This window comes from Cupriavidus oxalaticus, from assembly GCF_038900635.1.
GTDB lineage: Bacteria > Pseudomonadota > Gammaproteobacteria > Burkholderiales > Burkholderiaceae > Cupriavidus > Cupriavidus oxalaticus_B.
The window spans coordinates 1-55,723 of record NZ_JAYMRX010000034.1 but is presented as its reverse complement, the minus strand read 5'-3'; the positions used below and the strand labels follow the sequence as shown (position 1 = coordinate 55,723).

53 protein-coding genes (1 of these 53 cut by a window edge) are annotated in these 55,723 nt (G+C 66.6%); 26 read left to right on the top strand and 27 right to left on the bottom strand.

Annotated features, from left to right (window positions below; all coding sequences use genetic code 11):
* Positions 1–77 carry the 5' end (the start) of an L-threonate dehydrogenase gene (gene ltnD, locus VSR71_RS32160; RefSeq protein WP_342917604.1) on the bottom strand. 817 nt of this gene lie to the left of the window's left edge, so only the first 77 of its 894 coding nucleotides appear in the window; the start codon lies at positions 75–77; the stop codon falls past the left edge of the window.
* Between the two features lie 51 nt (positions 78–128).
* Positions 129–896 (bottom strand): FadR/GntR family transcriptional regulator, encoded by a 768-nt coding sequence (locus VSR71_RS32155; RefSeq protein WP_342917603.1) that lies wholly within the window; start codon positions 894–896, stop codon positions 129–131.
* A 212-nt stretch (positions 897–1,108) separates the two neighbouring features.
* Here VSR71_RS32155 and VSR71_RS32150 point away from each other — a divergent pair, with 212 nt between their 5' ends.
* The gene (locus tag VSR71_RS32150; protein ID WP_342917602.1) at positions 1,109–1,537 is read left to right on the top strand and encodes a GNAT family N-acetyltransferase; all 429 of its coding nucleotides are present in this window, start codon (positions 1,109–1,111) and stop codon (positions 1,535–1,537) included.
* A 12-nt stretch (positions 1,538–1,549) separates the two neighbouring features.
* Here the strand turns inward: VSR71_RS32150 and VSR71_RS32145 are convergent, their stop codons facing one another.
* The 3 genes from VSR71_RS32145 to VSR71_RS32135 form a co-directional block, all read right to left on the bottom strand.
* The gene (locus tag VSR71_RS32145; RefSeq protein ID WP_342917601.1) at positions 1,550–2,371 is read right to left on the bottom strand and encodes an NRDE family protein; all 822 of its coding nucleotides are present in this window, start codon (positions 2,369–2,371) and stop codon (positions 1,550–1,552) included.
* A gap of 92 nt (positions 2,372–2,463) precedes the next feature.
* The gene (locus VSR71_RS32140; RefSeq protein ID WP_029048215.1) at positions 2,464–2,754 is read right to left on the bottom strand and encodes a DUF4936 family protein; all 291 of its coding nucleotides are present in this window, start codon (positions 2,752–2,754) and stop codon (positions 2,464–2,466) included.
* A 23-nt stretch (positions 2,755–2,777) separates the two neighbouring features.
* A complete protein-coding gene (locus VSR71_RS32135; protein WP_342917600.1) occupies positions 2,778–3,794 on the bottom strand; it encodes a folate-binding protein in 1,017 nt (338 codons plus the stop codon).
* 181 nt (positions 3,795–3,975) lie between these two features.
* Here VSR71_RS32135 and mltG point away from each other — a divergent pair, with 181 nt between their 5' ends.
* The 8 genes from mltG (at position 3,976) to VSR71_RS32095 (ending at position 9,750) form a co-directional block, all read left to right on the top strand.
* Complete coding sequence (gene mltG / locus VSR71_RS32130) at positions 3,976–4,971, top strand: endolytic transglycosylase MltG (RefSeq protein ID WP_342917599.1); 996 nt, start codon at positions 3,976–3,978, stop codon at positions 4,969–4,971.
* A 7-nt stretch (positions 4,972–4,978) separates the two neighbouring features.
* Positions 4,979–5,590: a dTMP kinase gene (gene tmk, locus VSR71_RS32125; RefSeq protein WP_342917598.1), complete on the top strand. Its 612-nt coding sequence runs from the start codon at positions 4,979–4,981 to the stop codon at positions 5,588–5,590.
* 116 nt (positions 5,591–5,706) lie between these two features.
* Positions 5,707–6,720, top strand: coding sequence for a DNA polymerase III subunit delta' (locus tag VSR71_RS32120; RefSeq protein WP_342917597.1), 1,014 nt, complete (start codon positions 5,707–5,709; stop codon positions 6,718–6,720).
* Positions 6,721–6,782: 62 nt separating this feature from the next.
* Complete coding sequence (locus VSR71_RS32115) at positions 6,783–7,187, top strand: PilZ domain-containing protein (protein ID WP_342917596.1); 405 nt, start codon at positions 6,783–6,785, stop codon at positions 7,185–7,187.
* 37 nt (positions 7,188–7,224) lie between these two features.
* Complete coding sequence (locus tag VSR71_RS32110; protein WP_342917595.1) at positions 7,225–7,749, top strand: N-acetyltransferase family protein; 525 nt, start codon at positions 7,225–7,227, stop codon at positions 7,747–7,749.
* Positions 7,750–7,785: 36 nt separating this feature from the next.
* Positions 7,786–8,580 carry a TatD family hydrolase gene (locus VSR71_RS32105; RefSeq protein ID WP_342917594.1) on the top strand — a complete coding sequence of 265 codons (795 nt, stop codon included), beginning with the start codon at positions 7,786–7,788 and terminating at the stop codon, positions 8,578–8,580.
* Positions 8,573–9,331: an ankyrin repeat domain-containing protein gene (locus VSR71_RS32100; protein WP_342917593.1), complete on the top strand. Its 759-nt coding sequence runs from the start codon at positions 8,573–8,575 to the stop codon at positions 9,329–9,331. Before VSR71_RS32105 ends, VSR71_RS32100 begins: the two co-directional genes overlap by 8 nt.
* A gap of 11 nt (positions 9,332–9,342) precedes the next feature.
* Complete coding sequence (locus VSR71_RS32095; protein ID WP_342917592.1) at positions 9,343–9,750, top strand: YkvA family protein; 408 nt, start codon at positions 9,343–9,345, stop codon at positions 9,748–9,750.
* 26 nt (positions 9,751–9,776) lie between these two features.
* On the opposite strand, the gene egtB is transcribed toward VSR71_RS32095, so the two are convergent.
* Together egtB and VSR71_RS32085 are read right to left on the bottom strand one after the other, a co-directional pair.
* Complete coding sequence (gene egtB / locus VSR71_RS32090) at positions 9,777–11,066, bottom strand: ergothioneine biosynthesis protein EgtB (protein WP_342917591.1); 1,290 nt, start codon at positions 11,064–11,066, stop codon at positions 9,777–9,779.
* A gap of 214 nt (positions 11,067–11,280) precedes the next feature.
* Positions 11,281–11,901: an FMN-dependent NADH-azoreductase gene (locus VSR71_RS32085; protein WP_342917590.1), complete on the bottom strand. Its 621-nt coding sequence runs from the start codon at positions 11,899–11,901 to the stop codon at positions 11,281–11,283.
* A gap of 118 nt (positions 11,902–12,019) precedes the next feature.
* Between VSR71_RS32085 and VSR71_RS32080 the strand changes: the two genes are divergently transcribed.
* The 3 genes from VSR71_RS32080 (at position 12,020) to VSR71_RS32070 (ending at position 14,272) form a co-directional block, all read left to right on the top strand.
* Positions 12,020–12,967 (top strand): LysR family transcriptional regulator, encoded by a 948-nt coding sequence (locus VSR71_RS32080; protein ID WP_342917589.1) that lies wholly within the window; start codon positions 12,020–12,022, stop codon positions 12,965–12,967.
* Between the two features lie 220 nt (positions 12,968–13,187).
* Positions 13,188–13,607 (top strand): DoxX family protein, encoded by a 420-nt coding sequence (locus VSR71_RS32075; RefSeq protein WP_342917588.1) that lies wholly within the window; start codon positions 13,188–13,190, stop codon positions 13,605–13,607.
* 98 nt (positions 13,608–13,705) lie between these two features.
* Positions 13,706–14,272, top strand: a complete 567-nt coding sequence (locus tag VSR71_RS32070; protein ID WP_342917587.1) for a DUF4136 domain-containing protein — start codon at positions 13,706–13,708, stop codon at positions 14,270–14,272.
* Positions 14,273–14,278: 6 nt separating this feature from the next.
* On the opposite strand, the gene VSR71_RS32065 is transcribed toward VSR71_RS32070, so the two are convergent.
* On the bottom strand, positions 14,279–15,499 hold the full coding sequence (locus VSR71_RS32065; protein ID WP_342917586.1) for an EAL domain-containing response regulator: 1,221 nt from the start codon (positions 15,497–15,499) through the stop codon (positions 14,279–14,281).
* Between the two features lie 237 nt (positions 15,500–15,736).
* Between VSR71_RS32065 and VSR71_RS32060 the strand changes: the two genes are divergently transcribed.
* Both VSR71_RS32060 and VSR71_RS32055 read left to right on the top strand, forming a co-directional pair.
* Entirely contained in the window at positions 15,737–19,423 is a 3,687-nt protein-coding gene (locus VSR71_RS32060) for a DNA translocase FtsK 4TM domain-containing protein (RefSeq protein WP_342917610.1), read from the top strand.
* Between the two features lie 25 nt (positions 19,424–19,448).
* Positions 19,449–19,790 (top strand): cupin domain-containing protein, encoded by a 342-nt coding sequence (locus VSR71_RS32055; protein WP_342917585.1) that lies wholly within the window; start codon positions 19,449–19,451, stop codon positions 19,788–19,790.
* A gap of 116 nt (positions 19,791–19,906) precedes the next feature.
* Here VSR71_RS32055 and VSR71_RS32050 read toward each other — a convergent pair whose 3' ends face one another.
* The 4 genes from VSR71_RS32050 to VSR71_RS32035 are packed head-to-tail and all read right to left on the bottom strand — an operon-like array spanning position 19,907 to position 23,543.
* Entirely contained in the window at positions 19,907–20,503 is a 597-nt protein-coding gene (locus tag VSR71_RS32050) for a peroxidase-related enzyme (protein WP_342917584.1), read from the bottom strand.
* Positions 20,500–21,033: a CMD domain protein gene (locus tag VSR71_RS32045; protein WP_342917583.1), complete on the bottom strand. Its 534-nt coding sequence runs from the start codon at positions 21,031–21,033 to the stop codon at positions 20,500–20,502. The genes VSR71_RS32050 and VSR71_RS32045 overlap by 4 nt, the downstream gene beginning before the upstream one ends.
* A gap of 40 nt (positions 21,034–21,073) precedes the next feature.
* Positions 21,074–22,540 (bottom strand): NAD(P)/FAD-dependent oxidoreductase, encoded by a 1,467-nt coding sequence (locus VSR71_RS32040; RefSeq protein ID WP_342917582.1) that lies wholly within the window; start codon positions 22,538–22,540, stop codon positions 21,074–21,076.
* Complete coding sequence (locus tag VSR71_RS32035) at positions 22,533–23,543, bottom strand: LysR family transcriptional regulator (RefSeq protein WP_342917581.1); 1,011 nt, start codon at positions 23,541–23,543, stop codon at positions 22,533–22,535. The genes VSR71_RS32040 and VSR71_RS32035 overlap by 8 nt, the downstream gene beginning before the upstream one ends.
* A gap of 212 nt (positions 23,544–23,755) precedes the next feature.
* Between VSR71_RS32035 and VSR71_RS32030 the strand changes: the two genes are divergently transcribed.
* Positions 23,756–25,291, top strand: coding sequence for a glycine betaine ABC transporter substrate-binding protein (locus tag VSR71_RS32030; RefSeq protein ID WP_342917580.1), 1,536 nt, complete (start codon positions 23,756–23,758; stop codon positions 25,289–25,291).
* A gap of 15 nt (positions 25,292–25,306) precedes the next feature.
* Here the strand turns inward: VSR71_RS32030 and VSR71_RS32025 are convergent, their stop codons facing one another.
* Positions 25,307–26,722, bottom strand: a complete 1,416-nt coding sequence (locus tag VSR71_RS32025) for a PLP-dependent aminotransferase family protein (protein WP_342917579.1) — start codon at positions 26,720–26,722, stop codon at positions 25,307–25,309.
* 153 nt (positions 26,723–26,875) lie between these two features.
* Between VSR71_RS32025 and VSR71_RS32020 the strand changes: the two genes are divergently transcribed.
* The 3 genes from VSR71_RS32020 (at position 26,876) to VSR71_RS32010 (ending at position 30,383) form a co-directional block, all read left to right on the top strand.
* The gene (locus VSR71_RS32020; protein WP_342917578.1) at positions 26,876–27,100 is read left to right on the top strand and encodes a DUF2970 domain-containing protein; all 225 of its coding nucleotides are present in this window, start codon (positions 26,876–26,878) and stop codon (positions 27,098–27,100) included.
* Between the two features lie 64 nt (positions 27,101–27,164).
* Positions 27,165–28,493 carry a cytochrome c gene (locus VSR71_RS32015; protein ID WP_342917577.1) on the top strand — a complete coding sequence of 443 codons (1,329 nt, stop codon included), beginning with the start codon at positions 27,165–27,167 and terminating at the stop codon, positions 28,491–28,493.
* Positions 28,494–28,535: 42 nt separating this feature from the next.
* Positions 28,536–30,383, top strand: coding sequence for an FAD/NAD(P)-binding protein (locus tag VSR71_RS32010; protein ID WP_342917576.1), 1,848 nt, complete (start codon positions 28,536–28,538; stop codon positions 30,381–30,383).
* A 39-nt stretch (positions 30,384–30,422) separates the two neighbouring features.
* Here the strand turns inward: VSR71_RS32010 and VSR71_RS32005 are convergent, their stop codons facing one another.
* A complete protein-coding gene (locus VSR71_RS32005) occupies positions 30,423–31,325 on the bottom strand; it encodes an acyltransferase (protein ID WP_342917609.1) in 903 nt (300 codons plus the stop codon).
* 403 nt (positions 31,326–31,728) lie between these two features.
* Here VSR71_RS32005 and VSR71_RS32000 point away from each other — a divergent pair, with 403 nt between their 5' ends.
* The 4 genes from VSR71_RS32000 (at position 31,729) to VSR71_RS31985 (ending at position 38,008) form a co-directional block, all read left to right on the top strand.
* The gene (locus VSR71_RS32000) at positions 31,729–32,112 is read left to right on the top strand and encodes a hypothetical protein (protein WP_342917575.1); all 384 of its coding nucleotides are present in this window, start codon (positions 31,729–31,731) and stop codon (positions 32,110–32,112) included.
* A 238-nt stretch (positions 32,113–32,350) separates the two neighbouring features.
* A complete protein-coding gene (locus VSR71_RS31995) occupies positions 32,351–34,960 on the top strand; it encodes a type VI secretion system Vgr family protein (protein ID WP_342917574.1) in 2,610 nt (869 codons plus the stop codon).
* Positions 34,950–36,788 carry a lipase family alpha/beta hydrolase gene (locus VSR71_RS31990; protein WP_342917573.1) on the top strand — a complete coding sequence of 613 codons (1,839 nt, stop codon included), beginning with the start codon at positions 34,950–34,952 and terminating at the stop codon, positions 36,786–36,788. The genes VSR71_RS31995 and VSR71_RS31990 overlap by 11 nt, the downstream gene beginning before the upstream one ends.
* An 80-nt stretch (positions 36,789–36,868) precedes the next feature.
* Positions 36,869–38,008, top strand: coding sequence for a T6SS immunity protein Tli4 family protein (locus VSR71_RS31985; protein ID WP_342917572.1), 1,140 nt, complete (start codon positions 36,869–36,871; stop codon positions 38,006–38,008).
* 19 nt (positions 38,009–38,027) lie between these two features.
* On the opposite strand, the gene VSR71_RS31980 is transcribed toward VSR71_RS31985, so the two are convergent.
* From VSR71_RS31980 to phnG, 7 genes are read right to left on the bottom strand one after another with little or no spacing between them, the layout of a single operon-like run.
* The gene (locus VSR71_RS31980; RefSeq protein ID WP_342917571.1) at positions 38,028–39,236 is read right to left on the bottom strand and encodes an alpha-D-ribose 1-methylphosphonate 5-triphosphate diphosphatase; all 1,209 of its coding nucleotides are present in this window, start codon (positions 39,234–39,236) and stop codon (positions 38,028–38,030) included.
* Positions 39,237–39,260: 24 nt separating this feature from the next.
* Complete coding sequence (gene phnL / locus VSR71_RS31975; protein ID WP_342917570.1) at positions 39,261–39,998, bottom strand: phosphonate C-P lyase system protein PhnL; 738 nt, start codon at positions 39,996–39,998, stop codon at positions 39,261–39,263.
* Between the two features lie 5 nt (positions 39,999–40,003).
* On the bottom strand, positions 40,004–40,780 hold the full coding sequence (phnK, locus tag VSR71_RS31970; protein ID WP_209776013.1) for a phosphonate C-P lyase system protein PhnK: 777 nt from the start codon (positions 40,778–40,780) through the stop codon (positions 40,004–40,006).
* Positions 40,777–41,679, bottom strand: coding sequence for an alpha-D-ribose 1-methylphosphonate 5-phosphate C-P-lyase PhnJ (locus VSR71_RS31965; RefSeq protein ID WP_342917569.1), 903 nt, complete (start codon positions 41,677–41,679; stop codon positions 40,777–40,779). Before VSR71_RS31965 ends, phnK begins: the two co-directional genes overlap by 4 nt.
* Complete coding sequence (locus VSR71_RS31960; RefSeq protein ID WP_342917568.1) at positions 41,676–42,824, bottom strand: carbon-phosphorus lyase complex subunit PhnI; 1,149 nt, start codon at positions 42,822–42,824, stop codon at positions 41,676–41,678. The genes VSR71_RS31965 and VSR71_RS31960 overlap by 4 nt, the downstream gene beginning before the upstream one ends.
* Position 42,825: 1 nt before the next feature.
* Positions 42,826–43,452: a phosphonate C-P lyase system protein PhnH gene (gene phnH, locus VSR71_RS31955; RefSeq protein ID WP_342917567.1), complete on the bottom strand. Its 627-nt coding sequence runs from the start codon at positions 43,450–43,452 to the stop codon at positions 42,826–42,828.
* Between the two features lies 1 nt (position 43,453).
* Positions 43,454–43,954 carry a phosphonate C-P lyase system protein PhnG gene (gene phnG, locus VSR71_RS31950; RefSeq protein ID WP_342917566.1) on the bottom strand — a complete coding sequence of 167 codons (501 nt, stop codon included), beginning with the start codon at positions 43,952–43,954 and terminating at the stop codon, positions 43,454–43,456.
* 173 nt (positions 43,955–44,127) lie between these two features.
* Here phnG and phnF point away from each other — a divergent pair, with 173 nt between their 5' ends.
* From phnF to phnN, 4 genes are all read left to right on the top strand, one after another.
* On the top strand, positions 44,128–44,862 hold the full coding sequence (gene phnF, locus VSR71_RS31945) for a phosphonate metabolism transcriptional regulator PhnF (RefSeq protein ID WP_342917565.1): 735 nt from the start codon (positions 44,128–44,130) through the stop codon (positions 44,860–44,862).
* Between the two features lie 69 nt (positions 44,863–44,931).
* Entirely contained in the window at positions 44,932–46,134 is a 1,203-nt protein-coding gene (locus VSR71_RS31940; protein WP_342917564.1) for an alpha-D-ribose 1-methylphosphonate 5-triphosphate diphosphatase, read from the top strand.
* Positions 46,131–46,853, top strand: a complete 723-nt coding sequence (locus VSR71_RS31935; protein ID WP_342917563.1) for a DUF1045 domain-containing protein — start codon at positions 46,131–46,133, stop codon at positions 46,851–46,853. The genes VSR71_RS31940 and VSR71_RS31935 overlap by 4 nt, the downstream gene beginning before the upstream one ends.
* Complete coding sequence (gene phnN, locus VSR71_RS31930; protein ID WP_342917562.1) at positions 46,850–47,425, top strand: phosphonate metabolism protein/1,5-bisphosphokinase (PRPP-forming) PhnN; 576 nt, start codon at positions 46,850–46,852, stop codon at positions 47,423–47,425. Before VSR71_RS31935 ends, phnN begins: the two co-directional genes overlap by 4 nt.
* A gap of 166 nt (positions 47,426–47,591) precedes the next feature.
* Here the strand turns inward: phnN and yiaA are convergent, their stop codons facing one another.
* The 6 genes from yiaA to VSR71_RS31900 form a co-directional block, all read right to left on the bottom strand.
* Positions 47,592–48,062, bottom strand: a complete 471-nt coding sequence (yiaA, locus tag VSR71_RS31925; protein WP_342917561.1) for an inner membrane protein YiaA — start codon at positions 48,060–48,062, stop codon at positions 47,592–47,594.
* A gap of 60 nt (positions 48,063–48,122) precedes the next feature.
* Positions 48,123–50,510 carry a DUF2235 domain-containing protein gene (locus tag VSR71_RS31920; protein ID WP_342917560.1) on the bottom strand — a complete coding sequence of 796 codons (2,388 nt, stop codon included), beginning with the start codon at positions 50,508–50,510 and terminating at the stop codon, positions 48,123–48,125.
* On the bottom strand, positions 50,507–51,433 hold the full coding sequence (locus VSR71_RS31915; RefSeq protein WP_342917559.1) for a DUF3304 domain-containing protein: 927 nt from the start codon (positions 51,431–51,433) through the stop codon (positions 50,507–50,509). The genes VSR71_RS31920 and VSR71_RS31915 overlap by 4 nt, the downstream gene beginning before the upstream one ends.
* 100 nt (positions 51,434–51,533) lie before the next feature.
* Positions 51,534–52,145, bottom strand: a complete 612-nt coding sequence (locus tag VSR71_RS31910) for a DUF3304 domain-containing protein (RefSeq protein ID WP_342917558.1) — start codon at positions 52,143–52,145, stop codon at positions 51,534–51,536.
* Entirely contained in the window at positions 52,132–53,007 is an 876-nt protein-coding gene (locus tag VSR71_RS31905) for a DUF4123 domain-containing protein (RefSeq protein WP_342917557.1), read from the bottom strand. The genes VSR71_RS31910 and VSR71_RS31905 overlap by 14 nt, the downstream gene beginning before the upstream one ends.
* Before the next feature lie 12 nt (positions 53,008–53,019).
* Positions 53,020–55,479, bottom strand: a complete 2,460-nt coding sequence (locus VSR71_RS31900; protein ID WP_342917556.1) for a type VI secretion system Vgr family protein — start codon at positions 55,477–55,479, stop codon at positions 53,020–53,022.
* Positions 55,480–55,723: the final 244 nt, after the last annotated feature.

Here is a 55,723-nt window from a genome sequence, read left to right as displayed (position 1 = left end):
AAACCGGCACGCAGCAGCGACTGCGCGACACCAAAGCCCATGGCACCAAGGCCGATGACGCCAATATTCCTGGACATAGAGGGACTCCTGAATCTGATACGGGAAAGGCTTGAAAGGTGCGGACGGCGTCAGTTCGACGCGCCCCGCGTGCCCGCGGCTTCATCGCCGGCGGCGCCGCTGCCATCGGCATCCTCGTCGGCACCCAGCTGGGCCAGCCGGCGGGCGGCGTTATACATGTGGTTCTGCGCGGCATTGCGCGCGGCCAGCGGGTCGCCGGCGCGGATCGCCGCGACGATGGCCTGGTGTTCCTCGCGCACCTGGCGCGAGAAGTCGGCGCGGCGCGCCTCGTTGGTCCGGGTCACGCGGGTGGCCGTTTCCAGGTACTGGCTGAGGAATTCCAGCGTCTTCAGGAAGTAGGGGTTGCCGGTGGCGCCGGCGATGGCGCGATGGAAGGCCACATCCGCGGCCACGCCGTCGCCGCCTTGTTCGACTTCCTCGTCGATGCGGGCCAGTGCGGCATCGATGGCGGCCATCGACGCATCGGTGCGGCGGCGGGCGGCCTGCGCGGCCACCTCGGCCTCGATCGCGCGGCGCAGCTCGACAATCTGCAGCACGGATTCCAGCGTGCCGGTGTCGGTGTAGTCGATGCGCAGCGGCCGGATGCCGGCCTGCAGCGTCACGAACACGCCGCTGCCCTGGCGCGACTCGACCACGCCTTCGTACTTCAGCCGGGAAATCGCCTCGCGCACCACGGTGCGGCTGACGCCGAACTCTTCGGACAGCACCGCCTCGGTGGGGAGCTTGTCGCCGCGGGCGAAGGCGCCGTTCTGGATCTTGTCCAGCAGTTGCTCGGCGACGTTGTCGGTCAACGCGCGGGCAGGGACTTTCTGGAACATGCGGATTCCCCACGTTGTTCGGTAATAAGGTCATCATACAAATTTGCTAGGGCGATGCCGACCCCGGGCAAACCCTAGTATGGTGCGGTTCCAGTTGCCAATGCTCCACTTTGGTGCTTCGCCGCTTGACCCGGGGCTGGCGTATCATGGGCGCCCGCCCGGGATCCGAAAGCCCGGACACTCATTTCTACCCAAGCCAGACCCCAACCGCCATGCCAGTCACCGTCCTGATCTGCCCCTGGTCCAAAGCGCGCGAACGTGCCCGCGCCATCCGCTACACCGTGTTCGTCGAAGAGCAGAACGTGCCGGTGGAACTGGAATGGGACGAATGGGACGAGCCCAGCTGGCACGCACTGGCGCTGGCCGAGGATGGCACGCCGGTGGCCACCGGCCGGCTGTTGCCCGACGGCCATATCGGCCGCATGGCCGTGCTCAAGGCGGCGCGCGGCACGGGTGTCGGCGCGCAGGTGCTGCAGGCGCTGATGGAGAAGGCCGCGCAACTGGGCTATCCGGAACTGGTGCTGAATGCCCAGACCCACGCCGCGTCGTTCTATCTGCGCGCCGGGTTTGCCCGTTCAGGTGAGGAATTCGAAGAAGCCGGCATCCCGCATATCGAGATGCGCAAGCGGCTGGCGGACTGAGCGCCGCAGCCGTTACCGCGGCGCCTGCACGAGGTCTCGCGGCAGGTTGAGTTTGCCGTGGTAGGACACCTCGCCGATGCGGCCGGTGGCGTCGAAGCTGCGCTCGCTCAGGTCGAAGCGGCCATCGTGGCGCACGCGCAGCACCGTGCTGGCGCGGGTGCCATATGACGCCGAGCGGATGAATGCCGACGACAGCAGCTTTTCCCATTCCGGCGCGACGCCGGTGGAGGGCAGCTCGAAATCCGCCGCCTGCCGCTCGTCAGCGAGCATCTGCAGGTAGGGCTCGGCGCTGGCATCGGCCCGCCCGCTGTCGGCCGCCAGCACTTCGGCAAGCGCGCCAACGCGGCTGCGCACCTTGGGCCAGGGGGTGTCGAGCAGTGCATTGGACAACCCGTACAGGCCCGGCCGCAGCTTCTGCGGCTGGCGCGTGGCCGAGCGGTTGCTGTACCACCAGAGTTCGCGCAGGTCGCAGGCAAGCAGGTTGAAGCCGTTGTAGCAGCCATCTTCGCCGGCCAGCCCGTCGAGATAATCGAACGGCGCGTCATGGCCGCGCAGGAAGCCTGCCACCAGCTCGCCGCGCGAGCGCGCATCGGTGCGCTTCTCGGAAGGGGCGCGGTAATTGGTCAGCGCGGCAAAGCGCCCGTCGGCGTTGACCCCCATCCAGGTGCCGGGCTCGCCGATGACTTCCGCCAGGTCGCGTCCGGCCAGCACCTGCGGCGCATCCGGCCACCAGTGCACGGCCGCCGCGGGGCGGACATAGAATTCATCGCGGTTGCCGGCGACGACCAGCGCATAGTCCGGGTGGGATTGCCAGGCAACCAGGATCAGGCACATCGTTCGACTTCCTTTGCCGCCGGGGCGCTGGGGGCGCGGGGATTCCGGCGTACTTCGCGTTTCGGCAGTTCAGTTTCGGCAGTTCCGGGACGCTACAGCACGTCCAGGTCGATAAAGTGTTCGGCCTGCCGCTCGCCGTCCACCCACTGGTCCAGCCCGCTCTGGCGCCACAGGCCGGCCAGCGTGACATCGAAGGCGGGCGGCACGTCGGCGTAGCATTCCATCCAGGTCTGCACGCCGGCTCGGGTTTCGGGCCTGCGCATCAGCGTACCACCAATTCCGGTCGCCTCGGCAACCGTCTCCATCCAGCGGTGCCAGAGCGGCAGCGCTTCGGCGGCAACGGCCTCGGGCACGCGGAAATAGACAAACAGGTGGTCGCTCATGGCAGGGTCCCGCTTCTGGAACATCAGCCCGCTGCCTGGGCAGCTTCGCCCAGCGGCACGTCGTAGGGCAGGGTGGCGGTCGCCAGCGCCGGGCCTTCGGCGCTGCCCAGCCGCAGCGCGCTTGCGGCGGCGTCGATCTTCAGCTCGGCCAGCCCCGCCCAGCCGCCCTGCGGCGCGGGCGCGGCGTTGACGATCATGCCGCACGGCTGGCCGGGATCCTCCGGCCGGTAGATCTCCGCCGCGGGCGCCGGCGCCTCGCCATCGCCCTCTACCAGCCACATGCGGCGCTTGAGCGTGCCGCGGTACTGGCTCCGCGCGACGATTTCCTGGCCCGGATAGCAGCCCTTGCGGAAATTCACGCCGCCGACCAGCTCGAAATTGATCATCTGCGGCACGAACTGTTCCTGCGTCGCGGTGACGATGCGGGGCAGGCCGGACTGCACTTCCAGCCAGTCCCACAGCGCGTGCGGCGCGTCCTGCAGCTTGCCGGCCAGCGCCGCACGCACGGCCTCGGCGCGCTCGACGGGCAGCACCAGTTGCCAGCGTGGCTGCCCGGCGGCATCCGGCAGGCGGATCACGGCGATGCCATCGGCCTCGGCCACGGCAAAGTCCGCTTGCGGCGCCGGCAGGTTCGCGGCGGCCAGTGCCTCGGCGGCACCGGCACCGGCGACGCCGAAGATGGCGCTGGCGGGCGTGATATCGGCCAGCTTGGCCTTGGAGCGCAGCACGAACATCGACAGCCGCTTCTGCACCGCAGGCTGGATATCGGCGGACAGCTGCAGCACGATACCTGCGGCATCGCGCCACATCAGGAAGGTGGCAAGCAGGCGCCCCTTGGGCGAACAGTAGCCAGCCAGGCGCGCGGTGCCCGGCTTCAGGTCCTCGACCGCATTGGTGAGCTGGGTGTGCAGGAAGCTGGCGGCATCGTCGCCGGCCACGCGGATCAGTCCGAGCCCTGCGGGGGCACAGTCGATTCCGCCGGCCTGCAAGGATTCAAGGCTGGCGGCGAGTTCCGGGGCTTGGGCATTCATCACTGGCATTGCGAAATCGTGGCGATCGTCGGGGACAAACCGGGTTGGAAAAGGCATCGACGCCGGCGCGCGGCCGGGCGCGCAAGAGGCGCCGGAGCCGCCGCGCATGGTCGGTGCGGGGCTGCCGGTTATTATATGGGGCTACGAGATTTTCGGCCGGAGCGCCGCGGTCTCACCCCGACCCTGATACATGAAACGTTTTTTCCTTCGCCTGGGCCTGGCGGTCCTGGTACTCGCGCTGGCGGCAGCCGGCGGCTTTGCGTGGTGGGCCAATCACCCGCTGGCGCTGAACCGTTCGCCGGTCGAAGTGGTGATCAAGCCCAATTCCGGCGTGGCCAGCGTCAGCCGCCAGATCCAGCGCGGCGGCGTCGGCATGGACCCGCGGCTGTTCACGCTGCTGGTGCGCCTGACTGGCCGCGGGCCCGACCTGAAGGCCGGCGGCTATGAATTCGAGACCGGCGCCACGCCGCTGTCGGTAATCGGCAAGCTGGTGCGCGGCGAAGTCACACACTACGTGGTCACCGTGATCGAGGGCTGGGAATTCCGCAAGATGCGCGCGGCGGTCGATGCCAGCCCGGCGCTGCGCCACGATACGCGCGACATGTCCGACGCGGAGCTGATGAAGGCGATCGGCGCCGCCGAGACCTCGCCGGAGGGGCTGTTCTTCCCGGACACCTACCTGTTTGCGCGCGGCAGCAGCGACATCGACCTGTACAAGCACGCCTATCGGGCCATGCAGCGCCGCCTCAACGAAGCCTGGAATGCACGTGCGCCCGACCTGCCGTACAAGTCCCCTTACGAGGCCTTGGTGATGGCATCGATCGTGGAGAAAGAAACCGGGCAGGCCACCGAACGCCCGATGATCGCCGCGGTGTTTATCAACCGCCTGCGCAAGAACATGATGCTGCAGACTGACCCGACCGTGATCTACGGCCTCGGCCAGGCCTTCGACGGTGACCTGCGCAAGCGCGACCTGCAGGCCGACACCCCGTACAATACGTACACCCGCACCGGCCTGCCGCCCACGCCGATCGCGCTGCCGGGCCTGGCCTCGCTGGCGGCGGCCACCGCGCCGGCACCGTCCGATGCGCTGTACTTCGTCGCCCGCGGCGACGGCAGCAGCCATTTCTCCAACTCGCTACCCGAACACAACCGCGCGGTCGACAAGTACCAGCGCGGCAAATAGGCATTTCATGCGCGGAAAATTCATCACCTTCGAAGGCATCGACGGCGCCGGCAAGAGCACCCATATCGAATGGGTGGCGGCGCGGCTGCGCGAACGCGCCGGCATTCCCGCCGTGGTCACCACCCGCGAGCCGGGCGGCACGCCGCTGGGCGAAGACCTGCGCCAGCTGCTGCTGCACCGGAAAATGCACCTCGAGACCGAGGCGCTGCTGATGTTCGCGGCGCGCCGCGAGCATATCGCCGAGGTCATTGCCCCCGCGCTGGCGCGTGGCGAATGGGTGATCTCCGACCGCTTCACGGATGCCACCTTTGCCTACCAGGGCGGCGGCAGGGGCCTGCCGACGCAGCGGCTCGAAGTGCTGGAGGACTGGGTGCAGGGCGGCCTGCAGCCGGATTTGACGCTGCTGTTCGACGTGCCGCTGGAAACCGCCAGCGAGCGGCTGGCCGGGGCGCGTGAGCCGGACAAGTTCGAGGCCGAATCGCGTGCGTTCTTCCAGCGCACCCGCGACGAATACCTGCGCCGGGCCGCGGCAGCACCGGGGCGCTTCCGCGTGATTGACGCCACGCGCAGCATCGACGCAATCCGGGAAGAACTCGGGCAGATTATCGCAACCCTTTGATCTGGCGGCACTATATGCGCATGATGATGACCGCGCCTGCGCATCGTTGCCAGATCCGTAAAATCCGATTCGACTAAGCGGGCGCATCAGACACCGCGGCTAACTCCCTGATTCACATGCTCTATCCCTGGCAGAAGGAAGACTGGCAACGGCTCGGCATCCTGCGCGAACGGCTTCCGCATGCCTTGCTGATCCATGGCCAGCAAGGCATCGGCAAGCGCGACCTGGCGCTGCATTTCGCGCAAGGCTTGCTGTGCGAGGCGCCGCTGCCCGACGGCCAGCCCTGCGGCCAGTGTTCCGCGTGCCACTGGTTCAGCCAGGGCAATCACCCCGATTTCACCGTGGTGCGCCCCGAGGCGCTGGACGCCTCGGGCGAGCCCGATACCGACGAGGGCGGCAAGAAAAAGGCGCCGAGCAAGATCATCCGCATGGAGCAGGTGCGTGCGCTGATCGAGGCGGTGGGCGTCGGCACGCACCGCGCGGGCCTGCGCGTGGTGGTCGTGTATCCGCTCGATGCGTTGCAGACAGAGGGCGCCAACGCGCTGCTGAAGACGCTGGAGGAACCGCCCCCGTCGACCGTATTCCTGCTGGTGACAGACCGGCTGGACCGTATCCTGCCGACCATCCTGTCGCGCTGCCGCCAGTTCTCGGCGCAACGCCCGACGCCGGAGGCCGCGCTCGCGTGGCTGCAAGGCCAGGGGGTTGCCGATGCCGAGGCCCAGCTGGCGCAGGCCGGTGGTTCGCCGCTGACCGCGCTGCACGCTGCCGAGGCCGAGGAGCAGCCGCTGCAACGCCTGCTGGTCAGCCAACTGGGTGCGGGCGCCGCGTTCGACGCCTCTGCGGCCGCCGAACAACTGCAGAAGCTGCCGGTGCCCGCCGTGCTTGGCATCCTGCAGCGCTGGACGTACGATCTGCTGAAGCTGCGGCTGGATGCCGCCGGCGGCACCGCACCGCGCTACTTTCCAAAGGAGCGCGCAGCGCTGGCACGTTGCGCCGGGGCCACCGACGCGCACCGGCTGCAAGCCTATGCGACGCGGCTGACCGCGCATCGCCGCAGCGAGAACCATCCGCTGGCGGCTCGGCTGGTGATGGAGGCGGTATTTCTGGAATACCGGCAGCTGTTCCGATAAAGCAGCGCCGTTGCAGCACAAAGCCATAACAACAAGCAGCATTGTCATTCAGGGGGTCAACCATGAACACTGCGGTAACCGGGGCGCCACCGCCCCCTCCGCTGGGCGCGCCGACCGGCAGCGGGGCTGCAGCGCGTCCCAATGTGCTGTCCTTGTCGATCAAGGACCAGGCCGGGCTGTACGCGGCCTATATGCCGTTCCTGGCGCGCGGCGGCATTTTCGTGCCGTCGAACCGGCCGTTCCGGCTGGGCGAGCAGGTGTTCCTGGTGCTGTCCCTGCTGGACCGGCCGCAGAAGTACCAGATCGCGGGCCAGGTGGCCTGGATTACGCCGGCGGGCACGCCGATGAAGACTCCCGGCGTCGGCGTACACTTCCCCGACGACGACAACGGGCGCAACCTGCGCCGCGCGGTGGAGGAGATCCTGGGCAAGATGCTGGAGTCCGGGCGCCCCACGCAAACCTTATGAAGATTGCGAAGATGGTTTCGTAATCCATTGATAGTTAATGAATTCTTCCCGTTTTTCACTGCGTATTGCCGAGCCCCGCGACCTGCCGGGCATCGTGGCCATCTATAACAGCACCGTGCCGTCGCGCATGGTCACCGCCGACACCGAGCCCGTCACGGTGGCTTCGCGCCAGGCCTGGTTCGACGCCCACCAGCCGGGACGCCGCCCGCTATGGGTTTGCGAAGACGCCGACGGCCGCATGGCCGGCTGGATGAGCTTCTCGGATTTCTATGGCCGCCCGGCCTATGGCGGCACCGCGGAGGTCTCGATCTACCTGGACGCCGAGCGCCGGGGCCAGGGGCTGGGCCGGTACCTGCTGCAGCAGGCCATCGACCATGCGCCCGCGGTCGGCGTGAATACACTGCTCGGCTTTATCTTTGGCCACAATGCCCCCAGCCTGGGCCTGTTCGCCGCGATGGGATTTACCCGCTGGGGCGACCTGCCGCGCGTGGCGGTGCTGGACGGCGTCGAGCGCGACCTGATCATCCTCGGTCTCCGCGTGGATGGCGGGCAGCAGGCCTGAACGGCCGAACATAGAGCCGAGGACAAGAGATTTCCCATGTTTGTCGATTCCCACTGCCATATCGATTTCCCCGAGCTGGTCGCGCGCCTGCCCGAACTGCTGGAAAACATGCGCGCCAACCAGGTCACGCATGCGCTGTGCATCTCGGTGACGCTGGAGGACTTCCCGCGCGTGCTGGCGCTGGCCGAGCAGCATCCCAACCTCTATGCCTCTGTCGGCGTGCATCCCGACTATGAAGAGGGGGAGGACCCTTCCGTCGAGCGTCTGGTCGAGCTGTCGGCGCACCCGCGCGTGGTCGGCACCGGCGAGACCGGGCTGGACTACTACCGCCTCAACGGCCGCAGCATCGCCGACATGGAATGGCAGCGTGAACGCTTCCGCAACCATATCCGTGCCGCGCGCCAGACCGGCAAGCCGCTGATCATCCATACCCGTTCGTCCGCCGACGACACGCTGCGGCTGATGCGTGAAGAAAATGCGGGCGAAGCGGGCGGCGTGATGCACTGCTTTACCGAGACCTGGGACGTGGCCCGGCAGGCGCTGGACCAGGGCTTCCATATCTCGTTTTCCGGCATCGTCACCTTCAAGAGCGCCGCCGATCTGCAGGAGACCGCGCGCAAGGTGCCGCTCGACCGCATGCTGATCGAGACCGATTCACCCTACCTGGCACCCGTGCCTTACCGCGGCAAGACCAACGAGCCGGCCTGGGTGCGCCACGTTGGCGAGTTCATTGCGCAACTGAGGGGGGTGCCGGTGGAGCAAGTGGCAGAGCAGACCACGGAAAATTTCTTCAACCTATTCAAGCATATCGACAGGAATGCTCATGTTTGACCTGAAGTCTGTCCGCCGCGCTGCCGGCGCCGTGGTGCTGGCAGTGGCCACGCTGGCGCAGGCCGCCCCGGCCGACGACATGCGCAAGGCGGTCGAGTTCGATGACGCCAATACCGTCAAGAAGCTGCTGGCCAAGGGCGTCGATCCCAATATCGTCGACAGCCGCGGCAACCCGGCGCTGGTGCTGGCGCTGCGCGAGAAATCGCTCAAGGTGGCAACGGTGCTGATCCGCGCCAAGGACATCGATTTCGACAAGGCCAACCCCGCCGGGGAGACCCCGCTGATGATGGCGGCGCTGCAGGGCCAGCTCGACATGGTCAAGCTGATGGTCGACGAGATGGAGGCCGAGATCAACAAGACCGGCTGGACCCCGCTGCATTACGCCGCCACCAATGGCCATAACAACGTGGTCAAGTACCTGGTCGACCATGCCGCGTATATCGACGCGGAGTCACCCAACGGCACCACGCCACTGATGATGGCCGCGCGCGCCGGCCATATCGAGACCGTCAAGCTGCTGCTGGACGAAGGCGCCGACATGCGCCTGAAGAACCAGCAGGGCATGACTGTGATCGACTTTGCCGAGCGCTACAACCAGGCCGAGATCGCCAATGGCCTGAAGTCGCGCTGGCAGAAGATGTATCCGCAGACGCCGATCGTGCCGGCGCCGCCGCTGAAGGCGCCCACCGGAACACCGGGCGGCCAGCGTCCCGCCACCGCGCCGGCTGCGCCCCAGACCAAGGGCTGGTAAGGGGCGCCAACATGGATGCACAGGCCGCCACGGCCGCACCCGGCCGCCTGCGCCAGTGGGCACGGCTGCTCAAGGCCAGCCTGGTGACGCTGTGGTTCTGCAGCCGCCACCCCGGCGCGCCGCGGGGCGCGCGGCTGCTGGCGGTGCTGGTGGTCGGCTATGCCTTCAGCCCGATCGACCTGATTCCCGATTTCATCCCGGTGCTGGGCTACCTCGACGATGTCGTGCTGGTGCCGCTGGGCATCTGGCTTGCCTTGCGGATGATCCCGCCCGCGGTCACCGAGGAATGCCGCGGCCGCGCCCAGGCCTGGCAGGCCTCCCATGCGCAACGGCCGCGCAATCGCGCGGCCGCCGTGGTCATCGTGCTGCTGTGGGGCTTGCTGGCATGGCTGGCCTGGCGCTGGCTGACACCGCGCTGACACCGCGCCGACACCCGGCGCCGCGCCTAGGCGTCGTCCGCCAGCCGCACGCCCGTGAACTGCCAGCGCTGGTGCGGGTAGAAGAAGTTGCGGTAAGTTGCCCGGATATGCGATTCGGGCGTGACGCACGACCCGCCGCGCAGCACCATCTGGCTGCTCATGAACTTGCCGTTGTACTCGCCGACCGCGCCCGCGTTCGGGCGGAAGCCGGGGTAAGGCAGGAAGGCGCTGCCGGTCCATTCCCAGACATCGCCGAACATCTGGCGCAGCACGCCCGAGGTGTTCTGCCGGTCGGGCAGCGGCCGCAGCGCGCGGCCTTCGACAAAATTCCCCGTCGCCGGCAGGCTGCGCGAGGCGTGCTCCCATTCCGCCTCGGTCGGCAGCCTGCGCTCCGCCCAGCGTGCAAAGGCGTCGGCCTCGTAGAAGCTGATATGCGTGACGGGGCTGTCCGGATCGACCGGATGCATGCCGCGCAGCGTCATCTGCCACCACGTGCCCTCGCGCGCTTCCCAGTACAGCGGCGCCTGGATGCCTTGCTCGCCGACCCAGCGCCAGCCGTCGGACAGCCACAGGCCGGCGGTCTGATAGCCGCCGTCGTCGATGAACTCGAACCACTGTCGGTTGGTGACCGGGTGCGAGCACAGCGTGAACGGCTGCAGGTAGACCTTGTGGCGCGGCGTCTCGCAGTCAAAGGCAAAGCTCTCGCCGCGATGGCCGATCTCGACCACGCCGCCGTCAAAGCCGATCCAGTCGGGCGCCGGGCGCGGGTCAGCAATCACCGGCTCGGGCAACTCCGGCGCAAAGGCCGGCCGCAGCGGGTTCTGCGCGAACAGGTGCAGGATGTCGGTCAGCAACAGTTCCTGGTGCTGCTGCTCGTGCTGCAGGCCGAGCGTGATCAGCGCGGCCTCGGCGTCGGTCTGGGCGCTGCCGAGCAGCGCCATCATCGACTCGTCCACGGCCTCGCGGTAGGCCAGTACCTCGTCCAGCGAGGGGCGCGTCAGCAGGCCGCGCCGCGGGCGCGGATGGCGCGGGCCGACTGCCTCGTAATAGGAGTTGAACAGGTAGCGGTAGTCCGGGTCCACCGGCTCATAGTCGGGAATGCGCGCGGCCAGCACGAATTCCTCGAAGAACCAGGTGGTGTGCGCCAGGTGCCATTTCGCCGGACTGGCGTCATCCATCGACTGCACGGTGGCATCGGCATCGGACAGGTCGGCCACCAGCGTCTCGGTGCTGGCGCGGACGTGGCGATACTGCGAAAGCAGGGCGGGTTCGTGCGGAGGATGGAGGGCGGCGGCGGGCAACAGGGCTGAAGTCATGCGGGCTCCCGGAATGGATCGATCGATGACTGCAGGCGGCCTGCCGGCGCGGCCTTGCCGCCTGCGCCTTCGTGCCGCCAATGGCACGCGGGGCGCCTTAGCGCCCCGATCCATCATAGACCCGATCCGTTGCCGGGGCGAGCCGGCGCCGTCCTACACGGCGCGCCGCGGCCCGCTGGCCTCAGTCAGCCATTTCAGCCATTCCAGCCAGCCATCAGGCGGCCAGCGGGGTGGCGTCGTTCAGTGCCGCGACTTCGGTGCGGGCGCTGGCCAGCCCGGCTTCGCGGAACTGCGGACCCATGGCCAGGCCGTGGGCGCGCACATAGGTGATGTCGGTGATGCCGAGGAAGCGCAGCACCACGTCGACGGTGACTTCGTGCAGGTCCAGCGCATTCGCATCCTGGCGCACGCCGCCGCGCGACGACACCACGATCACGCGCTTGCCGCCGGCCAGGCCGACCGGGCCGTTCTCGGTGTACTTGAAGGTGCGGCCAGCCTGCGCGATACGGTCGATCCAGGCCTTGAGCTGGCTCGGGATGCCGAAGTTGTACTGCGGCACGCCCAGCACCAGCACGTCGGCGGCGAGGAATTCGGCCAGGAACTGCTCGGTGCGCTCCAGCTCGGCTTGCTGCACGGCGTTCAGGCCATCCTTGGGACCGCCCAGCACCGGCAGCAGGTTGCCCGACAGGTGCGCCGGCGCATCCTGGTCCAGGTTGCGCACGGTGACCTTGGCCTCAGGGTTGGCCGCGACCAGGTCGGCCACCACGCTGGCGGTCAGGTTGCGCGAAACAGAGTTGTCGCCGAGGACGCTGGAATCGATCTGCAGGATGTTCATGTCTTTCTCCACGAAGGGGCGGTTGCGATGGAGGAAAGATACTGGCTGGCCATTGGTATCGGTAGTGAGGCAAAATGCAAATGATTGTTCTATCGATGCAACGCCACGCCAAACCGTCATGCAAGACCTCAACGACCTGTCCCTGTTCGCGCAGGTGGTGGAACACGGCAGCTTCTCTGCGGCCAGCCGCGCCACCGGCGTCCCCAAGTCGCGCCTGAGCCGGCGCATCGCCCAGCTCGAGCGCGACCTGGGCGTGCAACTGCTGCGCCGGACCACGCGCCAGGTGCGCGTGACGCCGCTTGGCGAGTCGTTCTACGAACGTTGCCGGGCCATGCTCAACGAGGCGCAGGCCGCGCGCGAAGTGATCGAGCAGGCGCGCGAGCAGCCCGGCGGCACGCTGCGCGTGAGCTGCCCGGTGGCGATCGCGCAGATCCTGCTGGCGCCGGCCATCGGCCATTTCATGCGGGCCAACCCGGCGGTGCGGATCGAGCTGGAGGCGACCAACCGGCGTGTCGACGTGATCGCGGAAGGCTTCGACCTGGCGCTGCGGGTGCGCGAGGTGATGGAAGACTCGAGCCTGGCCGTGCGCACCTTCGGCGAAAGCCAGCTGATGCTGGTGGCGAGTCCCGGGCTGCTCGACAGCATCGGCCGGCCGCGCACGCCGCAGGCGCTCGACGGCATGCCCGGGGTCGGCCAGCACCCGCATGACGGCAAGCATGTCTGGACGCTGCGCTGCAAGCCCGGCGAAACCATCCAGATCGGCTACGATCCGCGCCTGGTCACCGATGAATTCGCGCTGCTGCGCGAGGCGGCGATCGCCGGTGTGGGCGTGGCCATGCTGCCTCGCATGTACTGCCGCGACGCCATCGACAGCGGCCAGCTTGAACTGCTGCTGCCCCAGTACGAGATGCCGGTCGGCACGCTGCACGCGGTGTTCCCGTCGCGCAAAGGCGTCACGCCGGCGACCCGGCGCTTTCTCGATTTCCTCGGCGAGATCCTGCCCGAGTGCGCGCGCAAGGTCGGCATGGTCGAGCCGAGGCAGCCGGCCATGCACAGAGTGGTCTAGCGTCCAACGCGCCAGGGTACGTATGGGGCGATCGGCGAGAGGCCCGGACACGGCGCGGATCGTGGCCGCGCGGGCCGGCGGCGCATAGCGGACAAGTCTGGCAATTGCGGCTTTACCTTCACGCCGGCTCGCACTAAGGTACAGGGGCGGCACCCGCGCGTGAGGGTAAAGGCGCATGGGAGCCGGACCGTTCCCGTACAACTCGGCAAGGAGAATGGCCATGGGTGGCTCTCAGGGTTCCCAGGATTTGGGCAAGGCGCTGCTGCGCATCGTGCTTGGCGTGCTGATCCTGATGCACGGCATCGCCAAGGTGACCGGCGCATCCGGCATCGGTTTCGTGTCGAAGGTGGTCGCGGATGCGGGGTTGCCGGCCTGGGTCGCCTATGGTGTCTATATCGGCGAACTGGTGGCGCCGATCCTGCTGATCATCGGGTTGTGGAGCCGGCTGGCGGCGATCATCGTCGCCATCAACATGCTGTTTGCGATGTTCCTGGTGCACAGCAAGCAGTTCGGCATGCTCGCCGATACCGGCGGCTGGGCGCTGGAACTGCAGGGCATGTTCCTCGGCGCCGCGCTGGCCGTGGCGTTGCTGGGCGCTGGCCGGCTCAGTGTGGGCGGCATCAACGGGAAGCTCAACTAGCTCCCGGGTGCGTCGCCGCGCGGCATCGTGGCGTTCCGGTGCCGTGGATGGGCAAGGGTGCTGCGTGGACGCGTGACCGTGGCCTCTGGAGATGTATCGTGAAATCCTTCCGGCTGTCTTTCCCGCTGGTGGCGGTGGCGCTGACCCTGGCAGGCTGCGCCAGCGCCCCCGACATCAAGACCGACTACAACCGCTCGACCAACTTCAGCGCCTACCGCAGCTTCGGCTTCGTCGAGCACCTGGGCACCGACCGACAGGGATACGAGAGCCTGACCACCCAGTACCTGAAGGGCGCGGTACAGCGCGAGATGACCGCGCGCGGCTACCGCTACGCGCAGCAGTCGCCTGATCTGCTGGTCAACTTCAACGCGCGGTTGCAGGAAAAGGTCCAGGTCAGCCCGGCGCCGGCGCCGATGATGGGCTATTACGGCTATCGCGGCGGCCTCTATGCGCCGTGGCCCGGCTACGGCTTCTACAACGACGTCTATACCTACACCGAAGGCACGCTCAATATCGACCTGGTCGATGCCCGCGAGAAGAAGCTGGTGTGGGAAGGCGTGGCGGTGGGCAGCGTGGATACCGGCGACAAGGCCGATGCGCAGCAGCGCATCGACAAGGTCGTGGGGCAGATCTTTGCCAAATACCCGTTCCGCGCGGGGCAATAGCCCGCGCTAGCCGGGGCGCGGAGCGCGCTCGATCGCCTCGGCGATAAAGGCATCAATGGGTTTGGGCGCCGACCACAGGTAGCCCTGGCCAAGCGGGCAGCGCAGCGCGCGCAGCGCTGCCCGCTGCGATTCCGTTTCCACGCCCTCGGCCACGCATTCCAGCCCCAGGTCGCGCGCCATCGCGATCATGTGGCGGCAAATGGCTTCGCGCTGGCCGTGGCCGTCGATCTGCTCGACGAAATAGCGGTCCAGCTTGAGCTGGGTGAAGGGCAGGTCCGCCAGCAGCTTGAGCGTGGCGATGCCGATGCCGAAATCGTCGATCGCCACGCCGTAGCCCATCAGCCGCAGCCGGTTCAGCGCGACCGACAGCGCTACGGTGTCGGGCACGGGATAGCCTTCGGTCAGTTCCACCGTCAATGCGCGCGGCGGCACGCCGCTGGCCGCCACCAGCGTATCGAGCTGTTCCAGCACGCCCGGCCGGCACAGGGTCTGCGCCGAGGCGTTGATGCCCAGCGCGATGTCGATGCCTGCCGCCTGCAACTGCTGCTGTACCGCCAGGCACTGGCGCACGACGAATCCAAACACCGTGTCGGCGGCATCCAGCGCTTCGAGGCGCGGGATAAAGGCATCGGGGCGCAGCAGTCCGTGCACCGGATGGCGCCAGCGCACCAGCGCTTCGGCGCCGGCCAGCCGGCCGCTGGCAAGATCGTGCTGCGGCTGCAGCATCACCAGCAGGCCGTCGCCGGAGCGTGCCGCGGCGGTCAGCTCGGCATCGTCGGGCAAGCAGGCGGGCAGCTGTGCGTCGTCTTCCTGGCCGGGCGCCAGCGCGGCGGCCAGGACCTCTTCCACGGCATCGCGCGAGAGCGGCTTGCGCAAGGCATGCACGCGCGCAATGCCCGCGGCATGCGCCAGGCTGCGGTTCGATTCGAGGATGTCTTCGGCCAGCGCGGTAACCCAGACCCAGACCGGCGGTGCCGCGGCAAACGCCTGCGCGCCGCGGCGATGCAGTTCGGCGATCAGTTCCGGGCCATTGCCGCCGGGCATCTCGATGTCGCACAGCACGGCATCGAACGGCTGGCGCCCGAGCAACTCGGCGGCCTGCATGCCGCTCTGCGCCGACACCACGGTCTGCACGCCCAATTGCCGCAGCAGTCCCTCGGCCGCGAGCCGCTGGAACGGGTGGTCTTCGACAACGAGGATGCGCAGGGTAGCGTAGCGGATCGGCATGGGAGGGGAGGGCGCGGCGAGCGCATCCGGGCATGGTAGCGCGGCAGCGCCGCGCCGGCCAGCAGTGGGCGAGCCTGCCGGGCAGGCGCTGCGGATCTGTCTCCATGACGCAGCGAAACCGGCGATAAAAGCCGGTGAAACGCAGTGCGTTACGAATATTTGCGCTTTCCGGTTCAATGACCCGCTGCCATACCCGCTACAATCGCTGCCCGTAGTTTTGAACATGGCATGTCGATAATGGGTTTGGGCTGGTTCGGATTCTCGACTTTCTGGGTGCTGCCGCTGGTCTGGCGGATGGCCGGGCGCTGGCTTGCCGGCGATCGCCGGCTGGCCGGGCCGGGCTCGCTGCGGACTTGGCTCGGTACGCTGGCCGTGCTGTGTGCCAGCGCCAGCCTTGAGGCGCTCACCGGCGGGACCGACCCGGAGTCCACCGCAGGCGGTTCCGCGGGACGCGCGCTTGCCGGCATGTTCGGCAACCTGTTTGGCTGGACCGGTGCCTTGCTGCTGATGCTGGGCGTGCTGGCGCTGGCGGCACCGATGGTGTTCGGCGAAACCTGGCGCGGCCTGTTCGCGCGCAAGCAGCGTCGCGCCGCGGCCCCTGATGCTCCGGCAGACGAGCCGGCGCCTGCCTTCACCAACCCGTTCGCCAATACCTTCACGCCGCCGGCGCCGCGCGAAGCCGAGCGCCGCGAAACGGCCACCGGTGCCCAGGGCAACTGGAGCGCGCCGCCCCAGCGCCACCGCAGCTTCGAAGCGGTCTCGGCGCGGCGCCAGCCTGCCTGGCAGCCGCCGCGGCGTACCCGTGAATCGCCGCCGCAGCCGGGCGAGCTCTGGCTGCATGCTGCCGATGCGCCGGCGGCAGGCAAGACCGTGCGCGCGGCGGGGACCTCCGCTGCGGCAGCCGGCGCGGCCCAGGGCGTTGCGCAAGCGGCGCCGGCGCCACGGCCCGCACCGGCGCCGGCGCCGGCGCCACGCAAGCCCACAGCAGTTGCAGCGGCTGCAGCGTCGGCACCGGCAGCGGTGGCCGCACGTCCTGCGCAACCCCCGCGCGCGACTGTGGTCAGCAGCCCGTTCCGACAGCCGCAGCCCCTGGTGCGCTCGTCGATCACGACTTTGCCTGAGGCACAGGCCAAGGCCGCAACGGTGCCATCGGCTGCCGCAGCGGCTGTACCTGCCACGGAGGCCAGCGTTGTCCAGGCAGCGGTCGAGCCCGCGATTGCCATCGCCGAACCGGCAGCGCCGGACATGCCGGTGGCCGGAGCCGACACAACCATCGCAACTGACGCCGTTGTGATCGAGCCCGACGCCACGGCGCCGGTAGACGTGGCAGAGGAATCGGCTGCGCTGCCAGCTATCGACAAGGACATTGCCGCGGAGATTGCCCCGCACATTGCCGCGGATATCGACGCCGTCACGCTGGCAGCCATCCGACAGGAAGCCCTGGATCTGTTAGCCGAATTGCAGGCGCTCGCGGGCAAGGCTGGCGAGCAGCCTGCATCCGTCCCGACAGTCGCCGAAGTTCCTGAAATCCCCGTAATAGCGCTGGCGGTGGCCGGCGTCGCCGACGCGACGGCTGCTGCGGCCGAAATCGATGCTGCGCCGAAGGCCGAGGCAGACGGCCCGATCCAGGCAGACGAAACACCGTTGGAAATCCAGCCAGCGGGCGCAGTGCAGGCTGACGACACTCGCGATGTCGGTGCCGTGGCACAGGCAGTTGCTATCACGGCGATGGAGGAGGGGAGTGGGGCTGCACCGGATTCGGCCGAACCTGCCCCCGACCGGGACCCGGAAACGCTGATGGACGGCAATGGTTTGGTTGGCGAAGCCGTTGCAGATAGCGAAGCAGGCGAACCTGCGGCCGAGGCGGAGGTTGCTGAGGCCTTTGAAGCCGCTGAGGCCGTTGAAACTGCTGAGATCATTGAAACTGCTGAGGCCGTTGAAGCCGTTGAAGCCGTTGAAGCCGTTGAAGCCGTTGAAGCCGTTGAAGCCGTTGAAGCCGTTGAAGCCGTTGAAGCCGTTGAAGCCGTTGAAGCCGTTGAGGCCGCTGAGGTCGTTGAGGCCGCTGAGGTCGTTGAGGTCGTTGAGTCTGCTGTGCTCGCTGAGTCGGCTACGGCTACGGCTACGGCCGCTGAGTCCGCTGAGTCCGCTGAGGTCGTCGAGTCGGCTCAGGTCATTGAAGCAGTCGAGACCGTTGAAACAGTCGAGTCAACCGAAGCCATCCAGCCGGAAGAAAAAGTAGCGCCCGCCGCGCTCGCGGCGGCGGCAGAACCTGCCGAAGCAACCGTTGCATCCGGGCCGGCACCGCTCGCGCCCGCAGCGCCTGTGGCCAAGCCCCGCATCGTCCTGCCGGCCGTGGTGGGCCGCACGGTGCCGCTGGGCACGAGCCAGCCCGCTCCCACACCCGCGCCGGCTCCCGTAGCGCCAGCGCCCCGCCCGCCGGTCGACTACCGCCTGCCACCCGCCGACCTGCTGGAAAACCAGCTCGACAGCGGCGAACAGGTGTCGGAAGAGCGCCTGCGCGAAACCGGTGAACTGATCGCGCAGCGCCTGGCCGAGTTCAAGGTGCCCGTCGCCGTGGTCGGCGCCGATGCCGGGCCGGTCATCACGCGCTTCGAGGTAGAGCCCGCCATGGGCGTGCGCGGCGCACAAGTCGTAGGCCTGATGAAGGACCTGGCCCGCGCGCTCGGCGTGACCTCGATCCGCGTGGTCGAGACCATCCCGGGCAAGACCTGCATGGGCCTGGAGCTGCCCAACGCGCGCCGGCAGATGATCCGGCTGTCCGAGATCGTCCAGGCCGCCTCGTTCCAGGCGCACCATTCGCGCCTGGTGCTGGCGATGGGCAAGGACATCACCGGCAACCCGGTGGTCACCGACCTGGCACGCGCCCCGCACCTGCTGGTGGCAGGCACCACCGGCTCGGGCAAGTCGGTCGCGGTCAACGCAATGATCTTGTCGATGCTGTACAAGGCCACGCCGGAAGATGTGCGCCTGATCATGATCGACCCCAAGATGCTCGAGCTCTCGGTCTATGAGGGCATCCCGCACTTGCTGTCGCCGGTGGTCACCGACATGAAGCAGGCCGCGCACGCGCTCAACTGGTGCGTCGGCGAGATGGAAAAGCGCTACAAGCTGATGTCGGCGCTGGGCGTGCGCAACCTGGCCGGCTACAACCAGAAGATCCGCGCCGCCGAGGCTGCCGAGCGCAAGGTGCCCAACCCGTTCTCGCTGACGCCGGATGCGCCCGAGCCGCTGTCGCGGCTGCCGATGATCGTGGTGGTGATCGACGAGCTGGCCGACCTGATGATGGTCGCCGGCAAGAAGATCGAAGAACTGATCGCGCGCCTGGCCCAGAAGGCCCGCGCCGCCGGCATCCACCTGATCCTGGCGACGCAGCGCCCGTCGGTCGACGTGATCACAGGCCTGATCAAGGCCAATATCCCGACGCGTGTCGCGTTCCAGGTTTCGTCCAAGATCGATTCGCGCACCATCCTCGACCAGATGGGCGCCGAGAGCCTGCTCGGCCAGGGCGACATGCTGTTCCTGCCGCCGGGCACCGGCTACCCGCAGCGCGTGCATGGCGCCTTCGTCGCCGACGAGGAAGTGCACCGCGTGGTGGAACACTGGAAGCAGTTCGGCGAGCCCGATTACGATGAAGCCATCCTGGCCGGGGACCCGGCCGAGGCCAGCAGCGCCGACCTGATCGGCGAAGGCGGCGGCGATGGCGAAGCCGACCCGCTGTACGATGAAGCCGCGTCCTTCGTGCTGACCAGCCGGCGCGCCTCGATCTCGGCAGTGCAGCGCCAGCTGCGCATCGGCTACAACCGCGCTGCGCGCCTGATCGAGCAGATGGAAGTCGCGGGCCTGGTGTCGCCGATGGGCCGCAATGGCGCGCGCGACGTGCTGGCACCGGGGCCGGCGGACTGAGTCAACCTAACCTGCGGAGACGCTGATGGCGCTCGAGCATGGAAGCTTGCTGGCCGATGTGCCGGTGAACCAGGCGGAAGAAGTGTTCCAGCCGCTGCTGGCGCGGCCTGGCCTGAAAATCGAGCGGATCGTCTCCAACGGGCAGGCCAGTCCGGAAGGGTTCTGGTACGACAGCGCGCAGGCCGAGTGGGTGCTGGTAGTCAGCGGCAGTGCTGCGCTGGAGATCGAGGGTGAGGAAGGCCCGCATGTGATGCGGCCCGGAGACTGGCTGCATTTGCCGGCGCATTGCCGGCATCGGGTTGCGTGGACGGACGAAGCGCAGCCGACGGTCTGGCTGGCGGTGCATTTCGGGGGCGACGGCAACTAAGCTGTCGCTTGCGACAGCGCAGGTTGCATGCCATCGAGCCACGCGTACGCTCCCCGCTCCCGCAAGCGGGAGAGGGGAGCAAACATTCCCGGCATACGAGCTGCGCGTTAGCGCTTTCAGCCCTCAGCCTGATCCGGAAACACCGGCTCCCCAAGATTCAACATCAACCGGTTTGCCCACGCAAAAATTGCGACCGAATGGATCAGGTCGAGGATTTCGGCATCCGTCACCCCTGCATCCCGCAACGGCTTGAGCTGTGCCGCGGTCACCTCCGCTGGCCGCTCCGTCAGCTCGATCGAGAACTGCGCGATTGCCTTTTCCCGCTCGGTAGTGCCAGCAGTGCGCGGGTCCTCGAACACTTCCCTGATGACATCATTGCGCTTGGCCAGCTGCTCGAAGCGCTGCGCATGCACCGAGGCGCAGTACACGCAACCATTGATGCGCGACACCACCGTGGTCGCCAGCTCGCGCTCGGCGCGCGGCATGCCGCCGGGCGCGTACATGATCGCGTTGAAGGCGGTGGAGCGCTGGCGCAGGATCTCCGGCTGGTGCACCAGAAAGCGGTAATAGTCCTGCACCTTGGCCTTGGGATGGCTTTCTTCCAGCACGGCAACCTGTTCGGGCGTGGCCTGGTCCAGTTCGACGATATCGAGCCAGGCCTTCCAGTCCAGCACTTCGTTGGTAAAGCCTTGGGATTGGATGATCTCGCTCATGCCTGGGCTCCTACCGTGTCGTTCAATGCTTTCAAGGCGTCCAGGCCGGCTACCAGCCGGACCTGGTAAGACAGGAAGGCAATCAGCTGTGCCAGCGTGACCACGGCGGGTGTGCTCAGGCCCGCCGCGGGCAGCGCCTGCAGCGCGGCCTTGTCGCCATCGACGGGGTTTTCGATCAACGTGCGGGTGAACACCAGCATCGCGCGCAGGCGCGGCTCGGCGATGTCCCGAGGCTGGCCTTCGGCGGCGGCGCGCACGTGCGCGGCATCGGCGCCAAGTTGTTCCAGCCGCGCGCGGTAGTGCGCCGCGAGCGCCGCGGACGGCGTCAGGCGCGCCGCGTACAGCGCGACCAGCAGGCGTTCTTCGAGCGACAGGCCGGGCAGGGCCGGGTCGAACAGGGTGTCATGGCTGCCCTGGGTGGCGGCCACGACCTTGTCGCGCTGGTGGCGCAGCGCGTAAGTGGCGCTGCCGGGCGCCAGGCCGGTGAGCTGGTCGATCAGGTCGACCGCGGGGGCGGAGGTCTGGGTCATCGGACTCTGTTGGTTCGGGTATCGGTTCAAGTGGTTACGGTCAGGCCTGTGCGGCGCGATGCGCCGGCGGCAGCGCCGGGGTCCATTCGTCGCCGAAGACCTCGGGTTCGGCAAAGGCCTGCAGCGCGGCGTAGTGCAGTTCGACGTCTTCCTGGTACAGCAGCGCGGCGATGCCCTGGCCGAGCCGGCGCGCGCCGTCGCTGATCGCCGGGATATCGCCGGAAATGGTGCCGTGGGACAGCGCAGCCGGGTAGCAGAAGCAGTGGATGCGCGACAGGCCCGGGCACGCGCCCTGGGTCTTTTCCTGGAATTCAAACGATTCGCCCAGGTCTGGCGAGTCGGACAGCTCGCGGTCTTCCTGGCCTGCCGGCGGCACGTAGCGGTCGCGCCAGTAGCGGATATGCGGGGCAAAGGCGGCAAATTCCGCACGGGTGTCCAGGTCGATGCGGAACCCGGTCGAGAAGATCAGGAAATCGAGTTCGTACGTGCCGCGCGGCGTACCGATGTGCAGCAGGTCGCCATGCACTTCGGCCGATTCCAGCGCCGCGCCCAGATTGAAATGCGCATTGGCGTGACGCGACACCCGCAGCGTGCTGCCGCGCGGCGGCGGCACCTGCTCGGCGTTGATGTAATGGCGCAGCCGCCATTTCCAGGAATCGGGGAGACCATAGTGGCCGTGGGTCAGGCCCGGATTGCCGGCACCCTTGCTCTTGTTGACGCGCGGGATGTCCTCGCGCCGCACCAGCATCTCGACGCTGGCCGCGCCGGCTTCGAGTGCGGTGGCGGCGCTGTCCATCGCCGACGCACCGGCGCCGACCACGCCCACGCGCTTGCCGCGCAGCGTGGCGTAGTCCATCTCGTCGGACGAGTGCGCCCACAGGTGGCGCGGCAGCGCCTCCGCCAGCGGCGGCACGTAGGCGCCGCCGAGGCCGTCGCGGCCGGTCGCCAGCACCACGCGGCGCGCGAGGACAGTCAGCGGGCCCGCGGGGGACTGCATCGACAGCGACACCAGGCCATCGGTGCGCGGCACGATCCGTTCGACGCGGTGCTCGTTGCGGATATCGAGGTCCAGCACCTTCCGGTACCAGCGCAGGTAGTCCATCCATTGCAGCCGCGGGATCTTGTCCAGCGCCTGCCACGCATCCTCACCGAACTGAGCGCCGAACCAGGCGCGGAAGGTCAGCGCCGACAGCCCCAGCGCGGGGCCGGTCAACTGCTTGGGCGAACGCAGCGTTTCCATGCGCGCGGTGGTGGCCCACGGGCCCTCGAAACCGGCCGGCGCACGGTCGAAGGCGCGCACGCGGATGCCAAGGTGCGCCAGCGTGGCGCTGGCCGCCAGGCCGGCCATGCCGCCACCGATCACGGCGACGTCAAGCACGTCACGGCCGTCATGGGTACGCGGCATGGTCCACGGCTTGGCGGGCAGTTCCAGCCAGGACAGGTCCTGGCGCAGGCGCGCCTCGAGGGCGGGCAGGCCGGCGGGGGTGGGAGCGGTGGGATCAGTCATGGCTGGGAAGAAGGGTGTCCGGTGAAAACAGGTCGGTGTCGGCGCCGGTGTCGCCGTACAGCGATTGCAGCAGCGCGCCGTGCTCGGCCGGGTCGCGCAGCAGCAGGTTCGGCAGCAGCGCCGCGGCGGCATCCGCCACCGCCTGCACCAGCGCCAGCACGGCGGTGCTGGCCGGGCGCGCCTGTGGCGTGATGACGCCGAAATAGAACGGGATATCCGCGTCGATCGGGCGCACCGCGATGTCGGTCAGCGGCAGCCCGCGCGCGGTCACGGGCTCCAGCAGCGCAATGCCGAGGCCGGCGCGGACCAGCGTCAGCGCGTTGATCGAGGTGTTGGTATCGATCACGCCGGCGGCCGGCACGCCCGCACTGGCCAGCGCCCGGTCCACGCGGCGGCGCAGCCGGTAGGGGTTGTGCATGGTGACGATGCGGCGCGGGCGGCAATCCTGCAATGAAATCGCCGCCTGGGCTGCGAGCGGATCGTCGGCGCGCACCGCCGCCACGCATGCCGACTGGCCGATCCAGTGCACGGTCACGCCGCGGTGTTCCAGCGGCAGGCTGTTCAGCCCGATGTCGGCGGCGCCGGTCAGCACGGCATGCACGACCTGTTCCGGCGATACGCCTTGCACGGCCACGCGTTCCGGCGCGCACAGGCCGCGCTCGAACGCCAGCGCCAGCGCGGGCGGCAGCAGGCCGGCGGCCAGTGCCGGCGTGGCGGCGATGCGCAATGGCCGGCCGTCGCCGCGTGCCAGCGCCGCGGCGCGGCTGCGGATCTGCTGCATGCCGGCCAGCGTCTGCTCGACCTCGTCGTAAAGCAGGAAACCCTGTTCCGTCGGACTGACGCGCGGACCGCTGCGGGTGAACAGCGCAAAACCGAGTTCGGCCTCCAGTTCCTGGATCAGGCGCGTGATGGCCGGCTGCGAACGGCCGAGCAGGCGGCCCGCGGCGGTGACGCTGCCGGTGGTCACGACGGCGGCGAAGGCTTCCAGTTGCCGGATTTCCATTGGAGATGGCGTTGGCGATGTATGTCGAATCTGGATTCTGACGTGTTCATCATGCAAATGACAAATACTATTTCGGGATAAGGCTATGCCGCAGCTATGATGTAGAGATGCCGGAAGCACACCGGCTCATTAAAAGGACCGACGTGTTTGGCTGGCTGGCTGGCGATCGGCAGATCCATGAGAAAACCACGCGGTGGCGCGTGGCGCTTTGGGTGCTCGCAACAGCACTCGTCGGGACGCAGCCCGCGCAGGCCGCCGACCCCCTGCGCGTCGGCTCCAAGCGCTTTACCGAGTCCTATATCCTTGGCGAACTGCTGACGCAGGCCGCTGGCCCGCCGGGCGCCGCGCAGCACCAGCAAGGGCTGGGCAATACCGCAATCGTGTTCGAGGCGCTCAAGGCCGGCAGCATCGACCTCTATCCGGACTACACCGGCACGCTCGCCGCCGAGATCCTGAAGCTGCAGCCAGGCGCCAGCCTGGACGCCATCCAGCGGGCGCTGGCCCCACTCGGGCTGGGAGCCACGATCCCGCTCGGTTTCGAAAACACCTATGCACTGGCTGTCTCCGATACCCGGCCGCCCCACCTGCGCCGGCTCAGTGACCTTGCCGCGCAGCCGCGGCTGCGGCTGGGCCTGTCGCATGAATTCCTCGGCCGTGCGGACGGATGGCCAGGCCTTGCCAGCCGCTATCGCCTGCCGCAGCAGCCGGTCGGGCTGGACCACGGCGTTGCCTATGAGGCGCTGGCAGCGGGGCAGGTGGATGCGATCGACATCTATTCCACCGATGCCAAGATTCTCAAGTACCGTCTGCGCGTGCTCGAGGACGACCGCCGCTATTTCCCGCGCTATGACGCCGTGGTGGTGTACCGGCTGGATGTGCCGCAGCGCTTCCCGCAGGCGTGGCAGGCGCTGCAGCGCTTGTCGGGCCGCATCAGCGCGGCCGACATGGTGGCGATGAACGCCGCGGCGGAGATCGACCGCAAGCCGTTCGATCTCGTCGCGCGCGAGTTCCTGGCGAATGGCCCGAACCCCGGCACCGAACCGGTTGCAGCGCGCACACCGGCGGCCGCGGTGGCCGCGGTGGCCGGGGCGGCCGCTGCAGCAGGCGCCAGCGATCGCCGCCTGCTCGGCGCGCTGCTTGGCCCCGACACCAACCGGCTGGCGCGGCGCCATATCGGCCTGGTGGTCGGCGCCGTCGGCGCTGCCACGCTGGCCGGCGTGCCGCTGGGAATCCTGGCCGCGCGCCGCCGGCGCACCGGCCAGGTGGTGCTGGGCGCGGTCAGCGTGCTGCAGACCGTGCCTTCGCTGGCCCTGCTGGCGATGCTGATCCCGCTGCTGGGCCGCATCGGCGTGTGGCCCGCGCTGGTGGCGCTGTTCCTGTATGCGTTGCTGCCGATCGTGCGCAATACCGCCACCGGACTGGAACAGGTGCCGCCGGGCATGCGCGACGCGGCCCGCGCGCTCGGGCTGCGCGGCGGCCAGGTACTGCGCTACGTAGAACTACCCCTGGCGCTGCCGGTGCTGCTGGCCGGCGTCAAGACCGCCGCCATCATCAGCGTGGGAACGGCCACGATCGCGGCTTTCGTCGGCGCCGGCGGCTTTGGCGAGCGCATCGCCACCGGGCTGGCGCTCAACGACACCACGCTGCTGCTGGCCGGCGCGATTCCGGCCGCGGTGCTGGCGCTCGCCGTGCAGGCGGCGTTCGAGATGCTGGAATGGGCGCTGCGCCGCCACCGCGACGCGCGCTGAGACCGCTCAGACCGCTCAGGCCGCCTGTTGCGCGATCAGCCGGCCGAGCGTGGCGACCGCCGCCTCGGCCTCGCCGTTCCACAAATGGCCGTAGTTGAGCCGGATGCAGTTTCGGTAGCCCTGCCGCGCCGAGAAGATCGGCCCCGGCGCCAGCCCGATGCCGGCCTCGAGCGCGGCATGGTGCAGCGCCAGCGCATCGAATCCGGGCGCGAACTCGACCCACAGGAAGTATCCGCCATCCGGCCGCGACACGCGCACGCCCTCCGGGAAATGCCGTCCGATGGCGTCGAGCATCTGTCCCTGCTGCATTTCCAGCACATGGCGCAGGCGGCGCAGGTGCTTGTCATAGCCGCCGTGCTGCAGGTACTCGGCCAGCGCCACCTGGGTGGGCACGCCGGCCGACAGCGTGGTCATCAGCTTGAGCCGCTGGATCGTCTCGCCGAAGCGGCCCGGCGCCACCCAGCCGATGCGGAACCCCGGCGACAGCGTTTTCGAGAACGAACTGCAATGCATCACCAGCCCATGCGTATCGAAGGCCTTGGCCGGCAGCGGGCAGCGGTTGCCGAAATAAAGCTCGCCATAGACATCGTCTTCGATCAGCGGCACCTGATGACGTGCGAGCAGGGCCACCAGCGCCTTCTTCTTGTCTTCCGACATGCTGGCGCCGAGCGGATTCTGGAACTGCGTCATGAACCAGCAGGCCTTGACCGGGTGCCGCGACAGCGCGTTGTCGAGCGCGCCCAGGTCGATGCCCTCCGCCGGATCGACCGGGATCTCCAGCGCCTTGAGGCGCAGCCGCTCCAGCGCCTGCAGCGCTGCGTAGAAGCCCGGCGACTCGATCGCGACCACATCCCCCGGCTGGGTCACGGCCATCAGGCACAGGTTCAACGCCTCCAGCGCGCCGTTGGTGACGACCAGATCCTCGGCCGGCTGCGGCGCGCCCGTGCCGAGGTAGCGCAGCGCGATCTGCCGCCGCAGCGCCGCGTTGCCGGGCGGCAGATCGTTCACCGAATGCCACGGGTCCAGCGCACGGCCGGCCCGCGCCAGCGACTTGCCCAGCCGCTCCCAGGGGAACAGTTCCGGCGACGGAAAGGCCGAGCCGAACTGCACCAGCTTGCGGTCGCGCGCGCCTTCCAGCACCGCGAACACCAGCTTGGAGATGTCGACCTGGGTCGACACCTGCCGCGACGGCCGCGCCTGCGGCTGCGGCAGGTCGCGCCGGGCTGGCCCCGCCACGTAGTAGCCGGAACGCTCGCGCGCGCGCACCAGGCCGCGCTCTTCCAGCCGGTAGTAGGCCTGGAACGCGGTGGACGGGCTGACGCCGTATTGCGCCACGGTCTTGCGGATCGAGGGCAGGCGGGTGCCGGGCGGCAGGCTGCCGTTGCGGATATCGGCGGCCAGGGTTTCGGCGAGGGCTTCGTACCGTTTCATGGGACGCTGTCGGGGGCGGAGTGCGTCGCGCCATTATCGCCCCGAAGCCGGCAACTGATACGTAAATTTTCCAGGTATCTGATGCTGTTATGCATGGCGGGTGGCGGCCATAATCGGTTGTCGTCGGAAAAGGCTTTCGTGCAAGGAGAGACAATGAACCCGTTGAGGCTGCTGCGGACCGTGCTGTGGGGCTTCTTTGGCCTGCGCAAGGGCCAGGAACACCAGCGCGACCTGGAGAACCTGCGCCCCGTGCCGCTGATCCTGACTGGCGTGGCCGTGGCCGCCGGACTGGTGGTCTGCCTGGTGCTGGCCGCCAACTGGGCCGTGTCGAGCGCGTCGGCAGCGGCAAGCGCCGTGCCGGCGATGACGATAGCCTGAGCAGCGGCGCCGCGTTACATTCTCATCACAACATCATCATCGCAACAACAAGCTGATCGACCCCATGTCTCGCCCGACCGGGCGGCATTGCGCCGCCGCTTTGCTGCCGGCGCAATGGCTGCCCTGGCTGTGGCTTTCCCTGGCGCTGCTGGTTGCCTGCGCGGCTGCCCGTCCGGCGTTGGCCGCAGGCGCCACCGAGGCGCAGCAGGTCGAACGCGGCCGCTACCTCGCGCGCATCGCCAACTGCGCCGCATGCCATACGCGCGAAGGCGGCAAGCCATTTGCCGGCGGGTTGCCGATCCGCACCGCCGTCGGCACGCTCCACTCGACCAATATCACTCCCGACGCCGCCACCGGCATCGGCGCCTATACGCTGGCGGAGTTCGACCGCGCCCTGCGCCAGGGCGTGGCGCGCGATGGCAAGCGCCTGTATCCGGCCATGCCGTACCCGTCCTACGCCCGCATGAGAGCCGACGACGTGGCCGCGCTGTATGCCTACATGCGTGCGGAAGTCGTGCCGGTGGCGCAGCGCAATCCGGCGCCGCAGCTGCGCTTTCCGTACGGGATGCGCTCCCTGCTATCGGTGTGGAACCTGTTGTTTCTCGACGACGACCCGGTCCGCGCCGAGCCCGCGCGCGGCGACGCGTGGAACCGCGGCGCCTACCTGGTGCAGGCGGTGGCCCACTGCGGAGCGTGCCACACGCCGCGCGGCCGGTTGTTTGCCGAGAAAGGCCTGGACGAGCGCAGCCGCCACTTCCTGTCGGGCGCCAGCGTGGAAGGCTGGTCCGCGACCAACCTGACCGCCGACCAGGTCACCGGGCTCGGGGCGTGGTCGCGCGCGGACATTGCCGAGTTCCTGCGCACCGGGCGCAATGGGCACGCAACCTCGTTCGGGCCCATGTCCGTCGTGATCTCCACCGCCACGCAATACATGAGTCCGGGCGACCTTGATGCCGTGGCGGCCTACCTCAAGTCGCTGCCCGGCGCGCGCGGCGAGAACAAGCCGTTCCGCCCCGATCCTGCCACCGCGCAGCAACTGCACCAGGGCCGCTTCGATCTGCCGGGCGCACGCCAGTACGCGGTGTATTGCATGCCGTGCCATGGCGCCGACGGCAAGGGCTTCGCGCGCGTGTTTCCGCCCCTGGCAGGCAACCCGACCGTGGCCGATCCCGATCCGGCGTCGCTGGTCAACCTGCTGCTCGATGGCGCCGTGACTGCGCGCGTCGGCACCGCCGCCACTGACTACCACATGCCCGGCTATGGCTGGACGCTGGACGACCAGGAACTGGCCAGTGTGCTGACTTTCATCCGGCGCGGCTGGGGCAACCGTGCCGGTGCGGTGACCGAAGCCGACGTGGCCGCGCGGCGCAAGGCGCTGGCGGCACAGCGCTGAAGCGAAGCGCTCCGGCACGCACCGATTTCCGATGAGCATCCGATGACGATCACGCGCAGAGACTTCCTCAACGGCACCGCGCTGACCATTGCCGCCGGGCTGGCACCGGTGCAATGGCTGCATGCGCAGCAGGGCGGGGCGGCAAGCGCCGGCTATCCGCCGGCCCTGACGGGGCTGCGCGGCAACCATGCCGGCACGTATACGCTGGCCCACGGCCTGGCGCGCGAGGGCGCCAAATATCCCGTGGTGCTGGCGCGCGAGGCCTTCGACCTGGTCGTGGTCGGGGGCGGGCTGAGCGGACTGGCGGCGGCATGGTTCTACCGGCGCCGTTTCGGCGCCGCCCGGCGCATCCTGATCCTCGACAATCACGACGACTTCGGCGGTCATGCCAAGCGCAACGAATTCACCGTGCGCGGCCAGCGGCTGGTCACCTATGGGGGCAGCGCCGAGATGCCGCCCGGCGCGGCCAGCGACGCTGCCATGCGCGAGCTGCTGGCCGGCGTCGGCCTCGATCCCGCGCGTCCGCCGGCCATGCCGCCTTCCGACCCATATGCCGCGCTGGGCATGGGCCGAGCCGTGTTTTTCGATGCCGAGCATTTCGGCCGCGACCAGTGGATCGGCGGCGATCCGTTCGGCGAGCTGGCCGATGCGCGCAATGGCTTGCGCGCGCAGGGGCCCGACGCCGCGGCCTTGCAGCGCTTCCTCGAGCAAGCGCCGCTTCCCGCGGCGGACCGCGCCGCGCTGGCCCGCCTGGCGGCCGGCACCACCGACTACCTGCCCGGGCTCGACGGCGCCGCACGTGCCGCGGCGCTGCGCACCATGCGCTACGCCGCCTTCCTGCGCGACAAGGCCGGCCTCGGCCTGCCGGCGCTGCGCTTCCTGCGCAGCCGCAGCAATGATGCTTATGCGCTCGATGCCGACGGCATATCGGTCGCCGATGCCATCGCGATCGGGCTGCCCGCCGGCGCCAACATGCCCGCGCCGGCGCCGAACACCCGGCTGGGCAAGTCTCCGGCCTCGCGCCTGTGGTTCCCGGATGGCAACGCTTCGCTGGCGCGGCTGCTGGTGCATAGCCTGATTCCCGGCGTGGCGTCGATTGCCACCCCCGCCGACGTGGCCGCCGCCGCCTTCGACTACAGCCGGCTGGACCGCGACGGCGCGCCCGTGCGCCTGCGCCTGAACAGCACCGCGATCGCGGTCGAGCCCGATGGCAATATCACGCGCGTGACCTACGGCTGGAGCGGCAACCTGCACCGTATCGAAGCGCGCCACGTGGTGCTGGCCGGCTACAACATGATGATCCCGTACCTGCTGCCGTCGTTGCCGGCGCCACAGAAGGCGGTGCTGCGCGACGAGGCCAAGGCCCCGCTGGTCTACACCAAGGTGGCGCTCGATAACTGGCAGGCCTTCGCCGCGCTGCGCGCGCGGCGCATTCACGCACCGGCCATGACGTACACCGACCTGTGGCTGGAGCCGCCCGCGGGATCTCGCCCGTCCGACCCGGCGGTGCTGCACATGCTTTATGTGCCAACCGTGCCCGACAGCGGCATGCGCGCCCGCGATCGCTTCCGCGCTGGCCGCGCCTTCCTGCTGGGAACCCCGTTCGATGCGCTCGAGCGAGACATCCGCGCGCAGCTGGACCGGATCCTTGGGCAGGCCGGCTTCAGCGCCGGCAAGGTGATCCGCGGCATCACGGTGAACCGCTGGGCGCACGGCTACAGCTATATGCCGGACAGCGTGGCCGGCGAGAACGTGGCCGCCGACGCCGCCTGGCCGAACCTGGCCGGGATCGGCAACATCAGCATTGCCAACAGCGACAATGCCGGCAGCCCGTCGGTGACGGCGGCGGTCAGCCAGGGCAAGCGGGCGGTGGAGCGGTTGCCCGGCTAGCGGGGGCGGCGGCTGGTGTGGCCGGTTGATGCGCGGCGGTCAGCCGGCCGGCCGGGTCGTCAAGGCCTCGATCTCGTCGTCCTTGGACTGCCACTGATGCGCCAGCCAGTGGTGGAATTCCGTGCGGAACGCCTTGTCGGTGGCGTAGTCGGCCTCGCAGAAAGCCGGTGGCACCGCCAGCTGGTGCATGCGCACCACCACCATGCCGGCCCGGCCGCAGGCCAGGTCCCAGAAGCTCGGCACGCCGTCGGGATAGGCGATGGTCACGTCGATCATCGAGCGAAAGCGGGTTCCCATTGCATTCAGCGCCACCGCCAGTCCGCCCGCCTTGGGCTTGAGCAGGTGACGGTACGGCGACGCCTGCGCGGCGCGCTTGGCCTCGCTGAAGCGCGTGCCCTCGGCAAACACCATCACGCTGGTCGGTACCAGCGAGAATTTCTCGCACGCGCGCCGCGCAGTTTCCTGGTCCTGGCGCCGCAGCGCCGGATTGCGGCGCAGTTCCGCCTTGCCATGGCGCTTCATGAACGGAAAGTCCAGCGCCCACCACGCCAGCCCGATCACCGGCACATAGATCAGCTGCTGCTTCAGGAAGAATTTCAGCAGCGGGATGCGCCGGTTCAGCGAGCGCTGCAGCACAAAGATATCGGCCCACGACTGATGGTTGCAGTTGACCAGGTACCAGTCCGCGTAGCGCAGCCCGGTATTGCCCTGGATATCCCACGGCGCCTGCTGGATCCGCGCAAACCAGCCGGTATTCCCGGAAATCCACGCCGTGGCAATGCCGTTGAGTACCGGATCGATGCGCCGGCGGACCGCGGCGAACGGCAGCACCAGCTTCAGCAGCGCCAGCGGGAACAGCAGCAGGCACCAGAACAGGGTGCTGGCAACCAGCAGGATCCAGCTGACGATGCCGGTGATCCATGCAAGACGGCCGCGCGGCAAGGGCAGCGGGCGATGGGACGTGGGCGGGGCGCTGGCCTGACCAGCATTGGCGGCACGGGGCGTGCCGGATGGCGAGGTAGGAAAAGTCATGGATGACAGTTTGCTAGCGCTCGGCGAATAAAGGCTTGAGCAGAGTCAAGGCGGGCACTACCAACATGGAACCGCAGGGCTCAGTGCGCCGCCAGTGCCTAGTGTACGACAGCAAGCGGATCTGGGATGGCGCCAGAGGCACCTGCATCGGCGGGGCAACCGGATCAGGCTGAGCCTTGCGGAAGACGCAGACCAACGCCGCCTGGAGCGTCTATGCTTTGAGCAAGGGCTTGCCGGACGCAATGCGGGGCTACGCCGGCAACAATGCCCTGCACACGCTCCCCGCCATGCACAACGGTACGGCGGTGACGACATGAAACGTGTTCACGCCCTTGTCGCAGCCAGCGCGATGCTGGCTGCCTGCGTTTCGACGGGCGTCAACGTCCGGCAGGAGCACCTGGAGAACTTCCTGCTCGATTTCTCCACGCTCGACGACGTTACCGCGCAACTGGGCGAGCCCACCTCGCAGACGACGCTCAGCAATGGCTCGACCATCCTGATCTATTCCTTCGCGAGTTCCCGGCCGCATCCCGAGAGCTTTATCCCGTTCATCGGACCGCTGTTTGCCGGTGGCTCCATCCGATCGTCGACAGTGCTGCTCGAGTTCGACGAGAACGGCGTGCTCAGGAGCCAGCGCAGGACCATGTCGACCAGCGCGTCGGGGGTGAGCTTGTTGCCGGAGGATGCGTTGCCGTAGGGCCGCCCTACATTTCCCGCGGCAACGGAGAAATATCAGCGTCCGCCGTGCGAATTCAATTTGCGCTCCTGTCTGCGTGTCAGTTCGGAAGATTCTGAATTTGCCCAGGTACGATCAAATGTCGCGATAGTCGAGTCTCTTCGGGCATGTTCTGCGGATAGCATCGGTTTCACTCCGCAGAAGGTGCTTGACGTGTTTTCGGGCGCCCTGTGGTTGTCTTCATTGCAGGAGTGCCCGCATGAATGTCCGCGATTATCTGCCCATCTCCGCCCGCACCGTCACAGTCTGCGGCCCGGCATTGCCGCATGGCCGCGGCGCATCGCCGTTTGCTTTCGTACGCCTGCAGGGCAAGGAAGGGCTCTGCGGCCTGTTCGAGTACGAGATCGAGCTCAAGACCTCCGACAAGGATTTCAATTTCCACGGCCAGGAAGGCAATTTCGACTTGCGCGAAATGAATGGTCGGGAGTTGACCGTGCATATCCAGCTTGATGGCATGGGAACCGGGCCGGCGGGCCGCATCGGCGCGGGCATCCGCGAAATCAGCGGCATTGTCGATCGTGCCCGCTACCTGCGTGCCGAAGGGCGGCACTTCGTCTATGGCCTGACGCTGCGTCCCTGGCTGTGGCTTGCCACGCTGAACAAGAACAGCCGGATATTCGAAAACCGCACCGACATCGACATCATCGAGGAGGTGCTGTCCGCATACTCCTTTCCCGTTGAGCGCAGGCTGGATGTGGCAAGGTACCCCACGCGGGTCTACCGGACCCAATGCGATGAGAGCGACTACGCCTTCATCGCCCGCCTCATGCAGCACTGGGGCATCTCATGGTTCTTCGCGCATTCGGAGGGGAAACACCGCCTTATCCTGGTCGACCATGTCGGCGGCTATTCCAGGATGCCGAGCGAGGCCTATCAGGTGCTTCAAGTCCATCCGCCCGGCGTCAGGATCGACGAGGAACACCTAGACGACTTTTCGGTGGTCGATGCCGTGGTCGCCGGCAAGTACACGACCAATGCCTACAGCTTCACTCAGCCGCGTGGCAATCTGACCGCCAGCAGCGCCGATGCGCGCGAAACGGGCCAGAACACCGGCGCGCTGCATCAGGAGGTCTACGACTTTCCCGGCGAGCATGCGCAGCCAGCGACGGACAACCGCCCATGGGATGAAGGCGAGATGATCGCCCGCATCCGCATGGAAGAGATTCGTTCCCGGGGGCTTCGCTGCTTCGGCGAGGGCAACCTGCGCGCTGTCGTGCCAGGGCACACCCTGCACGTCAGCGGGCATCCACAGCTCGCCGCCAACCGCGAGTATGTGGTGCTGGACACGCACCTCAGGGTGGAAGACGTGGCGGAAGCCTCCGGCGAAGGCCAGCGGTGGCGCTGCAGGGTGGCATTCGAATGCCATCCGGCACACGAGGTTTTCCGCCCCGCGCGGAGCGTGCCGTGGCCCGTGGTGACTGGTCCGCAAAGCGCGACAGTGGTGGGGCCGGAGGGCCATGCCGTATGGCCCGACCGCTTCGGGCGTGTACGCGTGCAGTTTCCATGGGACCGGTTCAACCGGATGTCATGCTGGGTCCGGGTGGCAACGCCATGGGCGGGCTCCGAGCATGGCCAGGTCGGCATTCCCCGCATCGGCAGCGAAGTGCTTGTGATGTTCCTGGATGGCGGCAACCCGGACAAGCCTATTGTCATGGGCGCGGTGCCGAACAGCCTGAACATGCCGCCGTGGCAGTTGCCGGACCAGCACGCCTTGACCGGCATTCGTAGCCGGGAACAGGACGGTTCGGGCAGCGGCCATCTGGTGTTCGACGATACCAAAGGCGAGATCCAGTCCCAGCTGTCCTCCGATCATCAGCGGTCCCAACTCAGCCTGGGCTATCTCACCCGCATCGAGGACAACCGGGGGCGGCAGGATCATCGGGGCGAGGGCTTCGAGCTGCGTACCGATGGGCACGGCGCCATACGCGGCGCCGACGGCCTGCTGGTCAGCACCGAGGCCCGGCCCGATGCCAGGGCGCATCACAAGGACATGGGCGAAACGGTGGATCGCCTGCACCATGCGCAGCACGCCCATGACACCACTGCACAGCTTGCACGGCACCACCAGGCGCAGGACAGCGAGCAGCAGGCCGTCGCTACGGCTCTCAAGGCTCAACATGAGGAAATTCGTGGCTCGGGCGAGGTCAACGGCGAACTGACAGCGCCCCATCTCGTGCTGGCTGCCGCTGCCGGACTGGTTGCGACCGCTGCACGGTCCACCCACTTGCATAGCGGCGACCATCTGGCCGTCACGACCGGCAAGCATGCGTCATTCGCCAGCAGCGGCGGCTTCTTCGCCAGCGCGGCGCGGCGCATTGCGCTGTTCGCGCACAGCCTGGGGATTCGGCTGGTGGCCGCGACCGACCACATTGCGCTGGAAGCGCAGGGCGGCGACATCAAGGGAACCGCGCGCCGCAACATCCATTTTCGGGCGCTCGGCGATATCGTCCTTGAAGCCGACCAGGGCATCCTGTTCAAGGTCGGGCAGACCTACCAGCGCTGGACGCCTTCGCAGATCGTGGAGGGCATGCACGGGACAAGGCAGATTTACGCCGCCGGAGTCAGTCTCGATGGCCCGAAGGGTATGAGCCCTGGCGCGCTGGCGTTGCCGCACAGCGATTTCGACCAGGAGGTGTACTTGCACTTGCCCGACGGCTCCCCAGCCGGGAACCGGAGATTCCGCCTGACGCAGTCAGATGGCAGCGTGATCGAGGGCGTCACCGATGTGGACGGGCTGACCAGGTTCCAGCAAAGCCAGGGCGCGGAAAACGTCATGATCGAGATCCTGGAGGCAGCAAGTGGCCAATGACCGCATCCATCTGAAGACTGGCGAAGAGATTGGCGGGCGCGCCGGCGCCACCATTGCCCTGACGCCTTCGACCGACAAGCGCCGTGTCAGCTTGCCGGTGCCGCCGGAATGGGTCATTCCGATCATTTTCATTCCTGGCGTGATGGGATCCCATCTGCGTATGAGCCGGAAACGTCAATCGGAACTTGAGCGAGACAACAACCGGGCCTGGCGGCCAGACGAGAAGATCGACAGCCTTTCCCGCCGCGGAGACTCCCCGAAACGCCGGCAACTGAACTTCGATCCCGACGAGACCGAGGTCGATCGCTATGAAATCACTGAAGACGCGGGAAAGTTCGACCTGATGGGCGAGGCGACTGCAAATTCAGACAAGCGGCACCGCAATGTTCCGGATGGCCTGCCCGATATCGGCTTGCTGATGAGTGCTCCCTTGCCCGTTGCAGCGGAGCAATGGAAAGCGAAGCGCGGCAGGCATGAAGCCACCGCAGCGCAGAAGGCCCGCTGGCGCGGCTGGAGCGAGGTCATGTTCGAATCCTACGGCACGGTCATCAAACTGCTGGAAGCGAGGATGAACGATCTGCTGGCACCAACGGGAGATGTGTCGCTGGCCTGGAAGATGCCGCTGAGCATACCGGTGCTGGGCGTGGATCCAGCGGAGTGGGGCGGGGCAGGCAAGCCCTTGACAGAGGATGAGATCCGGCGGGTCGGGAACTGCTGGTATCCGGTCTATGCCATGGGATACAACTGGCTGCAAAGCAACGGCGTGTCGGCGGGCAAGCTTGCCAGGCGCATTGACGAAGTGATCGCAATGTACCAGGCCAACGGGCGCCGTTGCGAGAAGGTCATCATCGTGACGCATTCGATGGGCGGGCTGGTTGCCAGGGCGATGTTGAACCCAAAGTACGGCAATGGGGTCGACAAGAAAATCCTCGGCATCTATCACAACGTCCAGCCCCCTGTCGGGGCGGCGGCGGCCTACAAGCGGGTACGCTCCGGCTTTGAGGATGCGAAAGGTAACCTGGTGGCAGCCATCGAACGCGCGGTGATCGGCAAGACCGGCAAGGAAGTCACAGCGGTTTTTGCCAACGCACCAGGGCCATTGGAGTTGCTGCCGAGCGCTTCTTATCCGCGGGGCTGGCTACGTGTCCAGACCAGCGAGTACCGGCAGGTGATGGCGTTGCCGATTACTTCGGACGAACCGCTTAAGATTTATCGTGGCGAAATGCAGTTGCATAAGACCTTGGGGACAACAAGGCCTGCAGCGCCAATAGCCGTTGGGGACCCCCTCTACGACATTTACGCCCGAGAACCTGATGCGTGGTGGCGCCTGCTGAACCCGGAGTGGGTGAATCCTGCCAACAAAAGATATGAAGGGTTCAACCCCTATAGGTTGGCAAGGAAGCGGATTGCCGAAGCGCAGAGGTTTCACATTGATATCCAGGACCTCTACCACCCCACCACCTACGCTAGCTATGGCGCAGACCCTTCGCAGAAGGCCTTCGGTACGGTCGCATATCGCGTGAATGCAACAGATCTGGAAAGGTTTGGCGATCCGCTTATGTGGAAGCTTGTCAGTGAAGACGGGGAAGGGCGCATGGTGGTGCGGGCCCAAAATCGTCACACCCTGCAACTCAGACTTGAGCCGCCCATGGATGCCGGCGATCAGACTGTTCCCAGCGAGGCATCGGCATCGCGAGTGCGCGGCACGGTAGTCTTCCGGCAATCCGGCTATGAGCACCAGAACAGCTACAACAACGACAAGGTTCTCGCATCATTGTTGTACTCACTCGTCAAGATCGCCAATACCGCGCCGTGGTGGAAACCATGAACTGCTGCCGCAAATTTCCTGCAATGCTGGCATGTCTGCTGTTGGTTGCTTGTCAACCATACTCATACAAGGAGAACGGTGTGCCGAACGAAGTTGAACTATCAGCACGTCTGCAAGCTCTGTTTGCCAAGACCCGACAGGTTTGCTTCGGACGATATGTCCTCGAAGTGCCAACCGAAGCCAAATTGATATTTGGACCGCAAGACTTCCCCGGCAAGATTGTGACGCACGTCGCGGCAGCAGACCGCTTGACTGAAATGGCGGAGGCCTATCGCAAAATGATGCTGGACAAAGATGACACAGCGAAGGTTACCTATTTCGGTCCAAGTGCCAAAGCAGGAAGCATGGAAATCCGCTACTACGAAGACGACCTTTCTGTGAAATACGACCTTGAGGGGGCGCACACCTTTGCTTCCGCGGGCAATCATTTGTACGAATGGTTCTACGGCGGAGAAGAAATTGCACCGCTGGTTCGTGGCCTGCGCGCCCGCGACAACACTGAAATTCCCAGCGATCCCGGTGTTTGCATCGACCACGGCTTCATCGCGGACAGCAGCGGCGTACACCAGGAAATCATGGGCGCAGGCATCGCAATCCCAAGCCTGCCGGACGTCAGCTTTTCGGTCGACTCCAACAAGCTGGCGAGCGTGGATGGTGCAAATGGCGAAGGGTTGCTCGCTTCCATTGCCGCACAGAAGGCGGACCTCGGCGAGCTCTACCCGAAGTTGACCACTTTGCGCGAAGGCAAGCGCATCGTGGGCGTCTGGCAAGGGGAGGAATCCCTGGTCCGCCGCGCAGACGGCACCCACGATTTCGAGTGGGAAGCCGTCGGCAAGGAGCGCACCACCCTGCATCCGTCGTCCATCGGCGCAAAGATGTACACCAAGGTGGCAGCCAACCGCATCGGCGCGGCGGACCAGGCGTCGCTGAGCGATGATGAGGCCGTGGCCCTGTGGGACAGGCTCCTCAGCGGGCTGCGTTTCCGCGTCAATGCGCCGCCGACGCAGACTGGCAAGCCTGTCACGGTGCGATCGGGGCAGATCGCGCCGCTGTCAGGCATGTGGCGTGCGTCGCTGCCGTCCGGCCACCCCATGGCGGCGCGGGTGGCCGGCAAGCCCGGCGTGGTGCGCCAGGCAGGCACGCCGATGATCAGCTTCGGGCTTTCGCCGTCAGATGAAGCACAGGTTGTATGGACGTGGATGGGCGAGGCCAGCCCATGAACGCATGCCGCGCGGATGGTCAGGCCAGCGCATGCATTTCCTGCCGCCGGGACGTTTCCGTAGTCCCGGGCTGGCCGCAACGGTACCCCGCAGCAAACACCATCCGCCCCCCCGACCACGTATGGGTGACCATCGGCTGGCCGGCCACGCTGGCCACGGCGATCACGTCGGCACGCAGCCCCGGCGCCAGCCGGCCCCGGTCGCGCAGCAGGCAAGCTTCCGCGGGGTTTGCCGTCACCAGCGCCAGCGCTTCGTTCAGCGGCAGTTCGGCCTGCCGTGCGGCGGCATAAGCCGCGGCGATCAGCGTTGACGGCTGGTAGTCCGAGCACAGGATAGTGCCGACGCCGGCGTGGATGGCGTCGATCGCGCGCATGGACCCGCTCTGGCTCTTGCCGCGCAGCACGTTGGGCGCGCCCAGGATGGTCGGCAGTGCCTGCGCGCACGCGGCTTGCGCGGTTTCCAGGTTGATCGGGAATTCGCTCATGCGCACGCCCAGCGCCTGCATGGCGGCGATGCGCTGCGGCGAATCGTCGTCATGACTGGCTGTGGGAATGCCGAGGCGGTGCGCCTGCGCCACCAGCCGGTTGACGCGTTCATGCGCGCCGTCCAGCGCGGCAGCTTTCTTGTCGGCGGCGTCGGCGGCTTCCTCGCGGGTCATGCCATGGTTGCCCATCATGTAGGCGAGGTAGGCGTCCAGCGTCTTGAACTGACCCTGGCCAGGCGAGTGGTCCATTACTGACAGCAGGTCGACAATACCCTCGGCCATCAGCATTTCCAGCACCGGCACGGCGCTGGAATCGGTCACTTCATAGCGGCAATGGATGCGGTTGTCGACCAGGCTATGGCTGCGGAACGCGGCCACGGTGCGCACCAGCGTGGCCGCGGTGTCGACGTTGCGCACGCCGAAGTGGTTGCCGGCAAAGGAGAGCGCGTGGTACGGCGTGGTGATGCCGGCTGCGGCGTTGCGGCGATCGACTTGTGCCACGGCGAAATCCAGCGGGAACAGCACGTTGGCGCGCGGTTCCACCTCTTTCTCGATGGCATCGCAATGTACGTCGATCAGCCCGGGCATCACGGTGTGGCCGCGCAGGTCGATCACGTCGGCGCTCGCAGGCGCGGCAGCCGGTTCGATGGCGGCGATATGGCCGTCCTCGATCAGCAGTGCGCTGTCGTGCAGCATGCGGTCGGGCAGTACCAGGGTGGCGTGCGTCAGGTAGGTTGCGGTCATGTCCGGCTCCGTTGTTCTGGACAGTTACTGGCAGTTGGGGGCAAGGGCGGCGGCGGGCTGCAGCGGCAGCAGGCGCGTGGCCACGGCGTCGCGTACCGCCTCGTCGTGGAAGATGCCGATCAGCGCGCGGCCGTCGGCCAGTGCTTCGCGGATCAGCTCGACCACGACCGCGCGGTTGTCGGCATCGAGCGAGGCCGTCGGCTCGTCGAGTAGCAGGATGGGGTGCCCGCCGATCAGGCCGCGCGCGATGTTGACGCGCTGCTGCTCGCCGCCGGAGAACGTGGCCGGTGGCAGTTCCCACAGCCGGCGCGGCAGGTTGAGCCGTTCCAGCAGCACCTCGGCGCGCTCGCGCGCTTCTTCATGGCTGGTGCCGCGCTGTTGCAGCGGATCGGCCACCACGTCCAGCGCCGACACGCGCGGGATCGCGCGCAGGAACTGGCTGACGTAGCCGATCACGTCGCGGCGCAGCTTCAGCACGCGCTGTTCGGGGGCGCTGTTCAGCTCGACCCACGGCTCGCCGTCGGCGCTGGTGTCGCGCAGGCGGATGCTGCCTTCGGTGGCCAGGTAATTGCCGTAGAGGCAGCGCAGCAGCGTGCTTTTGCCGGTGCCGGAAGGGCCCGACAGCACCAGGCATTCGCCGCGCGCGGCGTCGAAATCGATCGCGTTCAGCACCGGCAGGCGGATGCCGCCCTGGTTGTGCAGCGTAAACATCTTGCCGAGGCCGCGCACCTCGACCAGTTTCTGTGCATTGTCTGCTTGCATTGTCGTCAGCCTTGCAGGATGGAAGAGACCAGCAGCTGCGTGTAGGGGTGCTGCGGGTCGTCGAGGATCTGGTCGGTCAGGCCCTGCTCGACCACGCGGCCGCCCTGCATCACCAGCGTGCGGTGCGCCAGCAGGCGCGCGACGGCGAGGTCGTGCGTGACCAGCACGGCGGCCAGGCCGAGATCGGACACCAGCCGGCGCAGCAGGTCGAGCAGGCGCGCCTGCACCGAGACGTCGAGCGACGCGGTGGGCTCGTCCATGAATACCAGCCGCGGATGCGTGACCAGGTTGCGCGCGATCTGCAGGCGCTGCTGCATGCCGCCGGAGAACGTGCCGGGGACATCGTCGAGGCGGGCCAGGTCGATCTCCATTTTCTCCAGCCAGCTTCCGGCGACTTCGCGCAGGTTGCCGTAGTGGCGCTCGCCCACCGCCATCAAGCGCTCGGCGATATTGGCGCCGGCGCTGACCTGCATGCGCAGGCCGTCGCGGGCATGCTGGCGCACGAAGCCCCAGTCGGTGCGTGCCAGCAGCCGCATGCGTGCGCTCGACAGCGTGGCCAGGTCGGTCAGGCCGGATTCGCGCATGTCGTAGCTGACGCTGCCGCGCTGTGGCGGCGCCTGCATCGACAAAGCCTGCAGCAGCGTGCTCTTGCCCGAGCCGGATTCGCCGACCACGCACAGCACTTCGCCGGGATAGAGGTCGAAGCTGACGTCATGGCAGCCATGCAGGCCGTCCCAGGTGCGCGTCAGGTTGCGCACCGACAGCAGCGGGGTCGTGCTCATCGTGCACCTCCCGCGGCATGCTTGACCGCTTGCCCGGCCTGGCGGTCGGCGCAGTACTCGGTGTCGGAGCAGACGAACATGCGCGTGCCCGCATCGTCGGTGATGATCTCGTCCAGGTAGCTGTCGGTGGCGCCGCATTGCGCGCAGCAGCTTGTCCATTTCTCGACCGTGAACGGATGGTCGGCGAAATCCAGGCTCTTTACCGAGGTGTACGGCGGCACGGCATAGACGCGCTTCTCGCGCCCGGCGCCGAACAGCATCAGCGCGGGGCTGCGGTCGAGCTTGGGGTTGTCGAACTTGGGAATCGGCGAGGGCCGCATCATGTAGCGCTGGTTGACGATCACGGGATAGTCGTAGGTGGTGGCGATATGCCCGTGATGGGCAATGTCTTCATAGAGCTTCACGTGCATCGCGCCATACTCCGACAGCGCGTGCATGGTGCGGGTCTCGGTCTCGCTCGGCTCCAGCCAGCGCAGCGGCTCGGGGATCGGCACCTGGAACACCATGGTCTGGCCCGCGCGCAGCGGCGTTTCCGGAATGCGGTGGCGGGTCTGGATAATGGACGCCTCGCTGGTGCGCTCGGTGGTCTGCACGCCGGTCACGCGGCCGAAGAAGCGGCGGATATTGATGGCGTTGGTGGTGTCGTCGGAACCCTGGTCGATCACCTTGAGCATGTCGGGCTTGCCGATGATGGCGGCGGTGACCTGGATGCCACCCGTGCCCCAGCCATACGGCAGCGGCATTTCGCGGCTGCCGAACGGGACCTGGTAGCCGGGGATCGCCACGGCCTTGAGCAGCGCGCGGCGCAGCATGCGCTTGGTCGATTCGTCGAGGTAACCGAAGTTGTAGTGCTCGTCGCGGGCGATGCCCGTGGCGGCGGATGCGTTCGCTGCGGTCATGCCAGCGTCTCCTCTTGCGGCTGGGACTGTGGATGCGATGCGGGTTGCGACCCGGTGGGCGCCGCGGCGGCGTTCGTGCCTTCCTGTTCGCCGCGCAGGCGGCGCAGCAGTTCCAGGTTGGCCTGGAAGTCCACGTAGTGCGGCAGCTTCAGGTGCTGCACGAAGCCGGAGGCCTCGACGTTGTCGCTGTGGTACAGCATGAATTCGATATCGTTGGCCGGGGCGTCGGCGGCCTCGCCCAGTTCGGCGGCGCGCATGGCGCGGTCGGTCAGCGCCATCGACATGGCCTTGCGCTCGTTGTAGCCAAACACCAGGCCGTAGCCACGCGTGAAGCGCGGCGCTTCCTCGGCGTTGCCGGTGAACTGGCTGACCATCTGGCATTCGGTCAGCTCGATTTCGCCGATCGTCACGGCGAAGCCGAGTTCTTCGACGAACAGCTCGACCTCGGCGCTGCCATAGCGGATCTCCGCCGCGAACGGATGCGAGTTGCCATAGCCGCGCTGCGTCGAATAGCCCATCGACAGCAGGAAGCCTTCATCGGCGCGCGCCAGGTTCTGCAGGCGCGCGGCGCGGCTGGCCGGAAAGGTCAGCGGCTCTCGCGTCAGGTCGGGCGGGGCGGGGTCGCCGGCGGGGATCTCGTCGGCTTCGACCAGTTGCTCCGCCTCCAGCAGGCCGGTCACGCGTGGCATGGTGGCGGGCAGCGGCTCGGCCGAAGGCGGCAGCGGTGCAGGATCGCGGCCGGCTTCGAGCGAAAAGTCCAGCAGGCGCTGCGTGTAGTCGTAGGTCGGCCCTAGAACCTGCCCGCCGGGGACGTCCTTGAACGTCGACGAAATCCGGCGCTGCAGGCGCATCGCGCCGGTGTCGACCGGCACGGTATAGCCAAAACGCGCCAGCGTGGTCCGGTACGCGCGCAGCAGGAACACTGCCTCGATCTGGTCGCCGGCGGCCTGCTTCAGCGCCAGCGCGGCCAGGTGCGGGTCGTACAGCGAGCCCTCGGCCATCACGCGCGACACGGCCAGCGGCATCTGCTCGCGGATCTGCGCCAGCGTCAGCTCGGGCAGCGCCGTGTCGCCGCGGCGGTAGGCGTCGAGCATCTGATAGGAATTCAGGATGGCGCGTTCGCCACCTTTGACGGCTACATACATGTCAGGCCTCCATCTGCGTGGTGCGCGTCAGCGCGCAGAACCGGTCGCCGCTGGCGAGCAGCAGGTCGACGCCCAGCGGAAAGCCGGCGTTGTTGGCGCGCCAGGCGCCGCGGAAGTCGGCCGGCAGGCCGGCCACGCGCAGTGTCTGGGTGTGTTCGATACCGGGACCGCGCAGCGTGAAGATTTCGCCGTCGTCGAGCGAGGCGGCTTCCACCAGCAGCGTGGCCGAACGATCCGGGAACGCGGGCTCGCCTTGCGCGCACTCGGCCAGTGCCGGCATGGCGTGGCCGGCGGGCACGCACACAAAGGTGGCGGCGCGGAGGTCGTCGGTCAGCGGGCAGCCGCAGTGGAAGCGCAGGAAAGCGCGCGCGGCGGCTGGCACGCCCGCAGGCAGCCAAACCGGGGTGTCGGGATCGGCCAGCGTCAGCAGCAGCGCGGCAAGCGCCGGCGACAGGCCGTCAGGCAGGCCGGTGGTCGCCGGCAGGGACTGGACTTGTCCGGGATGGGCAAAGGCGTGCAGCGTGGCGCGGAACACCTGCTGGGCGTCGTCGACCGGATTGTCGAAGCCCGGCACCAGCGAAGTGGCGGCGGACAGCATCGGGGTGGCGGATGTCTTGGTGGAAATCATGTCAGTCCTCTCCCCGGACCATGGTGAAGAACTCCACGCGCGTCTGCGCGGCGGTAGCGGCCTGCTGGGCCGCGCGTGCGGCATGGGCATCGGCAAGCGGCGCCAGCACGGCGTCGTGCACGCGCTGGTGCCAGGCCGGGCGCTGCAGCAGCGCGTCCAGCACCGCCGCCTGCTGCGCGTGCTGCGTGCTGCGGCCCTGCACATAGGCGACGCCTACCGTGCCGCCGGCAGCGCCGTCTTCCAGCACGATGGCGCAGCGCGTGACCGTGATTTCGCCGAGGTTGAACTGCGCTCCGGTGCCGCCGGCACGCGCGCGCACCATCGCCATGCCGGATTCCGGCTTGCGCAGCAGGCGCCACGCGGGCAGGGCCGCTGCCTGGCCCAGCCGGGCATAGGCAGCATCGAGCGCCTCGGTTGGCGCCATCGCCAATACCCGCAGCCACGCAGCGCGGGCCGGGTTCGTATCGGTCATTGCCGGACCGGCGGTTTCGCTTTGCATCATCACCCCTATACGTCTATACGTTTAGATGTCACAACGTGAACACGCCGCTACTAGACCACAGGCAGATGAACGTTTCGTGACGCTGCCCGGTATTACTCGGGCTCCGTGCCATGCCGGCATAACTCGGGCACAATCGCATGGCAACAATGAACGCTTGATGACAAGAGGGCAGGATGTCTGATCGGGAAGTAGAACGGGGTTCCGGCGTGGCGGTGTGGCGCCAGATCGGCGAGGCGCTGGCGGAGGACATCCGCAACAAGCTGTACCAGCCCGGCGAGCAGCTGCCGCCGGAGCCGGAGCTGGCGACGCGCTTTGCCGTGAACCGGCACACCATCCGGCGCGCCATGGGCGAACTGGAGCTGAGCGGACTGGTGCGCATCGAGCAGGGCCGCGGCACCTTCGTGCAGGAGCATGCGATCGACTACGCGATCGGGCGGCGCACGCGCTTTTCGCAGAACCTGGCCGCGCAAGGCATGCGCGGGCATACGGAGATCATTGGCTGCCAGGAACTGCGCGCGCCGGAGATCGCACGCCACCTGGGCCTGGCGCGCACTGCGCCGGTGCTGCACGTGCAGATGCTCGGACGGGCCGAGGCTCGCACCATCGACGTTGCCGAGCACTATTTCGATCCGAAGCGCTTTCCCGGCATCGACGAAGTGTTGCGCGCACAGCAGTCGGTGTCGCGCGCGCTCGCGCAGTTCGGCATCGCGGACTACACCCGCAAGTGGTCGCGCATTACCGCCGCGATGCCGAGCGCGCCGGTGGCACGGCTGCTGAACCAGCCCAAGACGCGCCCGGTACTGCAGGTGGAGGCGCTCAACGTCGATATTGACGGCGTGCCGGTGCAGTACAGCGTGACCCGCTTTGCGGGGGATTGGGTGCAGCTGACGGTTTCGGACAGCGACTGACGTTGCACGGACGCCGCGCGCATTGGTCTAGACATCTGCTTGTCATTTGCCGGCGCTAACGTCCGGTCCATGCATACGATCATTCCTTCCCAAGCGCCGCAGCTGAGCGGCATCACGGGGCGCCGCGTGCTTGGTGCAGCGGGCCTGGGGCCGGCTACGATAGGCTGGCGCGATGGCACTGTTGCCCAGCATGCGCCTGCATCCGGCTTATGGCTCGACGCGGGCGACCTGCTGGTGCTGCCCGGCATCGTCGATATCCATGGCGACGCTTTCGAGCGCGCCGTCATGCCGCGCCCGGGCGTCAGTTTCCCCTACGCGGGGGCGCTGCTCGACGTGGACCGGCAGCTGCTGGCAAACGGCATCACCACCGAGTTCCATGGCGTGACCCTCTCGTGGGAGGGCGGGCTGCGCGGCGAAGCGTATGCGCTGCGCATGTTCGACGCGCTCGCCCAGCTGCGCCCCATGCTTGGCGCCGAGCACAAGGTGCATCTGCGCTTCGAGGCATTCCACCTTGCCGGCGTCGATACCGCGCTGGCCTGGATCGCCGATGGGCGCATTGGCCTGCTCGCCATCAACGACCACTTGCCGATGATGGCGCGCCGCATGGCCGACGAAGGCAAGCTGCGGCAATACGCCGAACGCGCCGAGTGCGATGTCGAGACCTTTCGCCGGCGCCTGCGTGCGGCCAGCGCCAATGCGCAGGAAGTGCCGGAGGCAATGGCGCACCTGATCGCCGCCGCGCGCGCGGCCGGGCTGCCGGTGGCTTCGCATGACGACCCGGACGTGGCCACGCGCCAGCACTATCACCGCCGCGGCTGCCGTATCGCCGAGTTTCCGCTGACCATCGACGCCGCCACGCTGGCACGCCAGCTGGGCGACGACATCGTATTCGGCGCGCCCAACGTGGTGCGCGGCACCAGCCACACCGGCGCGCCCAATGCAACCGAGATGGTGGCCGCCGGCTTGTGCACGGTGCTGGCTTCCGACTACTACTACCCGGCGCCGCTGCAGGCAGCGCTGCGCCTGGCGCAGTTGGGCGTGCTCGATCTGCAGGGTGCGTGGCACCTCGTGTCGCGCAATCCCGCGCGTGCCGCCGGACTGCGCGACCGTGGCACGCTGGCAGCGGGCCTGCGCGCCGACGCGATCCTGGTCGACGACAGGCAGCCCGGCGCGCCGCGCGTCTGCGCCACCATCGTCAATGGCGAACTGAAGCATGCCGCGGCGATGCCGTCGCTGGTCGATCTTGCCGACGCCGGTACACTGGCGGCATGACCATGCTTGCACACCGTTACGCGATTTACCTGGCGCCGGGCGAGCCATTCCGTTCCTTCGGCAGCCAGTGGCTTGGCCGAGATGCCGATACCGGTGCGGCCATGCCCATGCCGTCCGGATTCACGGCGCCGCCCTCCGAGTGGGTGCGGGCGCCGGCCCACTATGGCCTGCATGCCACGCTGAAGCCGCCGCTCAGGCTTGCCGAGGGCACCGACGGCGCGCAGCTCGACGCCGCCGCCCGTGCTTTTGCGCGGGGCCGCGAGGCGTTCGACGCGCCGCTGGCGTTGCGCTCGCTGCGTGGTTTTGTTGCATGGTGCCTGGCCGAAGCGTCACCGCCGATGCAGGCCTTGGCCGATGCCAGCGTGGTGGCATTTGAGCGCTTCCGGGCGCCGCCGGCCCCGGCTGAACTGGCACGACGCAGGCCGGAGCAGCTGAGCGCGGCACAGCGCCGGATGCTCGATGCCTGGGGCTATCCGTACGTGTTCGAGACCTTTGTCTTCCACGTCACGTTGACCGGCATGCTCGATGCAGCCAGCGAGGCGGCCGCGCTGGCACGGCTGTCGGCGGAGGGCGGCAAGCTGCTGGAGACACCGCTGCATGTCGATGGCATCAGCGTGTTCGTACAGCCGCAGGCTGGCGACGACTTTATCGTCGGGCGCCACTATGGCTTCGATGGCAGGATCAACGATGGCGCCGGTGCGGCGTACCTGGACGCATGAGTACGGGAATCAAGACTGACGGCAGTGGGCTGTTCTACGTAATGGGGCCGTCCGGCAGCGGCAAGGATTCGCTGCTGCGTGCGCTGAGAGAGCGGTTGGGTCCCGACGATCGCGTCGTGGTGGCGCATCGCTATATCACGCGGGAAGCCGATGCCAACGAAGCATCGGTGGCTCTGACTCCCGATGAATTCCAGCGCCGCCAGGCGCTTGGATGCCTGGCGCTGAACTGGCACAGCCATGGGCTGCACTATGGCATCGGGGTAGAGATCGAGCAGTGGCTGGCTGCAGGCCTGACGGTGATCGTCAATGGGTCGCGGGAGTACCTGCCGCAGGCGGTGGCGCGATATCCGAAGCTTTGCGCTATCCATGTACGGGTCAAGCCGGAAGTGCTGGCTGCGCGCCTGCGTCAGCGTGGGCGCGAGTCAGAAGACGCGATCGCGCGGCGGCTGGTGCGGGCGGGGCAGGCGTTCGATGTTCCGGATGGATGCTTGTTGGTGGAGATTGATAACAGTGGGGCGTTGCGGGCGTCGGCGGATGTTCTGGCGCGGGTGGTGGGGGTTGGGGAGGTGTAGTTTGTCATCGGGTCGCTGTCGCCCTTGCCGAAGGCCTCAAGGCGACCCTTGGCAATGCCCTTGCTGGCAAGGTATTCGCTCACCGCACCACGCGTTCTTCGGATAGCGCCCCATTGGACGTCTGGCGGGTGTTCTTGATGGGGGGCGCCCTTGTCCGGCGATGCGGTCATGCATCGTCCACCTGACCAGGACCGTCGTCGGCAATGCGCGTCGCATCGGCGTTGAAAGCCATCGGCCTGCCGGCTTGGAGGTCGCGGGTGTTCTTCTGCACAGCGATGGCACCGAACATGGCGAGCGCGAACGACATGGCATAGAAGCCCTTCTCGCTCAGGGCCAGCGTGGCATTGAAGAGTCCCACGCACAGCAGCAGCACCGACAGCAGCACGGACAGCCAACTCAAACCGTAGTAAATGCCTGTGACCGGAATGCCTTCCAGTTTGTCGCGCACGGATTTCTGAACGGAAACGGCGGCAAATAAGCCATAGACCAGCACGGTGAAGTAATAGCCCTTTTCATTGAGTTGCATGCCTGCATTGAACAAGCCCGCCAGGAAGGCAAGAAAGCCGGCCAGCAGGGCGGCCCAGGAGGCAGCTACAAAAGCGAAGGAAGGTTGTTGTGCGGAATGATTGAGCTTCATTTTGCGATAGCACGAGGATGGAGGAAGTTGAAAGGTGCCGTTTCGTTACGACGATGCCATTCATAGTCGCGGCATCGGGAATCCCGACGGAATGACTTTCTCGATGGCCTTCGTGGCTTGGTCGATGACCGCACCCCGGACAGCATCCGCTGCGCGACCGGCTGCGTTACCAACTGTCCGAATTGCCCTGTCTTTGGCGGCATCGACTTCGCGCTCGACGGCCCGGGCGGTATCCTGCAGTGTGTCCAGCACGCCTTTCACCTTCATGCCGAGATGCCGGACGGCCTTGCCGTCGCCGACAAAGAATGTCCGAGCCCACCCGTAGCCGCCCGGTGCATACTCATGGAAGTTGGGTACGCGGAACCAGGCACGACTGTCGTGGACATAGTTGTCGAACAACTCGATGGCCGCCTTCTCGCGCGAGGCAAAGTCGTCCACGGCCTTGGCGGATGTCGTGGCCTTCAGGTATGGAATCATCTCCGGCGCCGGCTCCACCAATATGTCATCCACGGGCGAATAGCCGCGCACCGCAGCGCTTTTCGTCAACATATCGCCGTCGACCAACACGAGCAACTTTGAGTCCGTGCTTGGACGCTCTGCGCGGGAAATTGCCAGGGATTGGAAACCATTGGCGACCTGTTCCACTGTCTCGATGGGTGAAAAGGCCGGCCTGACCAAAAGTTGCTTCCGCACATTCAAGCTGGGCTGGAGTTCGGGGTGCAGGCATCCCAATAGCAACTGGAATTCCTCCGCAGCCTCCAGCAGGTCGGTGCGGTCATTGGTGGCCAGTTCGTCGGCCCCTTCTCCAGGGCGGCAGTCGGCCGGGCTCTTGCCGAGCGACTGCGCCATCAGTTCCTTCTCTCGCTCAGCGATGGCGGCATCGTTCGCTGCAATTCTGGCTTCCAGTGCGCGGCGCTCGATGAAATCCGCCATCGTCTGCGAAGTCGATTGGGAAAACATGGCGCGGTCCTTGAGTCGATGGACTTGAAGCTTTAGCTGGATGTTGTCCTGTTCCAGCTTCTGGATGACGGGATCGTCCTTCTTTGCCTTGTCAACCTCCTTGCGCAATTGCTGTGGCGTCTTGCTGTCCTCGCGCTTGCTGGCTGGGTCCGCACAATAGCGATAGAACTGCTGATTGGTCACATACGTGCCGGTGTGCCAGCGTGCGCGCAGGGTGCGCCACTGCAAGCTCTGGCGCAGGCCAAATTCGAGGGCTTTCTCGACGCTGTCGATGGCCGGCAGCTTGGCGCGCCAGTCGTTGAAGGCCTTGGCGACGGCGGGGTCGATACTGAAGTCAGCCTTAACCAGATCAGGCATCCGGCCTTCTTCATCCTTGGCATCCAAGGCGTATAGTGGTACACCTGCCTTCAATGCCTCGATGTACATGTCGTGCAGCGGGATCTTGCCCAGCCGGTGACCCTCGCCCTTGACCGACTTGCCCTGGTCGCCCGGCGCGTAGCTGCCGCCCACATCAGAATGCACGCCGGGATAGGGCACTTCCAGCATCTTGCTCGCATCTGCCGGGTAGCTCGGCCCCTTCCGGATGGAATCCAGCGGGAAGCTCATGCGCTGCTCGTGCATGGAGAAGAAGTGCACGCATTTCCGAACCTGGGTGGGTATGTTCAGGGTACCGCCACCTGCTGCCCAGAAATGCCCGTCGAAGTATTCGAGATTCACGGCGGATTGGAACGACTCGGGCGGCCCGACCGAGGCGACGGTATCGAACAGGCCCATGAAATTGACTTCATAGTCGATCTTTTCCGCAAGCTTCCCGCCCTTGGCCCAATGGTTGATCAGCTTGCTGACGAACACCCGCGCACCTGCCGCGCCACGCGAGAAGCCGAACACGTTGACGTAGGCTTTCTTGACCAGGCGGTTGCGCTGGCACTGGCGAACCAGCGAGTCGTGCAGGCTGCCAAGGTGCTTCTCCTTGGTGGTAAGCAAATTAGCGCCGAGATTCCAGTCAAGCTTCGTGCAAATCCTGGCAGCTTCGTCGTCCTTGATGAGTCCCTTGTCGTCGCCCGGAACCATCGCTTCGTGCACGGCGTTCAGCACGCGGGTGTAGCCCCACGCGCAGCGCTTGGCAAAGCCCGCGGCAAAGCCCTTCCCCCAACTGTCATAGGTCGCCTCGCCCAGCTCAGGGAATGGCGTGCCGACCCCGGCAATGTAATAGCTGTAGATGCCTTTCAGGGGACGAGGCGGGCAGGCATTGAACAGGCGTGCCACGTTGGTATGGGTCTTGTGGGTCGAGTCCCGCCAGCGAGCAGGGGTCTTCGCGTCGTCGTTGTTGTTGGTGCCGTCGAAGAACAGATTGATGTGGATGGTCTGCTCACAGGAACCACGGGGGTCGCTTACCTGGGTCTTGCCGTTCTCGTAGACGCGCGGTCCCTCGGGCAGGCGCCCCTTGTCGGTCTCAGGCATGGCATTGGGCAGCCGGAAAACGCTCATCGATATCTCCCCTTCATTTCCTCTGTCAAGGCGTCGTCACGTACGCCTTGAGCGACGTAGGGATCGTTATCCTCAGGCTTGGCTTTGACGGAATTGTGGCCATTCGCATTGCCATCTTTGACCATCACCTTGACACGATCTCCCGGCAGGAAGATTGCATAGAAGCCATAGGTATCCGGACCATACTCCGGTACGGTGACCGTTGCCCGCATTACTGCCAAGCCGTTTTGAATGTCGTTGTCATAGGGCGAGCGATCTAGCTCCCATTCGATTTCCAACTTAGTATCGGGCTTCCATGGCTGAGGGATGCCGATGCAGCATCGCTCGCCCGCTGCACCGGGTCCCTCCTTGCCGGCCCGGTTCATATTGCCGCCGCCGCCATTCATGCCACGCGGACCGGAAACGCGGAAACTGTGGATGTAGTTCGGCGAGTAGTTCAGGCCGCGCACGCCACCCCCATAGATTTTTTCTTCGCCTGCCCCACCAGCGGCATTGGCCGACCGATCAGTCCGCGACTCCCCCGAGCATGCGGAAAGCGCCCCCAGCGCCCCGAGCAACACCAGTGTGGTGAGCCAGCAAGTGGCGGACTTCCGCATCAAGCAACTTGTTCGCATCGTTCTGCTCCATTTGTTGAGCGGCTTGCCTGGCGAGCACGCGATTCCATACGTAGTCCGGGATTTCCGCCATGCGGGCGCTGAAGGTGCCGCCGTCGTGCATGCGCCGCTCCAGTGCACTGCGCACCTCGGGGCCCTGATCGAAGTCGGCGCCATACCGATACGAGTATTGGCAGTACCCAACTGGTCGGCGGGCTCGGTGAGCTCCCAGACCGCGACCCGCCTGTAACGCTCAATGAAATCCAGGAAGCGTGACTGGTAGGGGCCGTCGCCAGGCACGATGCCGTCATCAATCAGGCCCTCCAGCATTTCGTCCGGCTCGCAGTGCGCCACGAAGGGTAGGTGCGCGGTCCCTCGGGCAGGCGCCCCTTGCCGGTCTCAGGCATGGCATTGGGCAGGCGGAATACACTCATTGTTGAAACCTCTTCAGTGCCTGCTTGGTCAGGGTCTCGTCACGTACCCCTTGGGCGATGAACGGATCACCGTCAACAGGACGGATATTGAGGTCATTTCTGCCATTCGCATTGCCATCACCCACAATGACTTTCACACGATCTCCCGGCAGGAAGATCGCCCAAAACCCTGATGTGTGCGGTCCGTACTCCGGTACGGTGACCGTTGCGGTGAGCACGGCAAGGCCGCTTCTGTCCTTGTAATCAAAGGGCTTGCGGTCGCGCTCCCACTCAATGTGCAGTTGCGTGTTGGGTTTCCATGGCTGGGGAATCCCGATGCAGCATCTTTCACCTGCTTCGCCTGGCCCGTCCTTTGTGGCGCGGCTCATATTGCCGCCCCCTCCGTTCATTCCTCGTGGACCGGTGACGTAATAGCTGTAGATCGCATCGGACGAATAGTTCAGGCCGCGAGTGCCGCCGCCGTAGATTTTTTCCTCGCCGCCCCCGCCAGCGGCATGGGCCGACAAATCCGCCTGAGACTCGCCCGAGCAAGCCGAAAGCGCCCCGAGCAGCGCCAGTGTGGTAAGCCATACCGAAGCGCGCTTCGGTATCAAGCTACTGGTTCTCATCGTTTTTCTCCGTCTGTTTATCCGCCTGCCTGGCGAGCACGCGATTCCATACGTAGTCCGGGATTTCCGCCATGCGGGCGCTGAAGGTGCCGCCGTCGCGCATGCGCCGCTCCAGTGCACTGCGCACCTCGGGGTCCTGATCGAAGTCGGCGCCATACCGATACGAGTATTGGCAGTACCCAACGCGGTCGGCGGGTTCGGTGAGCTGCCAGACCGCCAAACGCTTGTAACGCTCAATGAAATCCAGGAAGCGTCGCAGGTAAAGGCCGTCGCCAGGCACGATCCCGTCTTCGATCAGGCCCGCCAGCATTTCGTCCGGCTCGCAGTGCGCCACGAAGGCATCGACCCGCTGCTGAGTGAGCGCGATGGCGACCGGTGCCGTCTGGAATTCATTCCCGTTCGGCGGTCCATCCAGACGCTTCCATTCGGATTCGCGACCACGATACTTCCATTGCCGGATGGGGGCCATCAGCTTGCGTGTCGTGTCGTCGCCCCACAGCGCCATGACCGTGCTCAGGTTGCGCGGATCGAAATAGCGCACCAGGACGTTCAGCCCATCGCCGAGATCGGCTACGAGGAACTGCCGCAAGTGAGTGGCGAGCGCGTCGATGCCGACACGGCTCCAGAGCAGTGTCATGCAGGGTGCCAACTGGTCCAGTGCGTCGAGCTTGGCAAGCCATGGTTCGTCGGCATTCGCGATGTGTGCCAGGAACAGTGAAGCGTCGCCGGCATCTTCTTCGGGCAGCCCGGCAAACACGTTGCGGTGCTCCGTCGCTTCGCGCACCAGGTCACCAATGAGCAATGGGTGCTGCGCACCATCGGCAAGCGCATAGATGTGGACAGGGTTTCGTTCGGTAGTCATCGCGGCTCCCGGTCAGCGCAGTAGCAGGCCGGTGTTGCGCCTGGCGGCCTTTAGCAGGCACTCCAGGCATACCTGCCTTGTCGCGAGTTCCGTGGGGATGCTGTTCGGCCCCGTCAAGAGCTTGCTGGCGGCATGGACGGTGAACGTGCCGTTGGTGCCATGCTCTATGTTGCCGTCCAGCCGCAAGTAGCTGCCGCCGCCTGCCAGTAACAGCTTCTGCTTCGCCTGAATGGTGATTTCGTCGGCGGTTAGCGTGATCTTGAGCTTCGCCAGCAGGTTGATATTGTCTTTCAGCGCTTGCAGGTCGATATCGCCCATGTTGGCGACCAGCTTCATGCCGGCCTCATAGGCGAACAGGCGCAGGGCCTTGCGCACGCTGGCAAAGAAGCCGCCGCCAGTAGCGACCGACAGGTGTTCCCCAGTGGTGAGCGCGGTGTCGCCGCCGCTGGCGATATGGGTCGAGCCGGCGGCGGTGGATACGATGCCGGCAGGGCTTGCCGATACCAGGTGCGGAGCGGTGAACTCCTTCAGCTCGCCGCCGCCCTTGACTTGTTCGGCCTGCACCTCCAGTTTGCGGGCGACGTTGGACTGCTCGCCGTCCTGGGCCTTGGCCTCGGCGGCCTTCTCGCCCAGGTTGGCGGCGATGTCCTGGGCCTTTTCGAGCAATTGCACGACATCGCGCACGTTCATAGCGTTGCCCTGGGCGCTCAGGCGCGAGAAGGTGGTGACGAGCAGGCCAAGTGCGGCGCGTACCGCCCCATGCGCGTCAGTGCGCAGCTCGAAGCCTTCGCCGCGCTTGTCCTTGCGGCCTTCGACATTCGGTACCCGCACGTTATGGCCAAGCGCGAGCAGACTGTTCTTGTGGTCAGACGCGAGCTGTACCTGCTGCTGGGCCTGCGTGTCATCAAACAGCAAATGGTTGCGCCCATGTGCGTAGTGTTCTTTGCTGGCATAACCCGAAAGCGCGTGTTGGCTCGGCAGTGACCACGGGGGCGAGTTGATCTGGTTGTTTGCCGGTCCAACGATATAGGGCCGATCCGGATCGCCGCCGACGAAGCCGACAATCACTTCCTGGCCAATGCGCGGCACGAACTGCGAGCCGAACTGCTCGCCCGATGCCGCTTCCGCAGTGCGCAGGTAGACAGAGCTGTTCTCGTTGGCTTGTCCTTTGCGGTCCCATGGGAAATGCACCTTGACCCGTCCCATGTCGTCGCACCAGATCTCCTGGTTATCCGGGCCGACCACGCGGGCCATGAGCGTGCCATGAACAGAAGGCTTCTCCACCAGTTCAGGGCGCAGCAGTTCGCTACTGGGCTGTGCCTCAAATTCCACCTCACAATGCCAGCGTCGATCAGCCCCCGCGCGTTCGCCCACGTCCTCGATCAGCAAGCGCGTGGCATAGACCACGTACTCCCGGTTTGCCTTCTTTCGCAGGAAGCGGGCCAGGGTGAATCTGCACCCGGGTACCAGTGCCCTGACATTGCCTGCGCCACGCACGCGCAAGCCATGCTGGCGAATGGCCTCCATCCGGATGCGTCCCAGCATGTCACCTTCCTTCCAGGGATCATTGCCGGTTTTGGGCTGGGAGTAGTCGCCCGGCCATTCGTAGACCTCCTGATCGGCGTGGCTCGTCTTGCGGGGATCGGCTAACGAAACCGTGAGATCGGCGCGGGGTTTTCCGTGGTCGTAATCGACATGGGTGTACTTGCCCGCGACGAGGCGGTCGATCACCTCGAACTGGTGTAGGTGTTCCTCGTCCATCCTGTCCGACGAGGGATACCAGCTAATGGCGTGGTAAGCCGGCGAGGTGAAATTGCGAAACGCGCCGTTGCCATCGGTCAAGACCATACGATGATGGCCATCCGAGTGCTCGAAGAAGAACGAGATTCCCCATTCCGCCAGGATGCGACGCACGAACTGATAGTCCGACTCACCATACTGGACCTGATATTCGCGCATCGGGTATTGTGGGCCGACCGCGCCAATTAGGCGGTTTTCAACAGGGAATGTATATTCGGACAGCACCTCCTGGGCGATTTCCACCACATTCTTGCGCTGGAAAATTCGGTAGTCCTTGTTGAGTGAGGCCAGATAAAGCCAGGGGCGCAGCGTCACGCGATACAGAAGCTTGTCGTCCACAGGAATCGGGCCGTGAATCTCGGTGACGATGCCGGAAATCTCGCGCGTGCCACGGCCAAAGCCTCCATCCAGTCCCAGGCCCTTGCCGTCCAATTCAATCTCGATGGTTAGTTCCTTGCCCTGCATGGACTCCAGGTCAAGGTCCGCAGCTGGACCGTGCAGCAGGTTGCGCGAGTCCGGCGTCCTCAGTTCGAGTTCATACCGGAACAGGCCGTTGATGCCTTCGGTGCCCGACAGCTTGGAAAACACCAATGCAGGCTGGCCAAAGATCTTCGGTATGCCCGGGCCGGAGACGCGCACGGTGCGTGAGTGGAACGCCAAACGACTACCCATGGGAACGGCTCCTTGGCAGGCAACAGGCAACAGGCAATGGGAACTGGCGGCACGGATTGTCACAATGCCACCGCAGGCGCAATGCGCGTCAAGTTGGCATATATTCCACAAAATGGCCTAAGGATGGTGTTCAAAACTCATGCGACTTCGGGTACGCATGAAGAATGTTTCCAGCGACAATGGGCGCATGAAACAAACTGACCTTGGCCTGGACCTGAGCAATCGCCGCACGCGCAAGCGCGTG

Excerpts from the sequence above, each read along its gene's own strand:
- VSR71_RS32120 (WP_342917597.1), top strand. The coding sequence starts at position 5,707 with ATGCTCTATCCCTGGCAGAAGGAAGACTGGCAACGGCTCGGCATCCTG.
- phnH (WP_342917567.1), bottom strand. The coding sequence starts at position 43,452 with ATGATTTCCACCAAGACATCCGCCACCCCGATGCTGTCCGCCGCCACT.
- VSR71_RS32075 (WP_342917588.1), top strand. The coding sequence starts at position 13,188 with ATGGGTGGCTCTCAGGGTTCCCAGGATTTGGGCAAGGCGCTGCTGCGC.
- VSR71_RS31960 (WP_342917568.1), bottom strand. The coding sequence starts at position 42,824 with ATGTATGTAGCCGTCAAAGGTGGCGAACGCGCCATCCTGAATTCCTAT.
- VSR71_RS32095 (WP_342917592.1), top strand. The coding sequence starts at position 9,343 with ATGGATGCACAGGCCGCCACGGCCGCACCCGGCCGCCTGCGCCAGTGG.
- VSR71_RS32155 (WP_342917603.1), bottom strand. The coding sequence starts at position 896 with ATGTTCCAGAAAGTCCCTGCCCGCGCGTTGACCGACAACGTCGCCGAG.
- VSR71_RS32035 (WP_342917581.1), bottom strand. The coding sequence starts at position 23,543 with ATGGAAATCCGGCAACTGGAAGCCTTCGCCGCCGTCGTGACCACCGGC.
- VSR71_RS32020 (WP_342917578.1), top strand. The coding sequence starts at position 26,876 with ATGAACCCGTTGAGGCTGCTGCGGACCGTGCTGTGGGGCTTCTTTGGC.
- VSR71_RS32135 (WP_342917600.1), bottom strand. The coding sequence starts at position 3,794 with ATGCCAGTGATGAATGCCCAAGCCCCGGAACTCGCCGCCAGCCTTGAA.
- VSR71_RS32105 (WP_342917594.1), top strand. The coding sequence starts at position 7,786 with ATGTTTGTCGATTCCCACTGCCATATCGATTTCCCCGAGCTGGTCGCG.
- VSR71_RS31900 (WP_342917556.1), bottom strand. The coding sequence starts at position 55,479 with ATGGGTAGTCGTTTGGCGTTCCACTCACGCACCGTGCGCGTCTCCGGC.
- VSR71_RS32065 (WP_342917586.1), bottom strand. The coding sequence starts at position 15,499 with ATGCCGATCCGCTACGCTACCCTGCGCATCCTCGTTGTCGAAGACCAC.
- VSR71_RS32010 (WP_342917576.1), top strand. The coding sequence starts at position 28,536 with ATGACGATCACGCGCAGAGACTTCCTCAACGGCACCGCGCTGACCATT.
- VSR71_RS32150 (WP_342917602.1), top strand. The coding sequence starts at position 1,109 with ATGCCAGTCACCGTCCTGATCTGCCCCTGGTCCAAAGCGCGCGAACGT.
- VSR71_RS31910 (WP_342917558.1), bottom strand. The coding sequence starts at position 52,145 with ATGAGAACCAGTAGCTTGATACCGAAGCGCGCTTCGGTATGGCTTACC.
- phnL (WP_342917570.1), bottom strand. The coding sequence starts at position 39,998 with ATGCAAGCAGACAATGCACAGAAACTGGTCGAGGTGCGCGGCCTCGGC.
- egtB (WP_342917591.1), bottom strand. The coding sequence starts at position 11,066 with ATGACTTCAGCCCTGTTGCCCGCCGCCGCCCTCCATCCTCCGCACGAA.
- VSR71_RS32115 (WP_342917596.1), top strand. The coding sequence starts at position 6,783 with ATGAACACTGCGGTAACCGGGGCGCCACCGCCCCCTCCGCTGGGCGCG.
- VSR71_RS32015 (WP_342917577.1), top strand. The coding sequence starts at position 27,165 with ATGTCTCGCCCGACCGGGCGGCATTGCGCCGCCGCTTTGCTGCCGGCG.
- VSR71_RS31915 (WP_342917559.1), bottom strand. The coding sequence starts at position 51,433 with ATGCTGGAGGGCCTGATTGATGACGGCATCGTGCCTGGCGACGGCCCC.
- tmk (WP_342917598.1), top strand. The coding sequence starts at position 4,979 with ATGCGCGGAAAATTCATCACCTTCGAAGGCATCGACGGCGCCGGCAAG.
- VSR71_RS32100 (WP_342917593.1), top strand. The coding sequence starts at position 8,573 with ATGTTTGACCTGAAGTCTGTCCGCCGCGCTGCCGGCGCCGTGGTGCTG.
- VSR71_RS32050 (WP_342917584.1), bottom strand. The coding sequence starts at position 20,503 with ATGAGCGAGATCATCCAATCCCAAGGCTTTACCAACGAAGTGCTGGAC.
- VSR71_RS31965 (WP_342917569.1), bottom strand. The coding sequence starts at position 41,679 with ATGACCGCAGCGAACGCATCCGCCGCCACGGGCATCGCCCGCGACGAG.
- phnN (WP_342917562.1), top strand. The coding sequence starts at position 46,850 with ATGAGTACGGGAATCAAGACTGACGGCAGTGGGCTGTTCTACGTAATG.
- VSR71_RS31995 (WP_342917574.1), top strand. The coding sequence starts at position 32,351 with ATGAATGTCCGCGATTATCTGCCCATCTCCGCCCGCACCGTCACAGTC.
- VSR71_RS32085 (WP_342917590.1), bottom strand. The coding sequence starts at position 11,901 with ATGAACATCCTGCAGATCGATTCCAGCGTCCTCGGCGACAACTCTGTT.
- phnG (WP_342917566.1), bottom strand. The coding sequence starts at position 43,954 with ATGATGCAAAGCGAAACCGCCGGTCCGGCAATGACCGATACGAACCCG.
- VSR71_RS31920 (WP_342917560.1), bottom strand. The coding sequence starts at position 50,510 with ATGAGCGTTTTCCGGCTGCCCAATGCCATGCCTGAGACCGACAAGGGG.
- VSR71_RS32140 (WP_029048215.1), bottom strand. The coding sequence starts at position 2,754 with ATGAGCGACCACCTGTTTGTCTATTTCCGCGTGCCCGAGGCCGTTGCC.
- VSR71_RS32045 (WP_342917583.1), bottom strand. The coding sequence starts at position 21,033 with ATGACCCAGACCTCCGCCCCCGCGGTCGACCTGATCGACCAGCTCACC.
- phnF (WP_342917565.1), top strand. The coding sequence starts at position 44,128 with ATGTCTGATCGGGAAGTAGAACGGGGTTCCGGCGTGGCGGTGTGGCGC.
- VSR71_RS31940 (WP_342917564.1), top strand. The coding sequence starts at position 44,932 with ATGCATACGATCATTCCTTCCCAAGCGCCGCAGCTGAGCGGCATCACG.
- VSR71_RS32060 (WP_342917610.1), top strand. The coding sequence starts at position 15,737 with ATGGGTTTGGGCTGGTTCGGATTCTCGACTTTCTGGGTGCTGCCGCTG.
- VSR71_RS32145 (WP_342917601.1), bottom strand. The coding sequence starts at position 2,371 with ATGTGCCTGATCCTGGTTGCCTGGCAATCCCACCCGGACTATGCGCTG.
- VSR71_RS32080 (WP_342917589.1), top strand. The coding sequence starts at position 12,020 with ATGCAAGACCTCAACGACCTGTCCCTGTTCGCGCAGGTGGTGGAACAC.
- VSR71_RS32055 (WP_342917585.1), top strand. The coding sequence starts at position 19,449 with ATGGCGCTCGAGCATGGAAGCTTGCTGGCCGATGTGCCGGTGAACCAG.
- VSR71_RS31935 (WP_342917563.1), top strand. The coding sequence starts at position 46,131 with ATGACCATGCTTGCACACCGTTACGCGATTTACCTGGCGCCGGGCGAG.
- phnK (WP_209776013.1), bottom strand. The coding sequence starts at position 40,780 with ATGAGCACGACCCCGCTGCTGTCGGTGCGCAACCTGACGCGCACCTGG.
- VSR71_RS32000 (WP_342917575.1), top strand. The coding sequence starts at position 31,729 with ATGAAACGTGTTCACGCCCTTGTCGCAGCCAGCGCGATGCTGGCTGCC.
- VSR71_RS31905 (WP_342917557.1), bottom strand. The coding sequence starts at position 53,007 with ATGACTACCGAACGAAACCCTGTCCACATCTATGCGCTTGCCGATGGT.
- mltG (WP_342917599.1), top strand. The coding sequence starts at position 3,976 with ATGAAACGTTTTTTCCTTCGCCTGGGCCTGGCGGTCCTGGTACTCGCG.
- VSR71_RS32040 (WP_342917582.1), bottom strand. The coding sequence starts at position 22,540 with ATGACTGATCCCACCGCTCCCACCCCCGCCGGCCTGCCCGCCCTCGAG.
- VSR71_RS31980 (WP_342917571.1), bottom strand. The coding sequence starts at position 39,236 with ATGACCGCAACCTACCTGACGCACGCCACCCTGGTACTGCCCGACCGC.
- VSR71_RS32110 (WP_342917595.1), top strand. The coding sequence starts at position 7,225 with ATGAATTCTTCCCGTTTTTCACTGCGTATTGCCGAGCCCCGCGACCTG.
- VSR71_RS32025 (WP_342917579.1), bottom strand. The coding sequence starts at position 26,722 with ATGAAACGGTACGAAGCCCTCGCCGAAACCCTGGCCGCCGATATCCGC.
- yiaA (WP_342917561.1), bottom strand. The coding sequence starts at position 48,062 with ATGAAGCTCAATCATTCCGCACAACAACCTTCCTTCGCTTTTGTAGCT.